Genomic DNA, 42,370 nt, shown 5'->3' with positions numbered 1-42,370 from the left:
GTGTAATAATAATAATTGTTTTTTAAAATTGTTTTTTCCAAATAATTCAATAGAAAATTCCAAAATTGATAGATTTCCTTCGATGTCTGTTTTGAAAATTGGAGTGTATATATTATAAGGTTCTCCCCAATCGAATTTCTCTTCTCTTATATTACAAATTGGATTAGTGTCAAAATCAATATTTTCCATTTTAAAATTATTTTATGTTTTTAATTCCATCTACCAAATTTATTTTCACATTGGGGAACATATTAGCAAAATCCTGTATAACTCCTTGGCAGGAAATACAATATGGTAATTCAGAAGCAATTGTAATTTCACCCTTTACTTTAGACAGAATAGTTCCTTTTTTACCTCCTAGTTTTTGAGCTATCTCACTTAATCCTACATACTCTGTGTCAAATTCTCTACTCCATGCAGTATCAGTATTTATATTACTTTGCTTGTCAATTTTATATGAATCAAATATTGGCTCTCCATCAAATTTATTACCACTTATTTTAACATCGCTTGAAGTTATATATAGATTATCTATTTTACCATCAAAATAAGCTAAATTTCGTTTGTCGAACTTCTGAATTTCTTCTAGTAATTCATTTCCTGAATATTTTTTTCGTAATTCATAAATAGTATTTTCTCGAAATTGTTTAAATCGAGTTTTTGCTTTTAAATAGTCAGAAGCGTATCCCTTAAAAATATTTTTTCCTTCGTTTAAGGGAGTTGGAAACTTTTCAATATCTTTTAAATCTTTCCATTTTATATATCCGCCAGCATTATTAATCTCATCTAAATTTTTAGAAACTAATTTGATCTCCTCTATATTAGTTCTGAGAGAGGGAGCTTCATTATTTAGAATTAACCATGCATTAAACCCATCAGATTCTTTGACTACGGTTTTGAATTCAGTGCCAGAAGTTGATAAATCACTTACTAAAGTTGCCAATGCACAAGGATCTCCAGGACCTGCATTTGTGATTAGGCTTGATAACAGTAATAAATAAAGAAGGAATCTTTTTATTATATTTTTCATTTAGTTTATTTTAAAGTAAGTACTTGTAAACTCGTTATTCACTTTTTCTAGGTGTTAAAGGGGTGTTTCCAAAATAAGAATCATCTCGGAATTTAATAATTTGAATTTTATATAATTCGCGCCAATGTATGGATTATAAAGTAAATTCATTTCTAGAAAAAGTATTTTTACTATCATGGGGTAAGACCATCAAATTTAACTTGTAAACATGCTCTTAAATAAACGTGAAATTTCTCGAAAAACAATTTAATATCAGCCTCAGAATGGCGCTCTTTAAATGGTGAATCAACTATTGATAAACAGTAGTCATCTTGAGTTAAAGCGAAGTCAAGACATTTATGTAACATTTCCCAATATTCCAATGTTCCTGTTTTTAATAAATGCTCCCAATAATCATCTTCAAACACTTTTTCATTATTCAATCTATGATGATGATAATAAATAAAATGAACCGCCATCCCTAAATATTTTTGAAGAGTTTTTATTTCCATTTTAGTAATTAATTTTTGCGATTATTTCATCTGTTAACAATGGAGTTTCCCATATTCCATGTATATAGGTAACGTCTTCTCCTGCATTTCTAGGATGCGCTTCAGAACTCCATCGGTTAAAATCAATCATCACAAATTCTTTTTCTTGTTGTTCAATTAAAACAATGCCTCCAGGGGAATTGTACAGTTTATTAATTTTTTAAAATACTAAAATAATATCCTTTGTGGATTTAAAAAGTATTTTTTAAGAATAATAGTTTTTGATATAAGTTTAAGCTTGTATTGTATTCTTTATTTTTCAAGCAAGAAGAATGCATATGTTTTTTTTGTAAAGTTGTTTTATCTACTTTTGTTGAGAAACAGATTGTAATGATTTATGGAATTGAGATTGAAATAATCATGTTTGTTGAGAATTACTGTTTGTTATAAATTAGGTTTATAAAGCTATTAGTATTCTTATTCTATTTTAGAAACGCTCAATAGCATAAAACAGAGCTTAAATCTTGTAAATCATTAATCTTGAATTTTTGAAAGGAGAATGAATACATTCTAAAATTATATAGTAATTGTAAAAAGTAAATTATCTTTTTTTAATTGTAGCTATGTCAAAGAAATGAAATAAAAAGACTTTAACGAAGTAATATGACAATAAAAGAAAAATTTCTAATAATTGGATTTACAAGTTTTGTCTTTCCAAATAAAGAGAAGAGAGACGGAAAGGAAAGAATAACTTTTTGTTCTAAGTATTTTAATGAATGGATTTTCCTTTTATTAGTAAATGAAAATGATTTTTGGAGAATCGAAAAAATTGAAGACAATGATATCATCAGTATTACATTAAACAAAAGTAAATCTTCTCTTGATATTGAAGACCTACTTTTGTTTTTTAAAAATTATTACTATAGTAATAGTGATCTTTCATCTATTTTGTAAACAAAACATCGACACTACTATATGTCCCATCTGATCTTGTTATACTAGTAGGTAAAACATTCGCTTTTGTAAATTTATGTTCTATTGCCATTTTTCCAGTGAACGTTTTTAAAGCAGCTTCATTTGGAGACATACCGTTTTTAATAAAATCGTTGAAGCTATTAAGATTATCAGCAACGGTATCATTTGAACGCCACGTTCCTCTTATTTTTAAAATCTCATCATATTCTGTATTAATGAAATTGAACAGACTTTGAAAGACTGCGCGTCCTTTACCTTCTAGAGTTGTTCCTTTAGTGATAATTGTTAGATTTAGCTCATTATCAAAACCAAGCCACCCCCTTGCTACAAATTCATTATTTACACCCCTAATAACTGCATAACCATCTTCATCCAGAACTTTTAGTAGGTCTATCGGTTCTTTCAAAGATTTCCATTTCAAGTACCCACCTACATTCTTAATCTCATCTAAATTTTTTGAAACCAGAGTAAGCTCTTCTATATTTCTTGTTAAACCAGTTTTTTCATTATGTAATACTTTCCAAGAATCAAACGCTTTTTGTGGATTTGTTTCTGAAAAGGCTACAAGTTCTTTCGATGTGTACATATCATCTTTGAAGAACCTTATAATTGTTTCACATTGAGCATTTGCATTTAAAAATGTAAATAATATAATCCACAGATTTAAAAATAACTTTATTTTGTTTTTCATTATCTTCTGTTCTTAATTTTTGAGATTATTTCATCTGTTAATAATGGAGTTTCCCATATTCCATGTATATAGGTAGTGTCTTCTCCTAAGCTGTCTTCTCCTGCATTTCTTGGATGCGCTTCAGAACTCCATCGGTTGAATTCAATCATCATAAATTCTTTTTCTTGTTGTTCAATTAAAACAATGTCTCCAGGGGAATTGTACAGTTTGTTAATTTTTAAAATACTAAAATAATATCCTTTGTGGATTGCATGTTCTTTAATATCAAATTCATACGTTTTAGATAAGAATAATAACTCATTCAACGTAAAAGATTCACTTGGATCTACAAAAGGGTTAGCGATTAATTTTTTTCTAAAAGCTTTTCTTTCAGAAGATATAATACTTCCATCACTATTTAAAAATTTTATGGAAGGTCTAATTAATTCTGTTTTAATGGAAACAATATTTTCATTATTTTTTTCACTGCCGTTTCCAAGGATTTCAGTTTGAGTACAATAAAATTTATTAATTAGTTTCATTTACAGTCAAGTTTACTAGTTATTTTATCTATTTTTAAAGTTAAATCTTCAATTTCATCTACCCACTTACCACCTCTAAAAACAGAACGTTGTACAATATCATAAGTAATTCCTTTTTTGAAAGAAGACTCATGGAATTTTGGTTTTGTTCGTATTTGTTTAGCAAATCCTTGTTGTGTAATACCGTTTTTATTTTTCCATGGAATTGCGTTTTCATAGCTAAATTCTACTCCTGATGCATCTTTTATTTTAAATTTTATATATACCATACCTTCTTGTACATCTTCTAATAAAGCTCTGGAATCATAGGTATATTGAATGTCAATTTTATTATATTCATTTTTGTATACAGGACTTGCAAATCCACCACCTAATTCAGTAACTTCTGTAATTTTTCCATCAGCTTTATCCACTTTTGGATTTTGAAAACGATCAAATATTCCTCCCTCTGCTAGAATTTCTAAGTCTTTTTTATAGTTTCTATTTTTATGAAGCCGTCAAACGGTGGCCAACCTCCATTAATTTCATTACCTGCATCTGCATGGAAGAAATCATATAATTCATCCCATTTCTCATCACCCCATAGCTCATACGCTTTTACTTTTTGATTCATCTAGAGTTTTCTGGTTTCATTTGAAATTTCACAATTATATTTATTATTAGTCTTTACTTCGTAAAAAAAATAAGCTCATTATCAGTATTATTCTTGAAAGAAACTGATGAATTCTTTATTTTAACTTTTAGATTTGGGATTCGAGCTATAGTATCAAGATTTCTCCATTGAACTATTCAATAATTTCTCAATTACTATTCTTTGTGTAAGTATTATTGTATCATGCTTGTTATAATCTTTTTTTTCGCCATAATATTTAAGTTTATTGAAAAGTTCTGGTTTACCGTTAGGAAATTCTAACAAACATAGTCCTATAGCCCCCCCCGGTAAATAATCAATTTGATAACGCGGATTCATATTGACGTATCGCAGGATAACACTACATTCTTCAAAATCATTAGAATTTTTCTTTGCGAAAATAATATCAAATTTGGTATTAACTTTAATTTCCAAGTATCCATTACCTACGACAGTAGTTGCAAATACATAAAGCAAGTTCACACTATTAGGTTCTTTTAAATTACCTTTTTGTATATCAGTTTCTTTTGGTAAGTCCATTATTAGTAAAGACGGATACTTTTTTAACTCACCTTCATTATTTAATTCTATAAAAAATTCGTCAATAAAACTCATAGTATATTATTTTAAATTATATTTTTGAGCCTTTTGATAAAACTCAAAGGATTTTTCTAAACTCGAAGGAGGTAAGGTTTCAAGTAATTCATTTGAAACGTCTCTATAGATTTTTGTATCTAAATCAATATTGTAAACTTCTTTGACTAATTCCCTCGCATGTTCAACAGAAATTTCTACTTCCGCTAAATTAGCAAAATTATCTGCAGGTGTTTGAATTACAATTTCAAGTTCTTTTTCACAACGATAAATATTAGGAGAATTAAGTTTAAGAGATTTTAAATCACTTGGTAGGCCTATTTGTAAAACACCTTTCGTACTTCCATACTCAGTAGCACTTTCTATTGCAAAAATTGTAGCTTTAATTGGGTCCGTTGAAGTTGAGATACCATATGCTTGTGAATTTGTATTACCTGTAAACAAAGAATTATCAGCTTTACTTCTTGTTGTCCCTCTAAACAATGATTTTATTCCTTTTTCTTCAAGCTGAGCTATCGTAGTTGTTTCATCTATTGTAGTTAAAAATGACTTCAATTCGTCAGTCGTGGTAATCTTAACTGTTTTTTTTATAATGATTTCATCTGCTTTTTTTTCAATTGCAGTAACAACATCATCACTTTCTTTAATTACTATTCTTTCCGTTTCACTAACAATTGTTTTTCCCGTTTTTTCAGCCTCAATCAATAAATTAGCAACCTCCTCTGTACGGCCAAGAGTACTTATTGTTTTAAGCCTACCAACTAATCCTCCTACTTTTGCAAACAAATATTCACCGGCCGTAAGTACGATTGGCACAATCATTATTGTTATTTGTCCATAACGATATGCACAAATATCGCCAATTTGCCCATTTTTAAATTTGTACTTATCACAATCTGAGAAATAAAATGATGAAAATTGTTTAGCGGTTTCTACAACCGTGTTATACAATTTTATATCATTTCGAATACCCGGAGGTAGTAATTTTTTTGCCAATACAGCTGGCTCTATTGATTGTCCTGATTTTAACTCATCACAAGTTTTTTGAATATCCTGATAAAATTCCTTATAGCTATTTACATTTGCATCTACTGCCGAAGTTCCCATTTTTGTAAGCCCCTTTACTAACTCAACAAGATCGACGGTTGCAATTACTTCGTGTAAAACACCTGCTACATACTTTGTTGCAGCATTTGAACTTTGAACTGCTTCTTCATTTGTAGCACAATAAATCATACCAAATGCAGCACGATATGTTATTATTCTAGCTTCCTGCAAAGCCTGGTCAAAACTTAATGAAGCTTTATAAGCAGGATTTTTATGTAGTTCTGTAAGACCTTCGTTTATATATTCGAAAGTACAACTTGAATTAGAATATGTGGCTGGCAAAGCATCAGTTAACCATTTAGGTACAGAAAATTTATGTTGTAAATCTATCTTTTTACTTTGTTCACTATAAGTAAAAATTAATTTATTTGCTGATTTATCATTTTCAGCTTCTGCCTTTTGCAAATTATATTTAGGATGCCCTGTATTTAATAAATAGACCTTTAAGTTAGTCTCTAAACCAGAATCAATACTAGTTATGGTTGTACTCATTTCACTTTTTTGCTCATTACTAAATGGAGATTTACCATCTTTCCCATCAGAATAATCAATAAATGCATTATTAATATTACCACCTGAGGTATTTATTTCATTCCAATTTTTAACATTTGGATCATTACATACAATAAATTCCTTAGTCTTAGAATCTTTATATTGGCTTATGAAATCTTTAAGAGATTTTTTGCTAGCAATGTAATCAGCAATTTTAACCGACAAATAGGTTCTTTTTCCACAATCTTTTTCTTTGTCAAAAAATAAAAATAACCACTTATATTTGAGTGCATTTATGTTGCTTGATAAATCTGTTAACGTATAATTATTAGTAGCATTTATATATTTTCCTTCTTTCCACCAATATTGGTTTTCATTAAATACAAATCCGGGAAGTGTACCGTCATTAGCCATTATATCATTATTATTGTAGGTATTCTTATCGACTTTCGTTTTATCTAAACCAATCGAAAATATTTGGTAATCTGGGCTTATAACATAACCACCGGCAAATTCCCCATCACTATCCCCCTGAATAAACGGATACAACTGTAACCCTGGAGCATGGAGTACCTGCCAGTCGTTGTGGCTTAAAAGCACTCCGGTACCGTAATCCATTAAAAGATCTGTGGTTGTTGCCGTGTTATACTCTGTAAATGGATGCTTCAAGCCAAAGACACCATGACCTAATTCGTGTGCCAATGTGCGAACGGTATTGGTTTTGTTAAAAATAAAACCATATTGTCGTTTCAGCGGCATAAAGCCAAGGAGGTTTGATTTATCGGAAGGAGCTCCGGTATAAATTACATAATAGGTGTCTTTTTTATAATCGGAACCTAATTTTGCTTTTAGATTATTGGTGATTTGCTGTTGGTCCGGGGTATAGGTGTTTAGTAAGTCACTATCACTGGTTTCGATGCTTTCTCCCCAGCTGTTGTTTAAGGTTACATTTATGGTATTAACGTCAAATGTTACTCCGGCTGGTTCATAAATTGCATTCAATTGCTCTTTTGCATTAGCAGGTATTGAAGCATTGTTAACGCTAACCAGTGTTACATTTACTTTTTTATTGGTCAAATGCCATAAATCAATTGTTCCGGCAATATCGTATTTCCCGACAGTTTCTTTCGGGTCTTTTGATGTAGCAGGTTTAACCGTTGCAATGACTGTTTCTTTAGCAAAATCTAAAGTCTTTTTTAGGGTTAAAGTGGCAACATTGTCGTTCCAAACAATCTGAGTACTGTCAATAGCAGTACCATTTTGAGTTTTAAAAACAATGTCTTTTTTGGTTTTTCCGTTTTTGAAATTAGCGGTTGCGATTACAATATCAGTTTTATTAGGACTGTTTGAAATAGCTTTCAAATTTACATTATAGGTACCACCGCTTTTTTGAGGGATTGTTTCATAAGTTTTACCTAAGCTTCCGTTTGCTGCTGCAGGAGCAGTATCAAAAGCATAAAATCCATTTCCTTTAGAGAAAATTACATTTATATCCGGAGATGAAATTTCAGTCACACTTCCACCAGATCCCATTCCGTTTGTATTCTTGGAATTTGGAATTCCTCCCGGAGCGAGTTGTCCTGTTTTTTCGATATTTCCGGCAGGAGCATTAGCAGGAACGGCATATTGTTTACCGTTTTTATCCGTAATTATAATATCATTTACGGTTTTTGGCAAGTTAACTTTAACATCATCCGGACCTGTTATTGTAATGCTTCCATCAGGATTTTTTACTACTGATTTTATAGGAAACTGGATGTCCTGATTGACCACATTTCCGGCATCACCAAAGGCGTCATTGATGACACCATCTAAATCTGAGATACCGCTCCAGGTAGGATCATAGGCTGCAATAATTTCTCCTGAAATTAATTTAAAATCGCTATTAACACCAACGTTGTTAAAGGTTATTCTGATTCGGGTATTTTCGCTAAGGTTTCCTTTTGAAGCTCCGTTTTCATCTTTTGCACCTAAGGCATCAGCAGCATCAATTAGTTTTCTGAATTTTTCTAAAAAGGGCAGGGTTACATAACCTTCTCCGGAGAAGTTACCGTTACTTCCTATGGCTTTTAAAACTACGACAGGAAAATCTCCCGCTGTAATGACATCATTTGGAAAAAGCTCCGGAAGTGGGGTTTGGTTCGCTAAATCTCTCGGATCCGGTTTGATACCGCAGCCCTGAAATACAATTTCGTCTCTGGCAATAGTAGTGAATTCGAATATTGAACTGTTAATGTATTTGCCCACATCACATGATGCTCCTACAGTATATTCGTAGGTGGTGTTGGGTTTTAAGTTGCTAAGTGTAATATTTTCTCTTGGTGTGACAGCTTTGTACCATTGCGAACCGGAATTTTTCTCACGATAGTTTACCCGATAGTCAAAGTTGTCAATGTTACCGCTCCAGCTTATTTTGGCCTGATCCTGACCAATGCTTTCCGTTTTAACGGCAAGGGGAGAGGTACAGAATACTTCGTAGGTAAAAGCAAAGATTTCGGTATAACCGTTGTTTTTAAATACTCCAATTTCTTCGGCTCCTAAAATGGCTTTCGCTTTGATGCGCCACGCATATTTTTTACCGGGAATCAGTTGAGGTTCACTCATACCGTATTGCAGGGTAGTCATTTTGGTTGTGGTGGTATACAACGGCGGTGAATAGGCAAAGGCATTTTGCACCGGAGTATAATTGTCCCAGATTTCGACTAATGAAAATTCGTATTCTACATTACTGACATTGATGCTTCGCGGTGTCCAGCTAAAAACAATGTTCTGAATGTTTTGCTGCATGATCGAAGCATTGTTTAAAGGCAGGTTTAGGAAGGGCGGTTCATTTTGAAAAATAACAGTAGTTGTACCCGTTTTTCTGGACAGTTTTTTTCCTGTAGCAAAATCATATACCTCTACATAAAAGTTACTAATTCCTTCTGGTAAAGGTTGTGCATATTGATTTGGATTTAATCCCAACAAGTTCTGGTATTGAAAATAGGGAGCCAGATCAACATTGGTTAATTGCAATGGAAACCCTCCTTCGAGGTAAAGTGGTTTTGCTCCTACAACAAAATCGTTGTTACTGAACGAAACTCCGTTGCCCTGAAAGTATATTTTTAATCGAACCTGACGGTTTGAGATGGTCAAATCGTTAAGTACCAATTGAATTTTTATGGGACTGTTTATGGTAGTCGCATCAGCATATTTACTCAGATAAATAGGCGAGGGCTGTGTAATTTGAGTATTGACCGAAATAGGAAAGGTCTGTGTATAGCCTTTGAATCCCGCCAGGGAACAAAGCAGCGACAGGAATAGGTACAGTTTTTTCAGCATTTTGGGTAATTGAGGTTTATCCATTTTTTGTCAGGTTAGTATTCGTATTGAATCCTTTATTTTTGAATATGGTTAAGATCGATTTCATCAGGTTTTGCATTTTTAAGGGCGATTTTGTGATAAAACGGAATCATTTTGACTTCGATAGCAGTGATTATTTCAGGGTCAAGTTTTTTGTCTTTTATTGCTTTAAAAACTTCTTCAACCTGCTCCGTGCTAAAAACAACTGCGATTGGGTTTTGCTGTATTTCGGCAGCAGGCAGTTTAGCTAATGTCGAAATTTCTTTTAGCATCCATCGGTGACGGGTTAATTGATCGCGGTTGTTGTTGCTTCTTTCCACCAGTTTGAGATACGATTTGTAAGCTGTTTTATCGGTGATCTCTGCTTCATTCACACCATGCAGTTTATGGCTGTTTACTCTTCCTATTGCTGCAACATAAGTGTTTTCAAGACTTTCGTCTTTGCTTTTCATCTCTTTTTCCAGTTTTTTGGCTGCTTCCAAAAGGTAGTTATTGTATTTTTTTACATTTTCGGCTTCTGTATTATACGTTTCCAGATAATCTAAAGCTTTCTCTTTAAACTGTTTGTCATCTGATGCAAGGGTAGCCTGTGTGAGTAAATGCTCTAAATTTGTGCTTTCTTTTTCCGGTAATGGGTTTAGTGCCAATTGCATTTCTTTTAACTGGGCTGTAATCTGATCACGCGTTCCTTCTAAAGCCTTTCCGTTGAGGTTTATTTTCAGAATAGAAGTAAGATTCATGTCCTCCTCGGTTCTTGGCTCTCTTTTCGGACGCATTTTGATTTTGTCGAAAGAGTACGTATACGAAAGGGTAGCCGTCAGATCGTTATTTCTACCCGTGCCCGTTTTATTGAATAGGGTAATGACACTCATGTTGAAATTGTGTTTTTCAAGATAAATGTAAGACCCGTTCAATCTGAAATTGAAGATGTCGTTTTGCTTTTCGCCATTATTGTAACTGGTGTTGTAACTGGTCGAAGCAGTAGCATTCAGTTTTTTCTCCAAAAACAATTTGGAAGCTCCGACGGTTGGTCCGATAATAAAATTCTTTCCGCTATCCGTTTGTCCATAAGTATTGTTTAGGGAACCATTGAAGCTTAAATCTTTTTGCGGATAACCAAGAGAATAGGTAAGGGCGGAGTTGTAATAGGTCGAAGCTCCGCCTGCAACTGCTTTTCCTTGTTGCTGATTTACGGCATCCTGCATCGAGAAATTGGCGCTTATGGCTTTCTTTATTTGTTTTTCATTTCTTAGTAAATAGTTTACCGTCAGACCTAAATTTTGGTTGACTTGCCTAAAGTTCAAAGTGTCTAAATACTCGTAATTAGAAACCTGATTGATGTAGTCAAACTGATAGCGGCTGTTGGTGAACGATTGAAAGTTAGAGTAGTTTAGGTTCAGGTTTAATTTTTGATTGGGTCTCAAATCGACATTGGCAGAGGTTACCAAACGTTTCATCTGGCTTTCTTTCTGTTTTTCTAAATTGTCTTTCTGAAGACCTAAATTTAGGGCAAGCGACACTTTGTCTTTGAACAGATTTTGTGTGGCATTAACGGTTATGTTTTCTAAGTCGTTGTTAAAATAGTACCCCCCAAAGGTTCTATAGTTTGGGTCAATTCGTTCGTAACCTAATCCTAAAGTACCTTTTCCTGCCGGGTAAGCCAACTGTCCTTTGAAGGCACTGTAACTTGTGGTTGTACTATTTCGGCCCAATAAAAAAGAGGAAACTTCTTTTGTTTTTCCACTTTGCGCAGCTCTCAAATCTTCTGTAATACTGCTGTTGGCGTATTCGGTAGAGACTTGTAGCTTCTGAAAAAGTTTAAAATTGGTTTCAAAACTAATGGCAGCATTTTCTTTTGGTGTAACATCCAGTTCAAATGGCACAGGATTGTTTAAAGAATTGATCTGATCTCTTGCTTTAAACAAAGTAAGTCCCAGGTTTATTTTCTCTAAAGAATAAGCTGTTTTAAAACCATACCCAAATCTTTTGTAGGCAGGCAGGATATCCGGATAGGCAGAATTATATTCGTTGCTTTTTAACAGTCGTCCGTACATGGCACTGATTTTAAATTTCCCCTGTGGAGTCAGATCGACTCCAAAACCGGTAAACTGATGACCGCTTAAGGTATAAGGAGAGAAGGTCATACTTATGTCTCCAATATGGGCTGTAATCCATTTATAAGAGGGATGTATGCTCAAACGATTCATTAAAACGGGTTTGTTGTACCCGAATTTTTGATTGGTATAGGAAAAGGAAAACGGAATGTTATATAGGTTCGCAATGTTGAAATTGATGTTTCCGTTCAAAAAGTAACTAAAGGGTTCTCTTGTAGCATTACCGGAATAGAATACGGTATTGGCAGATGCACCACCACTGACATTTATTAGCTTGGCTTTGCCCAGTTCCTGTACATTAAAGTTTTGCGAAAAACCAATGGCAGCTGTAAAAAGCAGTAGTGTAATTAAAATTATTTTCTTTAAAATCATTCTTTATGGGTATGGAAATCAAGAGTATTCTTTCTTGATTTCCAGTAATATTTGAAATTTATAATTTTTACTTGCCGGATAGATTAAAGTTTACTGGATAATAATTTTTCTCAGTTTACTTCCTTGTTGTGACTCGAATAACACAAAATATACTCCTGAAGGAAGTCCGTTAAGACTAAAGTTGAACAGATAATTGTCTTTGCCCTCCTGAGTTTTTGAATCTATTAGCAAGTTGTTATTCAAATTATAAACTTTAACATGTGCAGGCATCACTTTATCAAGTAATACATCTACAGTAAAAGTTCCTTTTGACGGGTTTGGATAGATTTTCAGATCAAATTTTTTCAAAGTTTCATCGTCCGGATTATTATCTTCATACTCACCTTCAGTCACTAAGACCTGCTTGGTTTGAAAAGCGGTACAGTTTCCTTTTTTGGTGTTCAGTGTAATGTCGTATTCTCCGGCCTGACTAAAACTGATTTCGGCAAAATCTTTGTTTTTCGAGATTACTGTTGCGTTGGCAGGAATTACCCATTCGATTTCGTCGGCATCAGGATTACTAATGTCAACGATGATGAATTTCTCGTTTTTGAATACCTGACTCGAGACAGCAAATTCGGCACTAATTGCGGTGTTTTGACTTGATATTTTGATAGTATCGCTAGCTTCACAACCCAATTTGTTGGTGACCACAACGGTATAATTGGCAGGTTCAGAAACGGTAACCATAGCTTTGTTGCTCTTGAAACCTTTATCAGATGTCCAGGAATATGTCGCTTTATCGTCGTCAATTGTAGCATTGATGGTTAAGGTCTGATCAAAACATAAGGTTACGTCTTCTCCAATATTGATAATGTCTTTTGGAGGATTAACGATGGTGTACGTATGGTTGATGATACAGCCTTTCATGTCTGTGATGGCCACAGTATAATCTCCTGCTGGGGCATTACTCAACACATTCGATTTTTCTCCTGTATTCCATAAGTAGCTGTAAGGAGCAATACCGTTTATAGGTGTCACAGTAATGGTAGCATCAGAACCGGCGTAACAAGTTGGTATTTTAATTATTTCGGATGCTTCCAGATGTGGTGGAGCAACTAGTGTAATTGTTTTCGTGATGGTACAGCCATTGTTATCAGTTACCAATAAAGAATAATTCCCGGGAGGAACATTTACTAAATTTGGAGTTCTGACACCTGTATTCCATAAATAAGAGTATGGAGCCGTACCTTGTGATGCCGCTGATGTAATAGTCCAATCGTTTCCATCACCGCAACGGGTATATTCAGAAGAAAGAGAATTGTCAAGAGTAGTAGGTTCCGTGATTGTAATCGTTTCACTTTTTATTGATTTACCAAAAGAATCCGTTGCAATAACATAGTAAGTACCTGCTTTAGCATCCATCAAAGTCTCATTTTCGCTAATGATCAAGGCAGGATTATTTACATCATACCATTTGTAATAATAACCCGGAAGTCCTCCTGAGGTAATTGCTTTGACACTGGCTGTTGCATCTCCATGACATTTTACAATATTAATCTGGGTTAATTTTATAGAAAGAGGATCAACCTTATCTAAATCTCTTTTGTCAATTTTACAGCCATTTGCGTCAATAATGGTAATAAAGTATTGTCCTACGTAGATATTATTAATACTGTTGGATTCTTTGTCGTTATCAATATAAATGGAGTTTCCATCCTTATCGAACCACTCGAAATTGTAATTTGGAGTACCTCCAACGACAGTAACTTTAATACTTGCATCATTTTGACCTAAAGCAGATGGAGGTGTTTTTAAAACTTGTATTCTCATTGCCTGAGGTTCTGTAATTGTTATTTCCTGATAATCTGTACATAAATTAGCATCCGTTACAGTAACATTGTAGGTTGATGCTAAGAGATCCTTAATTGTATTTTGGTCTGCATTTTTTCCAGTACTCCACACGATCTTATATGGACCAACACCTCCGGTAATATTTATTGCAATCTCGGCATCGTTACCGCCATAACAGGAAACATTTTTTTGAGTATAATTAATTTTTAAAAGTTTTGGCTCAGTTACAGTCACAGGATTCGAAGTATAGCTGTTTCCAAATCCGTCTGAAACTTCTAAAATATAATCTCCGGCACGTAATGTCTCGGAAGAATTTGTTGTAGAAGCTACTATATTTGGAGTTAACACATTATACCATTTATAAAGATATTCTTTATCGGTATCAGGAATTCCAATAGGAGCTCCTCCAGAGATGGTAGCTTTTAGTATGGCTTGTTTATTAGTAAAACATTTTATAGACTGGGTTTCTGTAATGGAAGTGATTAAAAGTTCATCAGGTTGATTAATGATGTAAGATGCCTCCGTTGTACACTTATTTTTATCTGTAACTATAATGCTATACGTACCTAAACCAATACCATCTAATAGACGGTTTGTTTTTCCTGTCATTATTATTTTAGCAGTTCCGGTTCCTTGATACCATTGGTAGGTATATGGAAATGTTCCTTCTGCTGCCGAAACATCAATATGACCATTTTTTAACAGATAGCCGCTTGCATCAGCTTTTTCAAAAGAAGCTATGGTTAATGGTTTTAGAGGCTCAGTGATTTTAACAATTGCAGGTGCTGTTGAATAAGAACAACCATTATCGTCTATAATTGTGAAAGAATAGTCTCCGACAGGAATCTCTGCACGGTCTTTTGTAGTAACACCATCATTCCATAAAACATGATAATCTCCGGTTCCTCCCTGAATATTTAAGGTAATGGTCGCATCGCTGCCACTAAAGCAATTTACATTTGTTTGAGTAAAAGTGCAGGTTATAGCAGGTCTTTCCGTCAATTCTGCAATAACAAGTTCTCTTGAAATATTTACATTGTCCGTTACTATTACTTTGTAAAAACCAGCATATAAACTCTCGATTTTGTCCGATGTTGTTTCAACTAACAAAGTATATTGATCTGCTACTTTTCGTTTGTAATACCATTTGTAATTGTATTGGTTTAAGTCTTTAGGAGTTCCACCACTTGTAACCACTTGTATACTACCGGTATTTGCTCCATTACAAGTTACGTCGATTTTATTTACAAAGGCTATAACCAATGCTTTAAGTGTAAAGGTTTCAGAAGCAGAAGTACAGTCGTTACTATCCTTTGCTATTATTTCATATACTCCATCTCCCAATCCAATGATTGTATTTGTTGTGTAGGTTATACCTGTACTAACACCATCTTTCTTTAAGGAATAAGTATATGTTTTTGTTCCCCCATCTGCATTCACAATTATTTGACCATCATTTGCTGTATTTATAGTAGGTTGCTTTTTTACTACACTTGTTATGGTAACAGGAGCATTTTGAGTGATTTCAATGTTAGCGGGACTATTATAAGTACAGTTATTTTTGTCCGTAACGATATAAGAATAGGTTCCTGCTATTAATTTTGTTGTATTTATTATTTTAGAGGCATCATTAATATCTTTAAAAGTAGCTTTGTATGGACCTGTTCCTCCTTTTATATCTAATGCAATTGTCCCGTTATTGCCTCCGTTACAACTTACATCTGTAGAAGTATGGGTTACTGAAAGCGCATCTTGTGGCTCAGAAAGATAAAAATCCTTGAAAATTTCTTTTTTATCGTCCTTAACTCCAACTCTGTAGTTACCCGTAACAAGATTCGCTATAGTCGAATTAGTTTGTCCGGAAATTTCGGTTTCGATACCATTTTCTATTTTAATCCAACGGTAGAAATAAGTACCAGTTCCTCCGCTTGCTTCTATAGTTATACTGCCGGTTGCACTACTTTTACAATCAATGTTTGTTTTGTTAATTTGGGCTATTGACAGGGCTTTTAATTCTATTATATTGGTAGTGGCATTACAGCCATTTTTATCTACTACTTTAATCTGGTAGCTGCCATTTTCTAAACCGGTGGTAAGTCCTGTGCCAGGATTAGTATTGGCACTAAATGGCTGACCATTTTTTGTCCATACATAGGTGTACGGAGTAGTTCCTCCTGTTGTCGTTATTGTAATGGTACCGTCGGCTGCTGTTGGAGATGTAGGTTGTGTTTTTTCTATTGTTTTTGAGATGCCTAACGCTGTTGGCGGCTGAGTAATCTCAGTTATTACATTATTGGTAAATTTACAGGAGTTAGCATCTGTTACAGTATACCAATAAGTACCTGCTTTTAAACCCGTTCTGTTTGTACTGATACTGTTGTCATTCCATAGCACGGATAATGGAGCAACTCCACCCTCTAAGCTAATTTGAATTTCACCATCATTTATTCCGAAACAGCTAACGTCTTTTTTAGATAGTATCACTGATTTTATTTGAGGATTAGCTTCTAATTCAACTACAAATCCTTCCGAAGTGGCTCCTTCGCTATCAGTCGCAAAAACTTTATAATAGCCTGCATTTTGTCCCGAAATTGAGGGACTATTATTTGGTCCCGAAATTGGATTTGTATTAATAATAGTTCCAGATTTGTCGCAGTTATACCAGGTGTAAGTGTAAGTTCGGGTTATCGGTGTTGGACTGTAAGGAAATCCTCCTTTGGCTGTAGCTGTTATACTGCCCGTTCCTCCGGGACATGTTATATTGGTTGGTTTTGGGGCACTGACTATTACTTTTTCAGGCTCATTTATTGTAAAACTAAAACCATTACTTTGGCATGTCCTAGTTTTGTCTTTTGCATAGATAATATATTTTCCAGCTGGAAGTGAATCCCAGTTAAGAGATGTAATTTTTTGTCCGCCCTTAAACCAAATATATTCGAAATCACCTGTACCGCCCTCAAATTCAATAGAGAGTTTGCCATCGGCTTTACCATTTTCTGTTGCATTTGTGTAACTAGGAGTACCAGTAATTGTAATTGGTTTTGGTGTTACAATAGTAACTGTTTTGGTTGATTGTGCATTTATCTGCGAATATCCCAATAAAGTTATAAGTAGTAATGTGTAGATTTTTTTCATAATTATAGGCTTGTTCAGGAATTTATTATTCTTCGCAATTGTATTTGTCAACTACTATAACAGTATAGGTTCCATCTGTTTTTATGGGAATTTTATAAGGGCTGATAAATGGATGTTTTTGTGCTAATGGTTCTCCGTCCAAAAGATAATAGTAGGGAGGAGTTCCTCCACTTGCTGAAATTTCAATGCCTCCGTCGGTGTCTTCACTACAGGTAGGCATTACCTCTTTTACCTTAAAAGTTAAAGGTCCATTTGGATTTTGAGTGATTGTAAAATTAGTTACAGCCGACATCGTAGAGGGTGTATTGTTTGCAAATTGAGTTTGATACTTAAATTCATATTGACCTGGAGGTATATTTTTCCATTTATAGCTATACTCAGATATTTTTTCTACATCAGGATCATCTGATTTTGCTGAAGTTGTAGGACCACTTCCTACAGGATTACGATTAAACAGGTATTTTTCTTCTTTTGTAGTTTCCAATGGTCTGCTAAAAGTATATATCACGCTACCATTGCTATAACTGCAGTTAGTAAAATTTGGATCTGAAGTACTATTGAGTACAGGAGAACATGGTATAATTTTGTAAGTAACTGTATTGGTAAACTGTGTTTGATAGCCGGCCTGGAAAAATATTTGCGATTTACCATCATAACCGCCAATATCTTTAAGGCTAAAAGAAATGGATCTTTTTCCTTGAAATTGAGAAGGAAGCGGTTTCCATCCTGTTGCATCATACTGATATTGCCAGTTCCATCCATTGTTTAAAGTAATGGCATCGTCACTACAAACGTTATTGGCAGCAGGTTGCGTAAGGTGTATTGACCATACATTTGATCTGCCGGCACATCCACCTAAAGTCGCTTCTTTAAAGGTACTCTTGTCGTAGGGAATAGCATATTCTTTCGAACATATGGACTGATATCTGCTATTTATTTCAGCATCTAAGATAAAAAGTCCATCAATATTTTTGGTGTAAAAAAAATCATACTGAATCTTTTCAGCTCCATTCAAAGGAATTATATTATTTGTGCAAAATTCTTTTATATGCATATCTATTGACCCTTCTATGGAATAATCTAAAACTCCACAAATAGTGTATCTTGTGCTTGATGCATTTGGATTTTTAGGGTTCATAGTCGATCTTATTAAGACTCCATAGTCCGTTTGTCCCTGAACTAAGAGATTTCCTAAAAAGAATAGAAGTAAGAGTGTTTTTTTCTTCATAATATTAGTTTTCTGTACAGCCAAAACTATCCAGAACGATTACTGTATGATCACCATCTGTTACACCATTAATTGTATCCGGATTTTTGGTAAGTGGAGTTTTAATTCCATTGTCAAGAATATAAAAGTAAGGAGAGGTACCACCAGTTACTGAAATTTCAATACTACCGGGATCTCCACTGCATTTTGGTTGAATCGCTGTTGTTTTAAAAGTTAATTCCTCTTTATTTTCTATCGTAAAAGGATCGGTAACGATAGCACTAGATCCTACTATTTTGCCATTATCAAATTTGCTCTGTGCCTGATATTTTATGATGTATGTTCCTGCTGCTATTTTATCCCATGTATAGCTTTTATTTTCAGTTTCGTTTTCAGATGCTGTAATACTTGTGGTAGGACCTGTATTCGGTGCCGCCGGATCAACGCGGATTAGATTAAAAAGAAATTGATCATCTTTTTTTAGTAGTGATTCAAACTTTAGGGTAACACTGCCAGTGGCCGTATTATTGCATTCAACAGATTTTGCAGTTGGTTTTTTTTCAGCCAGTTCGGGTGAACAGCCAATAATAGCATAACTGACAGTATTTGTATATTGTTTATAATTTTCATAACCCGCTTTAAAATGAACATTTGATTGGCTCACATAGCCAGGTAAATCCTTTATTTTAAATGTAATTGATGTTTGTTCCTGAAATTGTGTAGGAAGATTGTCCCAAGCTCCATTATCAAATTTATACTTCCAGTTCCACCCATTATTTAAGGTTATGGGATCTTCCTTGCATTTTGGACTGGAGTCTGGTCGAGTGATATGCAATGACATTATCTCAGCATTCGCTAAACATCCGGCAAAAGACGAATAAGAAAAAGTATCTTTATTATAAGGTATAGTTCGTGTTATTTGTCCACATGTTGGAGACCCTCCTAAAACTTCCATAAAATCTATTTTAGTTGGATTTCCTGTCACATAAAAAAAACAGTATAGATCATCTTTGTAATTTTCTGCCTGAAAAATAATTGAGCATGAATTCATCCCCACTGAAATCTGATGGAGTCCAGTATAATCATTATCAGGCCAGATCGAAGGTGAAGTGATTTTAGATTTTATTAGTATTGCATAATCTGTTTGTCCTTGAACAAACAGGCTTCCTAATAAGAATATAAATAAGAGTATTTTTTTTTTCATTATATTATTTTTCAATACAATCAGAAGCATCTACAACGACTACTTTGTATTCGCCATCTGTTGTAATAGGTATCGTGTAAGGGCTTGTAAATACATGTTTTTGTGTCAAGGGTTCTCCTTCTAAAAGATAATAGTAAGGGGGAGTTCCGCCGGTGGCAGCTATTAATATTCCTTTTGGGTCTGTACTGCAGTTTGGCAGTACCGCTGTTGCCGTAAAAGTTAATTGGTTTCTTGAAGTTATAGTGAAACTGCTAACTGTTGATATACTTGAAGGATTACTGCTTCCAAACTTAGTTTGATATGTAAATTCATATTGACCAGCGGGTATATTTTTCCATTTATAACTAAGTGCGGATATTTCTTCTACATAAGGATCATTTGATTTTGCAGAAGTTGTAGGACCTCCTCCTATAGGATTACGAGTAAACAGGTACATTTCATCTTTTTCTAATGGCCTGCTAAAAGTAAATGTCACACTACCATTGCTATAACTACAAGTGGTAAGGTTCGGACCTGACGTGTTGTCTAATTTTGGAGAACATGGTGTAATGGTATAATTAACTATGTTTGAGTAAACATTTTCTTCCGTAATAGCAGGATTGGAATCTATTAAAACCCTAAAGAGAATATTGCCATAGTAGTTATTTAATGCCGGAAAGTTGGATTTAATGAAGTCATAATTTTGATTGAAATTAGTACTTATATTAGTTTTAATAAAATCCTTTCCGTTTGTACTGTATTCCCAATAAAATTTTTGAGTTCCAGTGCAGCCAACTGCCGCCAATAAGACCCTGTCACAAAAAGAGTTAGTTAAATTCGTTGGCTTAATTAATACCTGATTACCTATAAAATAAGGAGGATAGCAGTCTGCATTTAAATTATGGTCAGCGTAAGCTTCATAATAATCATCACGACAAGGACCACTGCAGGCATAAGAGTCAGGACGATATGCCATATATTCAAAAGAGGTTGGCTTTATATCGTAAATTAAATATTGATCTTTTGTTACAATTGCCGCTATATGAGCGCCATTTGATTTTACTTCCCAATTATAGTTGAGACAATTACATTCTTCAATTGATCGAGTCCCATTAAATTCCATTATATATAATTGAGAATGAGCCACATATGGAATCAGGAAATACAATACGATAAATATATAATATTTCTCTCTTGTTATTAATCTTAAAAGGTGTATTAAATGCTTCATAATATTTAAAATTTTACCGTGTAAAAGTCCATTTTTGATGTTCTTCCATCTTTAAATGTCGCTCTAATACCGTATTGGTAAGTAGTATTAATGGTAATAGTCGGATCAGGTAAAAATCGGGTGTTTCCGGGAACAATCTGGATTAGTTGCAACGGATCTTTGTCTGAAGCTTTATAAATTTCAAAACCATCTACCTCATTGTTTGAGTAATCCCATGATAAATCTATAGTATTTGTCGTTTTATTGGGCTGCGCAAAAAATCCCTTCACAGCAGGCATTACGGAATATTTAGGAACAAATAAAGTCAATTCCGGTGAAGGATTGGAGACTAAATTGCTCTCGTCTTTAGCAAAAATGGCATAGCGGTAAGTACTTCCTTCAATAGCTGTTTTATCCCGAAATTTCTCTTCCTTATTTTTTGTTTCCAGGATCAATGTCCAGTCTTTTTGGTCATTTTCTTTTCTATACAATTGGTGCACTGCCACATCTTCGCTCTGGCTGTTTACCCATTCGAGAAAAATTGATCCTTCTTTAATTTTAAAACTGGTAAAAACAGGTGAAGTAGGAGGGATTACATCCGGTTTTTTAAGGATTAAAACCTCTGAGAACTCAGACATGTTGTAGTGATAATCTACAGCAACAACTTTGTAATATACCTTACTATTCAAACTTTTAACGAGTACCTTGTCCTGATAGGAGTTGGGTTCACTAGGGCTTACAGTCAACTGAGTAAGTTCTTCTTCGGCAGTATTTCCTTTATATATACGATATCCTAATAGATCTTTTTCTTTATTAGGATCCCAAGTCAATTTTACAACTCCCAGGCTGTCTATAACTCCTTTTAATCCAATTGGCTTAGAAGGCGGTATAGAATCTACAGGCTGCACAAGCATAGGAAATGAAGTTCTGTTGCTTCCTTGTTTACCAAGAGCTGTAATCGTAAAATAGTTCGTTGATAAGAGTTTGTTGTACGTCACTGCACGACTCTTGGCTGGAATGTTTTTTACCACCGTTTTATAGCCATCATCATCTTTATCTGAACGATTTAATTCAAATCCTGTAATATCATCATTTCCTTCATCGGGAAATTCCCAGGTTAAAGTAACGGTATTTTCATCCTTAAATTCCTTCACAGTAAGATGAGGAACATACTTTAAGATTTCGACACCTTTTCCGGTAATAACTTGTGAATAAGGGCCTAACTCACCAAAAGGCGAAATTCCCTGAATTCTGTAGCTGTATGGTTTATTGTTCGCAATAGAATCAACATAGAAAATTTGACTATTACTCGTGTTTTCCTGATTTAAACTGGTATAAGGCTTATTGGTAATTCTTGTAAAAGTTTTTTTATCGGTAGAACGCTCTACAAAATAATTGGCATAGGTATGTGAAAGTATTTTAAAATTCCAGCTTAACATCGTACTGCTGTCTGTAAAATGAGCCGTAAAATCTATTGGTTTTGGAAGAGGCTGATAATCGTTTAATCCCACGAAAATTCCGCCATAAGAGATAGTAGCCTCTTTTTCGGGTACATTTGAAATTACCCTATAAGCGTATTTTTCATTAGGTTTAACCGTTTTATCTTCAAAGCCCAGACCTGCTTTTTTGGCAATTTCATAATCTCTGTCAGCGGTTAGCAGAGCAAACGTAAATCTTTGTTCATTCTCTTCTGACAGGTTTATGATGTTCTCTAGTTTATCTGTTCCGGTAACAGAAAAGTTTTCACCATAGATGGCTTGTGCTACAATTGCGGCATTATCGTTCTTTTCAATTAATTTTTCCCATGTTTCCAGAGGCTCAGGTTTTAGTGCACTGGCCAAAACCACTTTTTCAGGAGCTGTTAAAGTTTTGCTGTTTCGGGTAACGGTGTAACGTTCTACAGTGTATCCGTAGGTATTCAGTTTTTTCCAGGCTATCGCATTACTGACGGCCCATCGCAACAAAATTCTATCTTTTTGCACTCTGGCTATAACTTGTATGTCCGATTTTATTTCGGTTGGATTTGCTTCTCCTGTGGTAGTCTTCTCTTGTGAATAATTAGTACTAATGGTAATAAAAGTAAGGAGAATTAAAAATTTAAGCTTCATGCTAATCTGTTTTATTGAATGTAAAAATTGAACTGGTACCCGCTTGCCCGCCTGGTAGTATATAGTTTAGTCTTACATTGTAAGGCCCATCTTTTATCATAGGAAATGTTCCGTTCATAATGTAATTGTACTTATTGATCATAGGTTGATTCTGAGTGCTTAAATATTTATTGACTATTTTATATTGAATTTTTATAAAATCGTCTTTATAATAAAAAGGCTGGTTATAACGATAAGGTAATCGGTCTCTCAAATTAGAACTTTTTGGATTATGAATTAAATCAGCCAAATACCAGGTCATTGGTTCAACTCCTTTGATTGGAGGATTTCCTAAAAGGGTAGTGTTTCTGTTTAGCGTAAAATCTGCTTCCAGCGGATAGCCTTTATATATCAGTGGGTAAATTTCATTTTTGAAGTAACTATCATCTAGTATGGCTTCGATACTCACTAATGGCACATTGAGTGTTTTAGGGCTACCGGCAATCTCAATTTCATCAAAAGGTTCAGTTGAGGTATTTTCAGCTTCTAGAGCGTGAATATCAGCTTCAATAATTTTTGTATGGACTTTTCGGGCTTTTTTAGCTGCTATTTTCTCTTGAAATGTATTATATTGACTAGTATTGAAATTATACTGCAATAATTCAACACCCTGACCACCCGTTAAAGTTTCGCCCAGCTTATTATTTTTAACTTCAACATTAGCATTTGAACCAAGATCTTGCTTGTCAAAACTCTCATTAAGATTAGCATTCGCATCTTTTGTAGTTTCCAATGTCATTAAAGATAAATTATATGGTTTTACTCTTTCTAAAACCGGCAAACTAACGATGACCTTTTTTAAACTTGCATTGTAGGATATAGTACCATTTGCTGTTTTATTTCCAGTTTTGTAAAATGCTTTTTGTGATTGTCCCGGTTTTAGGTCAAACAAATAGGACTGTCCTGTTTTTAGTACTACATAAGCTTCTTTACTTTCGTTTTGATAAACGTATTTTTGATCAAAAACAGGGTAGCAGTAAGCGATATTGCCCACCGGAATATTGTTAGGCGCCACACCGGTAGTGAAATTTCGGGTTTCACTTTCCATTGCAATCTGTCCCTGGTCTAAAATTGTTTGCCATGAGCCATTTTTATATTCCTGAAAACTTACTTTTACATTTAAAGTTAAATCTGATTTTTCAGGTAGTATTTCGGTGGAGTTAAAGCTCAATAAGTCATTTGTTTTGTTCCAACTTAGTGTACCAATTACCGGAACATCTCCTTTCTTGATTGTATATTCTTCTAGTTTGAGTCGGTAAGTTTTAACCCCTTCATCTCCTTCAATGTTGAAGTTTTTATTGACAGGCATGTTAAATCCAACCTGAGGAATGGTAAAGACATCAACCTCTTTTGTTCCTTGAATAGGAGTGATATCTGCAATAGATTTTAAACCTTCTAAAGGATTCACTGATATAAATTCGCACTGCTCTCCAAATTCCAGTTTAAAACGGAAACTACCTTTTACGGCACCTCCAAGTAAACTGAATTCTCCCGCCATATAGCCTCGAATCCATGCCGGATTTGGTAATTTGGCTTGTAATAGAACGGCGCCTCCACCTTTTATAATGGATATTTTCTTCCGTATAAAAAATAATTTAATATTAATTCCGAGTTCTCCTTGCATATAGGCATATGACTGACCGTTGGCATACCAACCGTTTATACCAATTTGTCCCGAACCCTTACATTGTGCTTCTCCATAATCTTTAACCATAATGTCAAATCCAAATCCGGCCTGGAAATTGGCGTAGAACATTAAGAAACTTAGATTACCTGTTTTAATGCTAAAATCAGAACCAAAGGCAAATCCTTTTCCTGAAGCAATGCTGTTTTCGTCACGCATATAATCCAGTTTAGCTACGTCTACTTTTAAGAGTTGCGCAACAATATCCGGTGGCGGTGGACTACCCGGGATATCATCTCCAAGCATAAAATAACCGCCGGCTTCTACCTCGACAGATCCAATAGCAAGTTTTATCCCCAATCGGTTCTTAGGGGTACCTGCCCGTATATACCATTTGTCTGGTCCAAAGTGTAAAACAGCCCAACCTGCTCTGTTACTGGAGTCACGGCCTTTTATGAAACCTCCCGGAGTATCAATGTATAAATCGAATGTACCGTGTAAAGTTTTTGCTCTAAAATCGTACTCTATGGCAGCAAATGCATTGATACCCATAGAATTTTTCACATCATTTGGATAAAGCTGTTCTGCTGCAGCTGATAAATTGCTTGTTTTTAGCGCTTCTGTAGCTACCGCACCCATTAGTGCTTCATTTTCGGCAACAACCTGTAAGGCTTTTGTTAGTGCCTCAGCTCCCGGAATTTCAAACGGCTGCATGACGTGACCTTCTCCATAAATACTAATTCTATTAAGACCGCCGTGTTTATTAAAAGCAATTTCAAAACCGGCACCTCCCCAAAAAGCATTTGCGGTAGCTGTACCCGCAAACTTAATCATAGCTTTAACACCTAATCCAGAATCTGCATCAGGTACATAATTTGATTTAGAAGCCACAAAAGAAGAACTAAAGCCGTCTTTTTTCATGTGATAATAGGCACCACCACCAAAACCTTTAAAAGTAATAGCTCCGGCAGGAATATTTAAGTTGTCTACCATAGCATCCACATACCAGTATCTAAAAGTAGTAGATCCAAAAATGGCATTGGCTTCTACTTTGATACCTCCTGTAAAATCTGCCGACACGCTCCCTTTGAAACCATTACCATAGACCGGATCATTGTCCATTATGGCAATGCTTCCTTTAAATTTTACACCTCCTAAGTCTGCTGCAACTGATATTTCCTCAAACTTAATACGCTCGTATTTCCATTTTTGAATTCCTTTCTCTCTGTCGAATTTTCCGACCACATAAAATTTCGTCTGACCGTTAAATTGATTTTGCATAATATTAATCGCAACATCGACTTTCAGGCTTGCTGATACATCTGTAGCGATCAAAGCAATTTCATTAATCGTAACAGGGAAGTTACTAACCGCGGCATCTTTCTCCTGAATGTGTTTGTAGCCAAAATAATCGGCCGTTAGATAAGGCACGACAGTTTGCAAGTTTAAATTCTGGAAAATGATCCCTTTAAAATTAATAGCTTCCTTTTTCTCACCCTCAGCATTAATTGATCCGGATGATTTATTCGGCGATGCAGTAAGTTCGGATGCAGTGGTATTTTTATTACTACCTTTTAAAGCTAAACTTCCATAAAGAACGGCTTTTGGTAAAAACTTACCGTCTTTTACCTTTAATTCCAAATAGGAGTTTTTTTCTAAAGAAGCGGTTGCTTTAAAAGCCTGGAAGCAAATATTGTTGGTTACATCAGCTTTAAGGATATATTCATTGTCTACAGGGTTTATGATAGCATTGTAAGCTAATCTTCCTCTCGAATTTGGATCGCATTGGGTATTGTCTTCTGACGAAAGCGGCAAAACAATTTCACCATTGAAAGCAGCTGCTGTCAATGAGTTCGCACGGAATTCCATTTCGATATGGTCTAATGAAAATTGCCAGCCGGAAGCACTTCCTTCTTTAAGGCTATAGATATTATCGCCTACGAATCTTCCGGAAACCCCCATTCTGTCAATTAAGAGATTGGCAGCTTCAAATTTAACCCTTTTATTCTCGTCTCTTTTATTGAACTGCTCCGGTAACACGACTTTTAGAGATTTTACATAAAAACCCCTCCATAAATTTAGATTGCCCGGTATTAGATAGTCTTTGACATAATCAGCATCGGGCCATTCGATTTTATCAGAGTTTCTAATGTCACTTAAATCGATTACGGCATTGTTTAGTTCAAAAGCAGGTCCTTTGCCTTTATAAGAAGTCAGTTGAAATTTGGGCAAAGAGATTTCAATAAGAATATCATTCCAGTTGGATACTATTGTCTTGAATGACCCCGTTACACGGGTGGGAGCGGGAATAAGTTTATATTCGTCATCGACGGGTTCAAGATAAGCTCTTGAAAATTCAACGTCTGCGGTAATTCCAAGTTCTTTAAAACCGTTACAGTCAATCGTTACATAGGTCTTTTTTTCTACAAGTCCGGTAGACATCGCCATACCTCCTTTTAGAATAAGTAACGAATTCTGACCATTAATGTTAATTGGAACATCACCTAGTAAAACCAAATTTGTCGCGCCAACTAATCCGCCTTTATGCGAAAGTTTGATACCGTTGGCACCAAAGAACAGCTCTTTTGGTCTCCCAAGAGAATCATGCTGCGGAATTACGATTTTTACAAAAGCAGTTAGCTCCGTGTATTCCGGAGTGAATTTGGCGCTGCTAATACCAAGCATGTATTGAATGCCTCCAATGGTCTTTTTTATACCAAGAGGCAACATCGATAATTTTTTAGGTTCTAAAAAATCAGTAAGATTATCATTTTTAGCGATCTCCTTAAAAACAGATATTGCCATATCGCGATCTTTATTGATCTCCTGTGAGACCGGGAAATTCTTTTTTAGAAACTCATTAGTGAACTCACTTTTTGGAGTCTGGTAATAACTAAGCGAATTGTTAAGAAGACCAACTTCGTCTTTGGGAAAATTTTTAGAAATAAAAATCTTCTTTGAATTGCTAATGGTATCAGTGTAAGTATTAGTATTAGAAAAGCAATTGATGCTAATTAAAAATAAAACAATATATACGATAAAAGGAAATAACTTAAGAGTAGTTTTTTTCAAGTCTTAGTAGGTTTGGTTGGTATTAAGTATTGTGGTAAAGAGTCGGAATTTATTTTTTTTGGGGAGGTCAAATATAAATATTATTTTTAATAGGAAAAAAATTATTTATTTAAAATTTGTATTAAGGATTAAATTATAAATTTCAATCGAAAAGCGGTAAGATTAATAATTTTACCCTCGTTTTTTGCCAAATGTTGGTTTTGTTAAATTTTTGCCAAACATAAACAATCTTTAAGTTTATTCTTTACGGCTTTCCGTATTATAGCAAAAAAAACTCCGGAGCAATCCGGAGTTTTTTTGTAATATAAAAATGTAAACTTTTATTCTTCTTTCATCGTGTGATAAACGTTCATCACGTCATCATCTTCTTCGATTTTTTCGATCAGTTTTTCAACGTCAGCGATTTGAGCTTCAGTAAGTTCTTTTGTGATTTGAGGGATACGCTCAAAACCTGAAGATAAGATTTCCAGACCTCTGTTTTCAAGCTCTTTTTGTAAAGCTCCAAAGCTTCCAAAAGGAGCATAAATTAAGATTCCGTCTTCGTCTTCGAAAACTTCTTCTGCACCAAAATCAATTAGTTCTAATTCTAATTCTTCGGCATCAATTTCACCTTTTGCAATTCTGAAATTACAAGTATGGTCAAACATAAACTCAACTGAACCCTGAGTTCCCATGGTTCCATTGCACTTATTAAAATAGCTTCTGATGTTTGCTACCGTTCTGTTATTGTTGTCAGATGCTGTTTCAATTAAAATTGCAATTCCGTGAGGAGCATATCCTTCAAACAGAATTTCTTTATAGTTGGCAGTATCTTTATTACTTGCATTTTTTATCGCACGCTCCACATTGTCCTTAGGCATGTTAGCGGCTTTTGCATTTTGTATTACAGCTCTTAATCTAGAATTGGCCTCTGGGTTAGGGCCACCTTCTTTAACGGCCATAACGATATCTTTACCAATTCGGGTAAATGTTTTAGCCATTGCTGACCAACGTTTCATTTTTCTTCCTTTTCTAAATTCGAACGCTCTTCCCATTTCTAATTTTTAGTTTTGTGAGGCAAAAATACGGTTATTCCTTATTTTTCCAAAATCAATTGAATTCTTTTTTAGTGATAGTTAGGACTTAGAGGTTAAAAAGTTTAAAGTTTGCGGTTTCAGGTTGTCTTAACTCCCTTTTGTAAAGTCGAAAGCCTAACGTTCAATGCCTACAGCTTATTGCCTACAGCCTACAGCCAAGAACTACTTCCACGCATTAAACTCATTAATAACATTCACGGCTTCATTTAGGTACGGATTCGTTTTAAGATTATCGATCTGGTACTGGTTGATTGTTTTGTCATTGGGATAAACACCGAGTAAAAACTGATTTACCGTTGAATTATAAACATCTAAAGGGTTGTTTTCGTCGTTAAAAGTATTGATCTCTTTCCAAAGAGAATTTACATTTTTTTTCTGTTTGAAAAGGGCTTCCAAAGTCATCGGAATTTCTGCTTTAGGCGTATTGACCAACTGATCAATTTTTTGATTGATTTCTTTTATATTATTAAAAAAGTAATTATCGGATAGTCTTGTTGTGCTATTTTTAGCCAATTTATCGATCAGTGCTCTTTTTACATAAGGTCTGAATTTTAAGAATGGTTTGATACTATCATTTTTAATGGCAGTTGGGAAATCGCTTTCTTTTTGATAAACACCTTCGTAAAATTCCGGAAGAACTACATCTGGTTTCACCCCTATGTATTGATGGCTTTTACCTGTCACCCTGTAGAACTTATTAATAGTGATTTTTAAATAATCGGTATTTTTAGTTTCGTCAAGTGAAAGAATCGTTTGCATGGTAGCTTTTCCAAGCGTAGTACTTCCCAATAATAAAGCACGATTGTAATCTTGTAATATAGAAGAGAAAAACTCACTTGCCGAAGCAGTATTGCTATTTACTAAAATTACAATTGGTCCTTTGTAAATGAGTCCTTTATACGGATCATTGATAACCGATTTTCCTTGATTGCGATCTACAACAATAGAAAGTGGTCCATAATCGATAAACATTCCGGCCAGTTTTATAGCTTCTTCCATCGATCCCCCACCGTTGTCAATAAGGTCAATTACCAGACCTTTTATATCGTCTCTTTCCAGTTTTATAACCTCACGCGCCACATCATCGGCACAGCCTTTACGGCTATTACCTTCTAGGTCAGCATAAAAACTAGGGATTTTGATGTAGCCAATTTTACTGTCTTTTCCAATAATAAAGCTAAAAACAGAGTTCTCTTCGTCTTTCATCACCTTCTTTTCGATATACACATCAAAGCTTTTACCAGAATTTCGTTTTAAGGTTAGTGTGATGCTTTTATTGGATTCTGATAAAATCAAAGTCGAAATGGATTCCAGCGAAGCACAGGAAACCTGCAAAGTTTCCTTTTGATTGGATATTGAAATGATCTGATCACCTTTTTTAATCTGACCCGTTTGATAAGCAGGACCATTGGGATCAAGTTCGGCTACAATGATTTCATTTTTTTCATTGAGATTGACAGTCATTCCCAATGACAAATGCTCTTTTGAGAGTGATGCCACAAAGCTCGTTTTTGAATCATCACTAAAATAGGCAGTATGCGGATCGAAATAGGTACAGAAAAAATTATAGAATTTTTCTTCCTGTTTGGTATTCGTTTCCAAAAGGGTATTAATTCTACAGATCTCATTCGACACAATTAGTTTTTTTGACTTGAGTTCGATAGATTGAAAATTAGCTTTGATAGAATCTAAATTGTCACTTGTTTCAGCTATCTCATCTAGAATCTGGTACCGAATTTTTTTGAGCCAAGCTTTTTCCAAACCTTCTTTTTTTAGGTAAAAAGGAAAAGATTTTTTATAAAATCGGATTGTATCGTTTTTGTTGTAATCAATAGGTGTGGTCTGAATTTTTTCCAAAACTTGTTTGGTTCTCAAAAGACCTTCTTTATATTTGGAAGTTACATCAGCCAGAAAACTACAATCATTACTAAGAATGAAATCATCTAAGTTTGTACGGTATTTCTCTGCCATTTCATCGTATTCTGTTTTGAAGAAAATATTTCGCGAGGGATCCAATTCATTAATCAGATTATCAAAGACAAAAATCGATAAACTATCATCGACCAGTTTAGGCCTTACGTGCTGCTCCTGAATAACTGCATTTATTTTGTTGACTATTTCGCAGGTTGGGTCGCTGCTTTGGCTAAACAGAAAGTTTGTGATTAACATCAACACCAGTGCTATTTTTTTCATAAATGGAAATCTTCGTTCAGATTAAAATTACGCTTATTTTTTCATAAAAGGTTATACTTTTCTAAAAATTCTTACATTCTGATGATTTTTATTCTGCAAAGTTTCCGCCACGAATTCACGAATTTGGCAGCCTTTTTTATTTACAATCATTCGTGAATTTGTGGCAGAAAAAAAACTATAAAAAAAATGCATTACTTGTTAAGCAATGCATTTTTAGAATATTTAGGATAAAATATTATTTCTTGTAAAAAGGTAATTTAACCACTTTAGCAGCTACATCATTTTTTCTGATTCGGATGAAGATATCACTGTCAACAGCACTATTAGGTATGGTTACATATCCTAATCCAATACCTTTGTTCATAGAAGGTGACATAGTTCCTGACGTAACTACACCAATCACAGCACCTGAAGCATCTACAATCTCGTAGTCATGCCTTGGTACCGCACGCTCCTGCATTTCGAAAGCAATTAGTTTTCTGGTAACACCTTCTTCTTTTTGTTTTTTCAGATTTTCTGAATTGGTAAAATCTTTAGTGAACTTAGTGATCCAACCTAATCCGGCCTCTAAAGGTGAAGTAGTATCGTTGATATCATTTCCGTACAAACAGAATCCCATTTCAAGACGTAAAGTATCACGAGCAGCTAATCCGATAGGTTTAATTCCGAAAGCAGCACCTGCTTCGAAAACTTTATTCCAGATAGCTTCAGCATCAGCATTTTTGCAGTAAATTTCAAATCCACCAGAACCGGTATATCCAGTTGCAGAAATGATTACATCACTAAAACCGGCAAAATCCGCCACTTCAAAATGGTAATACGTAATAGCTGCCAGGTCTATAGAAGATAAAGGCTGCATAGCTTCAACCGCTTTTGGTCCCTGAATAGCTAGTAAAGAGTAATCATCAGACAGGTTTTTCATTTCAACACCCAAATCATTGTGTGAAGAAATCCAGTTCCAGTCTTTTTCGATATTCGAAGCATTTACAACCAGTAAATACTCTTCTTCTTTCATTTTATATACAATCAAATCATCTACAATTCCACCTTCATTGTTTGGCAGACAAGAATATTGTGCTCTTCCGATCGTTAAAGTCGAAGCATCATTTGAAGTTACTTTTTGAATCAAAGCCAAAGCATTTGGACCTGTCAACAAAAATTCTCCCATATGCGAAACGTCAAAAACGCCCACACTGTTGCGAACTGTTTCGTGTTCAGCATTTACGCCCTCATAGGTAATAGGCATATTGTATCCGGCAAAAGGTAGCATTTTCGCTCCCAAACTCTCATGTATGTGCGTAAGCGCAGTATTTTTCATTGTGTTGTTTTATAAAATTGTGTCGCAAATTTATTTAAAAAATACCAAAGATTTATATACTAAATTATTAAAATTCGCAATATTCTTGCCTAATTTATGCATACGTAGCAATATCCTTAAGTTTGAGAAGCTTCTTGGTTTTTTGTTTTTTATGGAAGGAAAGAAACATAATAGAGACAATATAATCCGAATTTTAAGACTGTAGGAAGTGTTTGCTTCTTCATTTTTTATGTAACTTTAAGACATTAAATCAGTTCGATGAAAGATCCATTTTTAATTTCAAAAGAAGAGGTACTGAAATTCTACAAACCGGTAAACCCTCTAACACATAAGGGACTTCAGGGACATGCTGTTATAATTGCCGGAAGCTATGGTAAAGTAGGAGCAGCAGTTTTAGCTTCAAAATCCTGCTTAAAATCAGGTTGCGGACTCGTAACTGCTTTTGTACCCAAATGTGGGTATCAAATTCTGCAAATTTCGATTCCCGAAGTTATGGTGGTTACCGATGAAAATACTAATTTCCTGACCAGCATTCATCTTCCGTTAGTACCTCAGGCCATCGGAATTGGACCCGGACTAGGAGTGGAACTGGGTACTCAAAAGGCGCTTTTTGAATTTTTAAGAGTGAACAAATCTCCTTTAGTATTGGATGCCGATGCTCTGAATATTTTGGCAGAAAATTTAACCTGGCTCGAATTAGTTCCTGAAAATACTATTCTGACACCACATCCGAAAGAACTCGAACGTTTAATAGGTAAATGGAATTCGGAATCGGAAAAGTTTCAAAAAACGATTGCTTTTTCAGAAAAGTACAAAGTAATCATTGTCATGAAAGGCGCACCAACCTATATCGTCATTAAGACTGAGATTTACGAAAACACCACCGGTAATGCAGCTTTAGCCACTGCCGGAAGCGGAGATACCCTTACTGGAATCATTACAGGTTTCCTGGCTCAGGGCTACGAACCTAAATACGCAGCAAAACTAGGCGTTTTCCTCCACGGACTCACAGCCGATATTGCGCTACCAAAAACAGGTTATGAATCTTTTACAGCTTCTACTATTATTAAGTATTTGGGAAAAGCTTTTTTGAGACTGGTTCAGCCTAACCGCTAAGTTCGCAAAGGTTTACGCAAAGGTTCGCAAAGATTTTACATATAGCCTTGCGGACCCTTTAGGCTATACAAAAAACTAAATGATAAAACCCTCGCGTACTTTGCGGTAAAAAAATTAAGCAAGTCTAAGCAAGTGTCTTTCGACTTCGCTCAGGATACCAAAACTGAGAATAAAGCTGCTTGATCTGCACGAACGAGAAAAAATCTAAAATCTGGTCTGTATAATCTAAAATCAAAAAACGTAAGTTTGTAATCTCAAAGATTAGAAACTTAGTAGCTCAGTTTCTTAGCATCTTTGAATCTAGAAAAAAATGAAAAACAACTTCGATCTTAGAACAGTAAACGTCATGCGTTATATAACGCCATTGCGCGAGGGAGGTTCTTTGCCTGCTTTGGCAGAAGCCGATGACGATTTTAAATACGTCTTAAAATTTAGAGGAGCCGGTCACGGTGTAAAAGCTTTGATTGCCGAATTGGTGGGTGGACAAATCGCAAAAGCCTTAAAATTGCAGCTTCCGGAATTGGTTTTCGCCAATCTTGACGAAGCGTTTGGAAGAACGGAAGCTGATGAAGAAATTCAGGATTTGCTGCAAGGAAGTCAGGGATTAAATCTGGCACTCCATTTTTTATCGGGAGCCATTACATTCGATCCTGTTGTTACCACCGTTGATGCTAAGCTGGCTTCGCAAATTGTTTGGCTGGATGCTTATATTACCAATGTCGATCGTACTTTTAAAAATACAAATATGCTAATTTGGCATAAAGAATTATGGCTGATTGATCATGGTGCGTGTTTGTATTTTCATCATTCCTGGAACAATTGGGAACAGCATGCCAAAAGTCCGTTTGCTTTAATTAAAGATCACGTTTTATTGCCGCAAGCTTCGCTTTTAAAAGAGGTTGATGCTGAATTTAAAGCACTTTTATCGCACGAAATATTAGAAGAGATTGTAAATACAATTCCACTGGAATGGCTGCAATGGGAAGATACCGACGAAACGCCGGAAACCTTGCGAAATGTGTATTTGCAGTTTTTGCAGACCCGATTAAATCATTCAGAAATCTTTGTAAACCAGGCGCAAAATGCAAGATAATCACTTATATGAGTATGCCGTAATCCGCGTGGTGCCAAGAGTAGAGCGCGAAGAGTTTCTGAATATCGGAATCATTTTGTTTTGCAAAAAAAAGAAATTCATAAAAGTTCTTTTTCATCTGAATAAAGAAAGAATACAAGCCCTTTCTGCCGACTTTGACATCGAACAGTTAGAATGTAATTTAACCTCATTAGAAAAGATTGTTAATGGCGCTAAAGATGGCGGACCTATCGCTGAATTTGAGATTCCGGAACGTTTTAGATGGCTCACAGCCATTAGAAGTTCTGCAATACAAACGTCAAGACCTCATCCGGGCCTATGTCAGGACTTAGAAAAGACGATTCAGAGATTATTTGAAGAATTGGTGCTTTAGAGGAGGCTCAAAGTGGCAGAGGTTTTTTTAACCGCAAAGGACACAAAGAATTACGCAAAGTTCGCAAAGCTTTACCTAAAAACTTTGCGAACTTTGCGTTTGTATTAAGTAATTACCGATAAAAAAAACTTGCGTTCTTTGCGGTTAAATAAAAAACCACATAAGAACTATAAAACAATTTAAGCTCAAAACTTAGATAACTTATATTTCTTATATGGTTTTATAAATAAAAACTAACTCAGGTTTTTAAAACGATCCGCAGATATTACCGCCCAAAGTTGCTCCTGCATTGGCAGAGATATCAGCTTTAACAGCAGTTTTGTTCAGTTTTACGATCGAATAGGGTGGAGTAAAAGCAGTACCACTTCCGGCTTGATTTCCGGTTGTATTGGTGAAAACATTGTCTGTTGCTGTAACAGCAGTAAAACCGCTCATTAGATCGATAGGAGTTTTTACACCTTCAAAAACGTTGCTTTCTACATTTAGACTCGCTTCAAAACCTGCGGCAATACATTTATTACTTACCGTACTGTTAAAGAAGTTGTTTACCAGATGTACTTTTCCAAAACGCACTCTTGGCATTCTTTCTTTGCAACCCGGAGCCCACCAGCAGCGAGCGAAAGTGATTCGTAATTTTCCACGATCGGCAGTTGCACCATCACTGGAACCAATTAAATTAGAATACCTGTGATCGTCAGAACCTCCAGGACCTCCGGCTTTAGGAGCTTTTAAATAACCGAATTTTGTATACGAAACCGTAACAAAATCTGATTTATTTTTGATGTCAAAGTTCCCGTCAACCCCATCTCTGAATTCACAATGGTCTACCCATACATTTTGGCAATCATCTAAAATTGCATTGTCCCAGCCATCTGTGTCATAAGCACCCGGACCTTCAAAAATAAGATTTCTGATAATCAGATTGGTGCATCTTTTAATGTTGATGATACCCGAACCGTCTTTAGTTTGGTTGGTAGAAACCAGTTTTGCACCGCTTGCACCGTAAATGGTCTTGCCACTTTGATCCTGTAGTGATAATCTTGTAGTAACCGTAATGGTACCGGTAACTTTAATCACTTTTACAGCACTGTTTTCAATAGCCGATTTCAGTTGTGTATAATTCGAAACTACTTCTTCCGGAGATGAACCTCCACCAGTTGTCCCTCCATTTTGAGAAGCCCATCCCGGAACCTGGGCGCAGTTTCCAATTTTTGCAGTCAAATTACCGGAAGTTGTTGTAGAGGTCTCGATAGTAGCATTTTCACTACTTTGCGGGGGAGCAATTTCTTCGGTATTACAGGCTGCAAAACCGAAAATCAATGTCAATAGAAACACTGAGATTGTTGATTTAAATTTCATAATAATTAAGTTTGGTTAAATAGTTAATAGTGCAAATCTGCTTATAATTAGGATGAAAAAAGTTGAACAAGTTCAATGTTTTGAAAATAATTTACTGTTAAATGTGTTTTCGGTAGCCGTTACATTACAAAAAAGTATATTTTTGTGTAATCGATTGCATTATTTTTCATTCATTCACCTACTTACGCCCCTGAGTAAGAATAAAAAGTAAATACCATATGTACAAAGACCTACGATTAAGTATCGAGCGAAAAATTCCGTTAACAGATGAGGAATGGAATTTTGTAGTTGAAAAAGTAAAGTTTATTAAACTTAAGAAAAACGAATTTCTGCAGATTCAGGATTCAAAGAGTTCTTATGAAGGCTTTATTTTAAATGGTACTTTCAAAACCTATATTTTAAATGACAACGGAACCGAAAGTGTCATTTTTTTCTCTTTCGAAAATGAATGGATTTGTGATCTCGAAAGTTTCTATCATCAAAAGCCTACGACTTATAATATCAAAGCAATAGAAGACAGCGAAATTTTAGTGATTAGTAAAAAAAACAAAGCGCTTTTGTTTGAGCAGGTACCCAAGTTGATTCAGTTTCATATTTTAATGGTTGAAAGGGCTAATATTGCCATTCAGCAGCGGCTTATCGATGTCTTAAACAAAACCTCAAAACAGCGGTATCTGGAGTTTATCGAGAGATATTCACACAAAGCTGATAAAATCAATAACCGGAATTTATCCTCTTATCTGGGAGTTTCTCACGAGTTTTTGTCAAAGATTAAGAGAAGCTGCTAAGGTTCTAAGAGGCTAAGGGGCTGAGTTTTTTTAGTAGAGATAGTAATGCGTTTACCTAGTATTAAAAGAATCTCGCAAAGTCGCGAAGACGCAAAGCAATTAAAAAACTTTGCGTCTTCGCATCTTTGCGAGCATATGCCATACCTGCCAGAAAAACTTTGCGAATCTTTGCGTAACCCTTCGCGAACGTTGTGGTTAAATTCATTCCGGAATTAAAAATCCAATATTCCAAATAGGCATTTATTAGAAAAGCGAAGTGCTATATCTGTCTTTTCCGGATTTTCAATGACCAGTAAATCATAAGATTTTAAATCATACAGCTTCTCATTAATTTGAATAACCGTTGTATCTAAAGAAAATAAAAGTACAATTTTAGCATTACAATTTTGATTGGAATCCGTTATTTTCAGTTGGTGATGGGATATTTTTTCAGAAACCATCCAGTTAAAGTCAATACCTTTTGTATAAGAAGTCACGGCATCATTTGAGTTAAATTCCATGATTTCAAATTGCTCGTATAGTTTTTTCTCTCCGTTTATTTCAATATCCAGGCCGTTATCAAGCATAACCAGATATCGGTGATAGCCCATAAACTGAGTAAATACCGATGGTTCTTGCTCTATGGTAGCACTGCTTATTCTGAATGCGAAATCTCTATCAACGTAGTTTGCTGTTTTCGGATAGATCATATATTCATACGTCAATCCACCGCTCCAAACAGCGGCTTTACAATTTTCTTTGGGTAGAAGGTGTATGTGCATTTTTTTATTATTGGAGGTTCAGAGGGGCAAAGGTTCAGAGATGCAAAGGCTCAAAGGTTCAAAGTAACAAAGTGACAAAGGTGTTTTATCATCTTAAAAAATAATTTCGCAAAGTCACAGAATCGCAAAGAAAGTAAAAACTAAAACTTTGCGTCTTAGCGACTTTGCGAGATTAAAAAGAAACCTTTGCGAATCTTTGCGTAATTCTTTGCGAACCTTGCGGTAAAACATGAAACATGAAACAGATAAAACTAAATAACCTTCTCTAAGTAAATAAACTCCAGAGGTTCTTCAGAAATAGTAGCATGAATCTCACTTACCGGAAAAGCTTCTCTCTCGCCAGTATCAACGTAACCGTGACGTTTGTACCATGCAATAAGTTCTTCCCGAACCGAAATTACCGTCATAATAATACTTGACAATCTCAAAGTTTTTGCATGATTTTCGGCTTCAGCCAGCATCTTTTTCCCGATACCGCTGTTTTGTAATTCCGGTGAAACCGTTAACATTCCGAGATACAATTGCTGTCCTTTTTCGACCAATAAAACCGAACCGATAATTTGGTCATTTTCGGTGTATTTTAGAATGGTGTTTTTAGGATCCAGAAAAATTTCGGTCATTTCCTGTTCGTCAGTTCTTTTTCCTTCTAATAAATTGGCTTCGGTTGTCCAGCCTTTTTTTGAGATTTCACCTCTGTAGGCCGAATTGATTAAAACGGTTAACGCCGGAATGTCCTGTAAGGAAGCTTTTGTAATCATGAATTATTGTAGTTGTAATTTAGCTTTAATATGTTGGCTATAATTGATTTTAACACATAGAAACATAGGTTCAGTATTCGTGAAAAAGACGTTTCACTTTATTTTAATTCACATATACTTCTATGTGAAAGAAATTTGTTTCTCTTTTTCGTTCTCTTAGATTAACTTAAAAATCTATGTTTCTATGTGTTAAATCAATTTTTGTTAATTTACCCCAAGAGGTTCGATTTAGTATTTTGCAGGTTGTCCGGCTTTAGGTAAGGATTGCTTAATGAAAGTTCTGATGTCTTCGTTGGCAGCTTCCAGATCGGCTTTTCTTAAATACATCATGTGACCGCTTCTGTACCCTTTCCATGACATTCTATCCGTTAGTTTTCCGCTTGGATCCATTTGCCATAAATCGTATTTAGAATTAAAGTAATCGCAGGCACCATCATAATATCCAGATTGTACCATAACATGCAAATATGGATTTTGTGCCATAGCTTGTCTTAGGTTTTCGCCTGTTTTATCGTTAGATCTGTCCCAAGGATGTACAGAGCCAAACATATTGTATTTAAAGTCAGTTTTGTAATTCAAATTGTTGCGCACATACATATTGATGGCAGGCGTAAACGAATGCAGCCATGAAGTAAGTTCTGCATTAAAATCAGGACTTTCGCCTGAGTCTTTGCGATCAATCCCTTTGTATCTGGAATCAAGTCTTCCTACCGTATAGCCCTTATCTCTTAACAGTTCTTTCCAAAAATAATCATAAGGAAGGTCCAAATTGTTTTGCTGGATCACTTTCTCCGGAATACCGGAATAACGTGCTATTTTAGCGCCAATTTCTTTTCTTTTTTGTTCGTTGAGAGATCCTCCTTTGGTCAATGCAGGAAGAAGTTCGTTTACGGTAAAATCTTCCACTTCGGGTAACATATCCGTTAAATCTTTGTTTTGAAGATCAGGCGGAAGCATCTTGTGATACCAGGCAGTAGCTGCAAAATAAGGCAATTTAAGAGCAGCATCAGAAACTACACCACGTGTTATTCCTAATTCAGTTGGAGAAACCAAAATCACTCCGTTTAGATACATCCATTGGCTGTTTTGCAATTGAAGCGCTAATCCCGAAACACGGGTAGTACCATAACTTTCACCAATTAGGTATTTAGGAGATGCCCAGCGATTAGTGCGGGTTACAAAACCATTGATCCAATCGGCCAGGTATTTAATGTCGGCATTTACGCCAAAGAATTTTGTAGTAGGAATGTCTTTGCTGGTAGGTCTTGAATAAGCGGTATTGACAGGGTTTACAAAAACGATATCGGCAACATCCAGAATAGAATACGGATTTTCTTTTATTCCGTAAGGCTGTACAGGATATCCTTCATCATCAATGTTTAAGAGACTCGGTCCTGTGTAAGCAATCTGCATCCAAACCGAAGCAGACCCCGGACCACCGTTAAAGGAAATAACCAACGGGCGCGAAGCCTGATCTTTTACATCAGAACGCTCATAATAGGTGTAGAACAATCCGGCAATTGCCTTTCCTTCTTCGTCCCAAACCGGCATCGTACCCGTTGTGGCTTTATAAGGAACTTTTTGCCCTTTTATGGTAACGGAGTGATTGGTGATAACACTAGCATCCGGATTAAAAGTAAGATTAGAAGGTGAATTTTCTTCTTTTGCAGGGGCTTGGGGAGCTTTTGGTTTTGATTCCTGAGCAGATGAAATTAAGGATCCGGCTAAAAGGAATACAAATAATGTTTTTTTCATAAAAATAGGGTGTTAATAGAAATTAATGCTCTAAACAGGTGGCTGTATTTAGAATTTTTAAAGATATAAAAATAATCATAAGTGAGGATTTTTAATCTCTAACAGAACGGAAGTAACTTTAGGAAGGTTTACATAGGGTAGGGATGCCCGTGATTTTTTGGAATGACCTCCCGCTCAATGTCATTTGGCTAAAGCCCAATTTTTATTTGAATACAAAACCCCCGGCTAAAGCTGAGGGCAATTGAATTGATTTATATTGAAGTTAATTTTTTAGATTTTTTTTGAATAGCCTCCAGCTTCAGCTGGAGGAAATAAAAAATAGAATAGGAAATGGGCTTTAGCCAAAAAAGTGTATTTGGCTAAAGTCCAATTCTTATTCATTAAATAAGCCCCCAGCTGAAGCTGGAGGCAATTGAATTGATTTATGTTGAAGTTATTTTTCAGAGTTTTTTGAATAGCCTCCAGCTTTAGCTGGAGTGAATAAAAGTAAAATAAGAAATGGCTTTAGCCGAAATTTTTGTGATTTAATTTCTTGGTGTCCAGAAGCAAGATGAAATCAACAATTTTCTAACATCCAAATCTAATGTCTCCTTAATTTTTCTTAGTACTTCTATACTTAAGGATATTTATAAATTCTCATTTTTCTATAGGTTTTTATAAGTTATATATTAAATTCCAATATAAATACATATCAAATCCCAATATTTTACAATACATTTTTATATTATAACTTGGTACCGTAAGAAAATTATCAATAAACAATAATTTTCTATGCTAAATAGTATAAAAATGATTAATAACTAATAGCAACAATAATGCTCAAACGAATGTGGCATTATACAGCCACACTTTTCTTGTTTGGAATATTTAAATTGCTAAAGAAAATCATATAAAACTCTGAGAAGCTGTTATCATTAATTTGTAAATCTTTAATCATTATGAAAACGAAGAAAGAAAAGGAAGATTGGAGAATCGCATCAGAAATTGAACTGATTTATAAAACCAAAGTAAAAGCCTCAGAACGACCTCAGATCACTTCTTCCGGAACAGCTTACAAACTGGCTTTGAAATCCTGGAATCCAGACAAAATAGAATTCTTAGAGCAGTTTAAAATTCTTTTGCTCAACAAGGCGAATCGGGTGCTGGGAATTTATGAAATGTCTACAGGAGGTATAACCGCAACTACAGTGGATCTTAGATTGTTGTTTACGGCGGCACTCAAAGCCAAAGCAACCGCTATTATTATGTTGCACAATCATCCATCAGGAAAAGCTCTTCCATCTATTGCCGATAAACTCATTACTAAAAAAGTCAAAGAGGCAGGTACTATTCTGGATATAGAAGTGGTAGATCATTTGATTATTACTCCAGAAAGTTATTATTCTTTTGCGGATAATGGTATTATGTAAACAATCAGAAAGTTCCGTGTTTGAGTATAATATTACCATTGCTATTGCTAGCGCGAGCGTTTCGCTCGTGTCCGTTTCAATTGACTTTTGAATTTCTTTGAGTTCACGATCGGGACGCTCGCGCTAGCGGGTAAATTTGTAAACCGACCAACCGTTAGCCGACAGTTAGCGCAGATTTGTAATCTGTGCCCACAAAGTTGAGTAAACGCAACAGTTAGTACATTTCAAAATAAGTATAACGAAACAACATCTAAATCATTTTCTAAACCTGAATAATTCCTTGCCGAACTAAAATAATAATCTTCAGCAGAACTGACAGTTTTATCTTTTACAGGATTATTGTGGATGTAATCTATTTTTTGCTTAATAAATTTATTACTGTAAACATGTTCTGCATGGTAGCCATTTTGCCAGACTTTATAAGTCTGAACTTTTTTTAAATGCTCACATTCCTTTTGAAAATATTCCAGCATCCATTCTCTTCTGCTTTCGGGTTCATTTATTATAGTTTGTATTATTTTTTTGGATGTAAATTTTTTAAAATCTCTTATAATATCAGATAAAACAAAACCATTCGTTCCTTTACAAAGCAAATGTATATGACTGCTCATAATACAATAG

The 42,370-nt window shown here is 35.0% G+C and carries 30 protein-coding genes; 6 read left to right on the top strand and 24 right to left on the bottom strand.

The genetic code is table 11. The features are described 5' to 3' along the window. The 3 genes from FLA105534_RS17115 to FLA105534_RS17105 form a co-directional block, all read right to left on the bottom strand. Positions 1–189: hypothetical protein (locus FLA105534_RS17115; RefSeq protein ID WP_173967312.1), on the bottom strand; the 189-nt coding region annotated here is incomplete at its 3' end. A 7-nt stretch (positions 190–196) separates the two neighbouring features. Continuing rightward, a complete protein-coding gene (locus FLA105534_RS17110) occupies positions 197–1,030 on the bottom strand; it encodes a deaminase domain-containing protein (RefSeq protein WP_173967311.1) in 834 nt (277 codons plus the stop codon). Positions 1,031–1,203: 173 nt separating this feature from the next. Then, complete coding sequence (locus tag FLA105534_RS17105) at positions 1,204–1,521, bottom strand: hypothetical protein (RefSeq protein ID WP_173967310.1); 318 nt, start codon at positions 1,519–1,521, stop codon at positions 1,204–1,206. 642 nt (positions 1,522–2,163) lie between these two features. On the opposite strand from FLA105534_RS17105, the gene FLA105534_RS17100 reads away from it, so the two are divergent. Next, positions 2,164–2,454 (top strand): hypothetical protein, encoded by a 291-nt coding sequence (locus tag FLA105534_RS17100; protein WP_173967309.1) that lies wholly within the window; start codon positions 2,164–2,166, stop codon positions 2,452–2,454. Here the strand turns inward: FLA105534_RS17100 and FLA105534_RS17095 are convergent. The 16 genes from FLA105534_RS17095 to gcvT form a co-directional block, all read right to left on the bottom strand. Beyond that, the gene (locus FLA105534_RS17095; protein WP_173967308.1) at positions 2,444–3,166 is read right to left on the bottom strand and encodes a hypothetical protein; all 723 of its coding nucleotides are present in this window, start codon (positions 3,164–3,166) and stop codon (positions 2,444–2,446) included. The genes FLA105534_RS17100 and FLA105534_RS17095 overlap by 11 nt on opposite strands. After that, positions 3,166–3,687 carry a hypothetical protein gene (locus FLA105534_RS17090; protein WP_173967307.1) on the bottom strand — a complete coding sequence of 174 codons (522 nt, stop codon included), beginning with the start codon at positions 3,685–3,687 and terminating at the stop codon, positions 3,166–3,168. Before FLA105534_RS17090 ends, FLA105534_RS17095 begins: the two co-directional genes overlap by 1 nt. Further along, positions 3,684–4,100: a hypothetical protein gene (locus FLA105534_RS17085; RefSeq protein WP_173967306.1), complete on the bottom strand. Its 417-nt coding sequence runs from the start codon at positions 4,098–4,100 to the stop codon at positions 3,684–3,686. Before FLA105534_RS17085 ends, FLA105534_RS17090 begins: the two co-directional genes overlap by 4 nt. A gap of 47 nt (positions 4,101–4,147) precedes the next feature. Then, positions 4,148–4,300, bottom strand: a complete 153-nt coding sequence (locus tag FLA105534_RS17080; protein ID WP_173967305.1) for a hypothetical protein — start codon at positions 4,298–4,300, stop codon at positions 4,148–4,150. Positions 4,301–4,453: 153 nt separating this feature from the next. Next, positions 4,454–4,933 carry a hypothetical protein gene (locus FLA105534_RS17075; protein WP_173967304.1) on the bottom strand — a complete coding sequence of 160 codons (480 nt, stop codon included), beginning with the start codon at positions 4,931–4,933 and terminating at the stop codon, positions 4,454–4,456. Positions 4,934–4,939: 6 nt separating this feature from the next. Next, entirely contained in the window at positions 4,940–9,856 is a 4,917-nt protein-coding gene (locus tag FLA105534_RS17070; RefSeq protein WP_173967303.1) for a fibronectin type III domain-containing protein, read from the bottom strand. Positions 9,857–9,888: 32 nt separating this feature from the next. Then, positions 9,889–12,339, bottom strand: coding sequence for a porin family protein (locus FLA105534_RS17065; protein WP_173967302.1), 2,451 nt, complete (start codon positions 12,337–12,339; stop codon positions 9,889–9,891). 90 nt (positions 12,340–12,429) lie between these two features. Then, positions 12,430–17,307 carry a T9SS type A sorting domain-containing protein gene (locus FLA105534_RS17060; protein ID WP_173967301.1) on the bottom strand — a complete coding sequence of 1,626 codons (4,878 nt, stop codon included), beginning with the start codon at positions 17,305–17,307 and terminating at the stop codon, positions 12,430–12,432. Between the two features lie 25 nt (positions 17,308–17,332). Then, entirely contained in the window at positions 17,333–18,535 is a 1,203-nt protein-coding gene (locus tag FLA105534_RS17055; protein ID WP_173967300.1) for a SprB repeat-containing protein, read from the bottom strand. 4 nt (positions 18,536–18,539) lie between these two features. Continuing rightward, entirely contained in the window at positions 18,540–19,718 is a 1,179-nt protein-coding gene (locus FLA105534_RS17050) for a SprB repeat-containing protein (protein WP_173967299.1), read from the bottom strand. A 4-nt stretch (positions 19,719–19,722) separates the two neighbouring features. Next, positions 19,723–20,820: a hypothetical protein gene (locus FLA105534_RS17045; protein ID WP_217427710.1), complete on the bottom strand. Its 1,098-nt coding sequence runs from the start codon at positions 20,818–20,820 to the stop codon at positions 19,723–19,725. Positions 20,821–20,933: 113 nt separating this feature from the next. Then, positions 20,934–23,015 (bottom strand): fibronectin type III domain-containing protein, encoded by a 2,082-nt coding sequence (locus FLA105534_RS17040; RefSeq protein WP_173967297.1) that lies wholly within the window; start codon positions 23,013–23,015, stop codon positions 20,934–20,936. 1 nt (position 23,016) lies between these two features. Next, positions 23,017–27,750 carry a hypothetical protein gene (locus tag FLA105534_RS17035; RefSeq protein WP_173967296.1) on the bottom strand — a complete coding sequence of 1,578 codons (4,734 nt, stop codon included), beginning with the start codon at positions 27,748–27,750 and terminating at the stop codon, positions 23,017–23,019. A gap of 320 nt (positions 27,751–28,070) precedes the next feature. Then, positions 28,071–28,784 (bottom strand): YebC/PmpR family DNA-binding transcriptional regulator, encoded by a 714-nt coding sequence (locus FLA105534_RS17030; protein WP_173967295.1) that lies wholly within the window; start codon positions 28,782–28,784, stop codon positions 28,071–28,073. Positions 28,785–28,988: 204 nt separating this feature from the next. Further along, a complete protein-coding gene (locus FLA105534_RS17025) occupies positions 28,989–31,019 on the bottom strand; it encodes a S41 family peptidase (protein ID WP_173967294.1) in 2,031 nt (676 codons plus the stop codon). A 235-nt stretch (positions 31,020–31,254) separates the two neighbouring features. Continuing rightward, positions 31,255–32,337 carry a glycine cleavage system aminomethyltransferase GcvT gene (gcvT, locus tag FLA105534_RS17020; protein ID WP_173967293.1) on the bottom strand — a complete coding sequence of 361 codons (1,083 nt, stop codon included), beginning with the start codon at positions 32,335–32,337 and terminating at the stop codon, positions 31,255–31,257. A gap of 258 nt (positions 32,338–32,595) precedes the next feature. Between gcvT and FLA105534_RS17015 the strand changes: the two genes are divergently transcribed. From FLA105534_RS17015 to FLA105534_RS17005, 3 genes are all read left to right on the top strand, one after another. Further along, on the top strand, positions 32,596–33,453 hold the full coding sequence (locus tag FLA105534_RS17015; protein ID WP_173967292.1) for an NAD(P)H-hydrate dehydratase: 858 nt from the start codon (positions 32,596–32,598) through the stop codon (positions 33,451–33,453). Positions 33,454–33,763: 310 nt separating this feature from the next. Then, positions 33,764–34,546 (top strand): HipA family kinase, encoded by a 783-nt coding sequence (locus FLA105534_RS17010; RefSeq protein ID WP_173967291.1) that lies wholly within the window; start codon positions 33,764–33,766, stop codon positions 34,544–34,546. Further along, a complete protein-coding gene (locus FLA105534_RS17005) occupies positions 34,536–34,919 on the top strand; it encodes a DUF3037 domain-containing protein (RefSeq protein WP_017498237.1) in 384 nt (127 codons plus the stop codon). The genes FLA105534_RS17010 and FLA105534_RS17005 overlap by 11 nt, the downstream gene beginning before the upstream one ends. Positions 34,920–35,165: 246 nt before the next feature. On the opposite strand, the gene FLA105534_RS17000 is transcribed toward FLA105534_RS17005, so the two are convergent. Continuing rightward, complete coding sequence (locus FLA105534_RS17000) at positions 35,166–36,278, bottom strand: pectate lyase family protein (protein WP_173967290.1); 1,113 nt, start codon at positions 36,276–36,278, stop codon at positions 35,166–35,168. Positions 36,279–36,496: 218 nt separating this feature from the next. Between FLA105534_RS17000 and FLA105534_RS16995 the strand changes: the two genes are divergently transcribed. Next, positions 36,497–37,066 (top strand): Crp/Fnr family transcriptional regulator, encoded by a 570-nt coding sequence (locus tag FLA105534_RS16995; protein WP_173967289.1) that lies wholly within the window; start codon positions 36,497–36,499, stop codon positions 37,064–37,066. 212 nt (positions 37,067–37,278) lie between these two features. On the opposite strand, the gene FLA105534_RS16990 is transcribed toward FLA105534_RS16995, so the two are convergent. From FLA105534_RS16990 to FLA105534_RS16980, 3 genes are all read right to left on the bottom strand, one after another. Beyond that, complete coding sequence (locus tag FLA105534_RS16990) at positions 37,279–37,827, bottom strand: HutD family protein (protein WP_173967288.1); 549 nt, start codon at positions 37,825–37,827, stop codon at positions 37,279–37,281. A gap of 251 nt (positions 37,828–38,078) precedes the next feature. Continuing rightward, positions 38,079–38,585 (bottom strand): GNAT family N-acetyltransferase, encoded by a 507-nt coding sequence (locus FLA105534_RS16985; protein WP_173967287.1) that lies wholly within the window; start codon positions 38,583–38,585, stop codon positions 38,079–38,081. A 228-nt stretch (positions 38,586–38,813) separates the two neighbouring features. Next, on the bottom strand, positions 38,814–40,340 hold the full coding sequence (locus FLA105534_RS16980) for a S10 family peptidase (RefSeq protein ID WP_173967286.1): 1,527 nt from the start codon (positions 40,338–40,340) through the stop codon (positions 38,814–38,816). A gap of 938 nt (positions 40,341–41,278) precedes the next feature. Between FLA105534_RS16980 and FLA105534_RS16975 the strand changes: the two genes are divergently transcribed. Next, positions 41,279–41,749: a JAB domain-containing protein gene (locus tag FLA105534_RS16975; RefSeq protein ID WP_173967285.1), complete on the top strand. Its 471-nt coding sequence runs from the start codon at positions 41,279–41,281 to the stop codon at positions 41,747–41,749. A 224-nt stretch (positions 41,750–41,973) separates the two neighbouring features. On the opposite strand, the gene FLA105534_RS16970 is transcribed toward FLA105534_RS16975, so the two are convergent. Beyond that, positions 41,974–42,370, bottom strand: a 397-nt coding sequence (locus tag FLA105534_RS16970; RefSeq protein ID WP_173967284.1) for a transposase, incomplete at its 5' end; no start/stop codon positions are given.

Source organism: Flavobacterium collinsii, assembly GCF_902804485.1.
In the GTDB taxonomy this organism is placed as follows: Bacteria; Bacteroidota; Bacteroidia; order Flavobacteriales; family Flavobacteriaceae; genus Flavobacterium; species Flavobacterium collinsii.
This window is presented reverse-complemented; position numbering and strand designations above follow the sequence as displayed.

What these genes read in the sequence shown, in the direction of transcription:
- FLA105534_RS17110 (WP_173967311.1), bottom strand. Translation starts at nt 1,030, where the DNA reads ATGAAAAATATAATAAAAAGATTCCTTCTTTATTTATTACTGTTATCA.
- FLA105534_RS17105 (WP_173967310.1), bottom strand. Translation starts at nt 1,521, where the DNA reads ATGGAAATAAAAACTCTTCAAAAATATTTAGGGATGGCGGTTCATTTT.
- FLA105534_RS17100 (WP_173967309.1), top strand. Translation starts at nt 2,164, where the DNA reads ATGACAATAAAAGAAAAATTTCTAATAATTGGATTTACAAGTTTTGTC.
- FLA105534_RS17095 (WP_173967308.1), bottom strand. Translation starts at nt 3,166, where the DNA reads ATGAAAAACAAAATAAAGTTATTTTTAAATCTGTGGATTATATTATTT.
- FLA105534_RS17090 (WP_173967307.1), bottom strand. Translation starts at nt 3,687, where the DNA reads ATGAAACTAATTAATAAATTTTATTGTACTCAAACTGAAATCCTTGGA.
- FLA105534_RS17080 (WP_173967305.1), bottom strand. Translation starts at nt 4,300, where the DNA reads ATGAATCAAAAAGTAAAAGCGTATGAGCTATGGGGTGATGAGAAATGG.
- FLA105534_RS17075 (WP_173967304.1), bottom strand. Translation starts at nt 4,933, where the DNA reads ATGAGTTTTATTGACGAATTTTTTATAGAATTAAATAATGAAGGTGAG.
- FLA105534_RS17070 (WP_173967303.1), bottom strand. Translation starts at nt 9,856, where the DNA reads ATGGATAAACCTCAATTACCCAAAATGCTGAAAAAACTGTACCTATTC.
- FLA105534_RS17065 (WP_173967302.1), bottom strand. Translation starts at nt 12,339, where the DNA reads ATGATTTTAAAGAAAATAATTTTAATTACACTACTGCTTTTTACAGCT.
- FLA105534_RS17060 (WP_173967301.1), bottom strand. Translation starts at nt 17,307, where the DNA reads ATGAAAAAAATCTACACATTACTACTTATAACTTTATTGGGATATTCG.
- FLA105534_RS17055 (WP_173967300.1), bottom strand. Translation starts at nt 18,535, where the DNA reads ATGAAGAAAAAAACACTCTTACTTCTATTCTTTTTAGGAAATCTCTTA.
- FLA105534_RS17050 (WP_173967299.1), bottom strand. Translation starts at nt 19,718, where the DNA reads ATGAAAAAAAAAATACTCTTATTTATATTCTTATTAGGAAGCCTGTTT.
- FLA105534_RS17045 (WP_217427710.1), bottom strand. Translation starts at nt 20,820, where the DNA reads ATGGAATTTAATGGGACTCGATCAATTGAAGAATGTAATTGTCTCAAC.
- FLA105534_RS17040 (WP_173967297.1), bottom strand. Translation starts at nt 23,015, where the DNA reads ATGAAGCTTAAATTTTTAATTCTCCTTACTTTTATTACCATTAGTACT.
- FLA105534_RS17030 (WP_173967295.1), bottom strand. Translation starts at nt 28,784, where the DNA reads ATGGGAAGAGCGTTCGAATTTAGAAAAGGAAGAAAAATGAAACGTTGG.
- FLA105534_RS17025 (WP_173967294.1), bottom strand. Translation starts at nt 31,019, where the DNA reads ATGAAAAAAATAGCACTGGTGTTGATGTTAATCACAAACTTTCTGTTT.
- gcvT (WP_173967293.1), bottom strand. Translation starts at nt 32,337, where the DNA reads ATGAAAAATACTGCGCTTACGCACATACATGAGAGTTTGGGAGCGAAA.
- FLA105534_RS17015 (WP_173967292.1), top strand. Translation starts at nt 32,596, where the DNA reads ATGAAAGATCCATTTTTAATTTCAAAAGAAGAGGTACTGAAATTCTAC.
- FLA105534_RS17010 (WP_173967291.1), top strand. Translation starts at nt 33,764, where the DNA reads ATGAAAAACAACTTCGATCTTAGAACAGTAAACGTCATGCGTTATATA.
- FLA105534_RS17005 (WP_017498237.1), top strand. Translation starts at nt 34,536, where the DNA reads ATGCAAGATAATCACTTATATGAGTATGCCGTAATCCGCGTGGTGCCA.
- FLA105534_RS17000 (WP_173967290.1), bottom strand. Translation starts at nt 36,278, where the DNA reads ATGAAATTTAAATCAACAATCTCAGTGTTTCTATTGACATTGATTTTC.
- FLA105534_RS16995 (WP_173967289.1), top strand. Translation starts at nt 36,497, where the DNA reads ATGTACAAAGACCTACGATTAAGTATCGAGCGAAAAATTCCGTTAACA.
- FLA105534_RS16990 (WP_173967288.1), bottom strand. Translation starts at nt 37,827, where the DNA reads ATGCACATACACCTTCTACCCAAAGAAAATTGTAAAGCCGCTGTTTGG.
- FLA105534_RS16985 (WP_173967287.1), bottom strand. Translation starts at nt 38,585, where the DNA reads ATGATTACAAAAGCTTCCTTACAGGACATTCCGGCGTTAACCGTTTTA.
- FLA105534_RS16980 (WP_173967286.1), bottom strand. Translation starts at nt 40,340, where the DNA reads ATGAAAAAAACATTATTTGTATTCCTTTTAGCCGGATCCTTAATTTCA.
- FLA105534_RS16975 (WP_173967285.1), top strand. Translation starts at nt 41,279, where the DNA reads ATGAAAACGAAGAAAGAAAAGGAAGATTGGAGAATCGCATCAGAAATT.